The organism is Spirosoma pulveris (assembly GCF_054781875.1).
Window position 1 is genome coordinate 980,416 of sequence record NZ_BAAGTO010000002.1, and the last position, 57,671, is coordinate 1,038,086.

At 45.5% G+C, this 57,671-nt stretch carries 55 protein-coding genes (2 of these 55 only partly in view); 22 read left to right on the top strand and 33 right to left on the bottom strand.

Annotation, left to right across the window (positions count from 1 at the left end; all coding sequences use genetic code 11):
- From ACYVJM_RS12210 to ACYVJM_RS12220, 3 genes are all read left to right on the top strand, one after another.
- Positions 1–169 carry the 3' portion of an OmpH/Skp family outer membrane protein gene (locus tag ACYVJM_RS12210; protein ID WP_461148505.1) on the top strand. The gene continues 404 nt to the left of window position 1, outside the view, so the window shows 169 of its 573 coding nt (coding positions 405–573); its start codon lies beyond the left edge, outside the window; it ends in the stop codon at positions 167–169.
- An 18-nt stretch (positions 170–187) separates the two neighbouring features.
- Positions 188–853, top strand: coding sequence for an OmpH/Skp family outer membrane protein (locus ACYVJM_RS12215; RefSeq protein WP_461148506.1), 666 nt, complete (start codon positions 188–190; stop codon positions 851–853).
- 266 nt (positions 854–1,119) lie between these two features.
- A complete protein-coding gene (locus ACYVJM_RS12220) occupies positions 1,120–2,706 on the top strand; it encodes a hypothetical protein (protein ID WP_461148507.1) in 1,587 nt (528 codons plus the stop codon).
- 97 nt (positions 2,707–2,803) lie between these two features.
- On the opposite strand, the gene ACYVJM_RS12225 is transcribed toward ACYVJM_RS12220, so the two are convergent.
- From ACYVJM_RS12225 to ACYVJM_RS12260, 8 genes are all read right to left on the bottom strand, one after another.
- Positions 2,804–3,676, bottom strand: a complete 873-nt coding sequence (locus ACYVJM_RS12225; protein WP_461148508.1) for an aldose 1-epimerase family protein — start codon at positions 3,674–3,676, stop codon at positions 2,804–2,806.
- Positions 3,677–3,762: 86 nt separating this feature from the next.
- On the bottom strand, positions 3,763–4,230 hold the full coding sequence (rpsG, locus tag ACYVJM_RS12230; RefSeq protein ID WP_012928933.1) for a 30S ribosomal protein S7: 468 nt from the start codon (positions 4,228–4,230) through the stop codon (positions 3,763–3,765).
- A 130-nt stretch (positions 4,231–4,360) separates the two neighbouring features.
- Positions 4,361–4,789: a 30S ribosomal protein S12 gene (rpsL, locus tag ACYVJM_RS12235; protein ID WP_046577394.1), complete on the bottom strand. Its 429-nt coding sequence runs from the start codon at positions 4,787–4,789 to the stop codon at positions 4,361–4,363.
- An 89-nt stretch (positions 4,790–4,878) separates the two neighbouring features.
- Positions 4,879–5,199, bottom strand: coding sequence for a DUF3467 domain-containing protein (locus tag ACYVJM_RS12240; protein ID WP_097127263.1), 321 nt, complete (start codon positions 5,197–5,199; stop codon positions 4,879–4,881).
- Positions 5,200–5,246: 47 nt separating this feature from the next.
- The gene (locus ACYVJM_RS12245; protein ID WP_461148509.1) at positions 5,247–5,636 is read right to left on the bottom strand and encodes a DUF4870 domain-containing protein; all 390 of its coding nucleotides are present in this window, start codon (positions 5,634–5,636) and stop codon (positions 5,247–5,249) included.
- A gap of 152 nt (positions 5,637–5,788) precedes the next feature.
- Positions 5,789–7,018, bottom strand: a complete 1,230-nt coding sequence (locus tag ACYVJM_RS12250; RefSeq protein WP_461148510.1) for a TlpA disulfide reductase family protein — start codon at positions 7,016–7,018, stop codon at positions 5,789–5,791.
- 92 nt (positions 7,019–7,110) lie between these two features.
- Positions 7,111–10,560 (bottom strand): pyruvate carboxylase, encoded by a 3,450-nt coding sequence (locus ACYVJM_RS12255; protein ID WP_461148511.1) that lies wholly within the window; start codon positions 10,558–10,560, stop codon positions 7,111–7,113.
- A gap of 204 nt (positions 10,561–10,764) precedes the next feature.
- Positions 10,765–11,778: a hypothetical protein gene (locus ACYVJM_RS12260; RefSeq protein WP_461148512.1), complete on the bottom strand. Its 1,014-nt coding sequence runs from the start codon at positions 11,776–11,778 to the stop codon at positions 10,765–10,767.
- Positions 11,779–11,887: 109 nt separating this feature from the next.
- Between ACYVJM_RS12260 and ACYVJM_RS12265 the strand changes: the two genes are divergently transcribed.
- A complete protein-coding gene (locus ACYVJM_RS12265) occupies positions 11,888–12,550 on the top strand; it encodes a DUF1345 domain-containing protein (protein ID WP_461148513.1) in 663 nt (220 codons plus the stop codon).
- A gap of 1 nt (position 12,551) precedes the next feature.
- Here ACYVJM_RS12265 and ACYVJM_RS12270 read toward each other — a convergent pair whose 3' ends face one another.
- A complete protein-coding gene (locus tag ACYVJM_RS12270; RefSeq protein WP_461148514.1) occupies positions 12,552–12,728 on the bottom strand; it encodes a hypothetical protein in 177 nt (58 codons plus the stop codon).
- A gap of 70 nt (positions 12,729–12,798) precedes the next feature.
- Positions 12,799–14,034 carry a nucleoside recognition domain-containing protein gene (locus tag ACYVJM_RS12275; protein ID WP_461148515.1) on the bottom strand — a complete coding sequence of 412 codons (1,236 nt, stop codon included), beginning with the start codon at positions 14,032–14,034 and terminating at the stop codon, positions 12,799–12,801.
- Between the two features lie 51 nt (positions 14,035–14,085).
- On the opposite strand from ACYVJM_RS12275, the gene ACYVJM_RS12280 reads away from it, so the two are divergent.
- Complete coding sequence (locus ACYVJM_RS12280; protein ID WP_461148516.1) at positions 14,086–14,820, top strand: M15 family metallopeptidase; 735 nt, start codon at positions 14,086–14,088, stop codon at positions 14,818–14,820.
- 13 nt (positions 14,821–14,833) lie between these two features.
- On the opposite strand, the gene panC is transcribed toward ACYVJM_RS12280, so the two are convergent.
- Complete coding sequence (gene panC / locus ACYVJM_RS12285; RefSeq protein WP_461148517.1) at positions 14,834–15,676, bottom strand: pantoate--beta-alanine ligase; 843 nt, start codon at positions 15,674–15,676, stop codon at positions 14,834–14,836.
- A gap of 138 nt (positions 15,677–15,814) precedes the next feature.
- On the opposite strand from panC, the gene ACYVJM_RS12290 reads away from it, so the two are divergent.
- The 3 genes from ACYVJM_RS12290 (at position 15,815) to ACYVJM_RS12300 (ending at position 19,383) form a co-directional block, all read left to right on the top strand.
- Positions 15,815–16,621 (top strand): glycogen/starch synthase, encoded by an 807-nt coding sequence (locus ACYVJM_RS12290; protein WP_461148518.1) that lies wholly within the window; start codon positions 15,815–15,817, stop codon positions 16,619–16,621.
- Between the two features lie 211 nt (positions 16,622–16,832).
- Complete coding sequence (gene glmS / locus ACYVJM_RS12295) at positions 16,833–18,671, top strand: glutamine--fructose-6-phosphate transaminase (isomerizing) (RefSeq protein WP_461148519.1); 1,839 nt, start codon at positions 16,833–16,835, stop codon at positions 18,669–18,671.
- A gap of 139 nt (positions 18,672–18,810) precedes the next feature.
- Positions 18,811–19,383, top strand: a complete 573-nt coding sequence (locus ACYVJM_RS12300) for a DUF2911 domain-containing protein (RefSeq protein WP_461148520.1) — start codon at positions 18,811–18,813, stop codon at positions 19,381–19,383.
- Between the two features lie 165 nt (positions 19,384–19,548).
- On the opposite strand, the gene ACYVJM_RS12305 is transcribed toward ACYVJM_RS12300, so the two are convergent.
- Both ACYVJM_RS12305 and ACYVJM_RS12310 read right to left on the bottom strand, forming a co-directional pair.
- Complete coding sequence (locus tag ACYVJM_RS12305) at positions 19,549–20,037, bottom strand: DUF5990 family protein (RefSeq protein WP_461148521.1); 489 nt, start codon at positions 20,035–20,037, stop codon at positions 19,549–19,551.
- On the bottom strand, positions 20,038–20,487 hold the full coding sequence (locus tag ACYVJM_RS12310; protein WP_461148522.1) for a hypothetical protein: 450 nt from the start codon (positions 20,485–20,487) through the stop codon (positions 20,038–20,040).
- Positions 20,488–21,032: 545 nt separating this feature from the next.
- Here ACYVJM_RS12310 and ACYVJM_RS12315 point away from each other — a divergent pair.
- The 4 genes from ACYVJM_RS12315 (at position 21,033) to ACYVJM_RS12330 (ending at position 23,492) form a co-directional block, all read left to right on the top strand.
- Entirely contained in the window at positions 21,033–21,785 is a 753-nt protein-coding gene (locus ACYVJM_RS12315) for a LytR/AlgR family response regulator transcription factor (protein WP_461148523.1), read from the top strand.
- Between the two features lie 69 nt (positions 21,786–21,854).
- Positions 21,855–21,986 carry a hypothetical protein gene (locus tag ACYVJM_RS12320; protein ID WP_461148524.1) on the top strand — a complete coding sequence of 44 codons (132 nt, stop codon included), beginning with the start codon at positions 21,855–21,857 and terminating at the stop codon, positions 21,984–21,986.
- A 129-nt stretch (positions 21,987–22,115) separates the two neighbouring features.
- Positions 22,116–22,352, top strand: coding sequence for a hypothetical protein (locus ACYVJM_RS12325; protein ID WP_461148525.1), 237 nt, complete (start codon positions 22,116–22,118; stop codon positions 22,350–22,352).
- Positions 22,353–22,718: 366 nt separating this feature from the next.
- Entirely contained in the window at positions 22,719–23,492 is a 774-nt protein-coding gene (locus ACYVJM_RS12330; protein ID WP_461148526.1) for a tyrosine-protein phosphatase, read from the top strand.
- Here ACYVJM_RS12330 and ACYVJM_RS12335 read toward each other — a convergent pair.
- From ACYVJM_RS12335 to ACYVJM_RS12355, 5 genes are all read right to left on the bottom strand, one after another.
- Entirely contained in the window at positions 23,484–24,494 is a 1,011-nt protein-coding gene (locus ACYVJM_RS12335) for a glycosyltransferase family 2 protein (RefSeq protein WP_461148527.1), read from the bottom strand. The genes ACYVJM_RS12330 and ACYVJM_RS12335 overlap by 9 nt on opposite strands.
- Positions 24,495–24,504: 10 nt before the next feature.
- Positions 24,505–25,473 (bottom strand): NAD-dependent epimerase/dehydratase family protein, encoded by a 969-nt coding sequence (locus ACYVJM_RS12340; protein WP_461148528.1) that lies wholly within the window; start codon positions 25,471–25,473, stop codon positions 24,505–24,507.
- Positions 25,474–25,625: 152 nt separating this feature from the next.
- The gene (locus tag ACYVJM_RS12345) at positions 25,626–27,239 is read right to left on the bottom strand and encodes an ArnT family glycosyltransferase (protein WP_461148529.1); all 1,614 of its coding nucleotides are present in this window, start codon (positions 27,237–27,239) and stop codon (positions 25,626–25,628) included.
- Positions 27,240–27,259: 20 nt separating this feature from the next.
- Entirely contained in the window at positions 27,260–28,762 is a 1,503-nt protein-coding gene (locus tag ACYVJM_RS12350) for a capsule assembly Wzi family protein (protein WP_461148530.1), read from the bottom strand.
- Positions 28,763–29,009: 247 nt separating this feature from the next.
- Positions 29,010–30,095, bottom strand: a complete 1,086-nt coding sequence (locus ACYVJM_RS12355) for an acyloxyacyl hydrolase (protein WP_461148531.1) — start codon at positions 30,093–30,095, stop codon at positions 29,010–29,012.
- Between the two features lie 214 nt (positions 30,096–30,309).
- On the opposite strand from ACYVJM_RS12355, the gene ACYVJM_RS12360 reads away from it, so the two are divergent.
- From ACYVJM_RS12360 to ACYVJM_RS12380, 5 genes are all read left to right on the top strand, one after another.
- On the top strand, positions 30,310–31,011 hold the full coding sequence (locus tag ACYVJM_RS12360) for a hypothetical protein (protein ID WP_461148532.1): 702 nt from the start codon (positions 30,310–30,312) through the stop codon (positions 31,009–31,011).
- 73 nt (positions 31,012–31,084) lie between these two features.
- Positions 31,085–32,704 carry a hypothetical protein gene (locus ACYVJM_RS12365; protein ID WP_461148533.1) on the top strand — a complete coding sequence of 540 codons (1,620 nt, stop codon included), beginning with the start codon at positions 31,085–31,087 and terminating at the stop codon, positions 32,702–32,704.
- Positions 32,701–33,690 carry a glycosyltransferase family 9 protein gene (locus tag ACYVJM_RS12370; protein ID WP_461148534.1) on the top strand — a complete coding sequence of 330 codons (990 nt, stop codon included), beginning with the start codon at positions 32,701–32,703 and terminating at the stop codon, positions 33,688–33,690. The genes ACYVJM_RS12365 and ACYVJM_RS12370 overlap by 4 nt, the downstream gene beginning before the upstream one ends.
- Positions 33,691–34,263: 573 nt before the next feature.
- On the top strand, positions 34,264–35,460 hold the full coding sequence (locus ACYVJM_RS12375; RefSeq protein WP_461148535.1) for an endo-1,4-beta-xylanase: 1,197 nt from the start codon (positions 34,264–34,266) through the stop codon (positions 35,458–35,460).
- 510 nt (positions 35,461–35,970) lie between these two features.
- Entirely contained in the window at positions 35,971–36,753 is a 783-nt protein-coding gene (locus ACYVJM_RS12380; protein WP_461148536.1) for a WecB/TagA/CpsF family glycosyltransferase, read from the top strand.
- 103 nt (positions 36,754–36,856) lie between these two features.
- Here the strand turns inward: ACYVJM_RS12380 and ACYVJM_RS12385 are convergent, their stop codons facing one another.
- The 9 genes from ACYVJM_RS12385 to ACYVJM_RS12425 form a co-directional block, all read right to left on the bottom strand.
- Entirely contained in the window at positions 36,857–37,930 is a 1,074-nt protein-coding gene (locus ACYVJM_RS12385; protein WP_461148537.1) for an NAD-dependent epimerase/dehydratase family protein, read from the bottom strand.
- 60 nt (positions 37,931–37,990) lie between these two features.
- A complete protein-coding gene (locus ACYVJM_RS12390; RefSeq protein ID WP_461148538.1) occupies positions 37,991–39,145 on the bottom strand; it encodes a glycosyltransferase family 4 protein in 1,155 nt (384 codons plus the stop codon).
- A gap of 42 nt (positions 39,146–39,187) precedes the next feature.
- Positions 39,188–40,306, bottom strand: coding sequence for an acyltransferase family protein (locus ACYVJM_RS12395; protein WP_461148539.1), 1,119 nt, complete (start codon positions 40,304–40,306; stop codon positions 39,188–39,190).
- Between the two features lie 14 nt (positions 40,307–40,320).
- Positions 40,321–41,427, bottom strand: a complete 1,107-nt coding sequence (locus ACYVJM_RS12400) for a glycosyltransferase (protein ID WP_461148540.1) — start codon at positions 41,425–41,427, stop codon at positions 40,321–40,323.
- A 19-nt stretch (positions 41,428–41,446) separates the two neighbouring features.
- The gene (locus tag ACYVJM_RS12405; protein WP_461148541.1) at positions 41,447–42,736 is read right to left on the bottom strand and encodes an O-antigen ligase family protein; all 1,290 of its coding nucleotides are present in this window, start codon (positions 42,734–42,736) and stop codon (positions 41,447–41,449) included.
- Between the two features lie 34 nt (positions 42,737–42,770).
- Positions 42,771–44,192: an oligosaccharide flippase family protein gene (locus tag ACYVJM_RS12410; protein ID WP_461148542.1), complete on the bottom strand. Its 1,422-nt coding sequence runs from the start codon at positions 44,190–44,192 to the stop codon at positions 42,771–42,773.
- A 62-nt stretch (positions 44,193–44,254) separates the two neighbouring features.
- Complete coding sequence (locus tag ACYVJM_RS12415) at positions 44,255–44,929, bottom strand: sugar transferase (RefSeq protein WP_461148543.1); 675 nt, start codon at positions 44,927–44,929, stop codon at positions 44,255–44,257.
- 53 nt (positions 44,930–44,982) lie between these two features.
- The gene (locus tag ACYVJM_RS12420) at positions 44,983–47,307 is read right to left on the bottom strand and encodes a GumC family protein (RefSeq protein WP_461148544.1); all 2,325 of its coding nucleotides are present in this window, start codon (positions 47,305–47,307) and stop codon (positions 44,983–44,985) included.
- 11 nt (positions 47,308–47,318) lie between these two features.
- Positions 47,319–48,119: a polysaccharide biosynthesis/export family protein gene (locus tag ACYVJM_RS12425; protein ID WP_461148545.1), complete on the bottom strand. Its 801-nt coding sequence runs from the start codon at positions 48,117–48,119 to the stop codon at positions 47,319–47,321.
- A 768-nt stretch (positions 48,120–48,887) separates the two neighbouring features.
- On the opposite strand from ACYVJM_RS12425, the gene ACYVJM_RS12430 reads away from it, so the two are divergent.
- Positions 48,888–49,277 (top strand): hypothetical protein, encoded by a 390-nt coding sequence (locus tag ACYVJM_RS12430; protein ID WP_461148546.1) that lies wholly within the window; start codon positions 48,888–48,890, stop codon positions 49,275–49,277.
- 74 nt (positions 49,278–49,351) lie between these two features.
- Here ACYVJM_RS12430 and ACYVJM_RS12435 read toward each other — a convergent pair whose 3' ends face one another.
- Positions 49,352–50,020, bottom strand: a complete 669-nt coding sequence (locus ACYVJM_RS12435) for a TetR/AcrR family transcriptional regulator (protein WP_461148547.1) — start codon at positions 50,018–50,020, stop codon at positions 49,352–49,354.
- A gap of 512 nt (positions 50,021–50,532) precedes the next feature.
- Between ACYVJM_RS12435 and tsaB the strand changes: the two genes are divergently transcribed.
- The gene (gene tsaB / locus ACYVJM_RS12440; RefSeq protein ID WP_461148548.1) at positions 50,533–51,240 is read left to right on the top strand and encodes a tRNA (adenosine(37)-N6)-threonylcarbamoyltransferase complex dimerization subunit type 1 TsaB; all 708 of its coding nucleotides are present in this window, start codon (positions 50,533–50,535) and stop codon (positions 51,238–51,240) included.
- A 97-nt stretch (positions 51,241–51,337) separates the two neighbouring features.
- Positions 51,338–52,117, top strand: coding sequence for a type III pantothenate kinase (locus tag ACYVJM_RS12445; RefSeq protein WP_461148549.1), 780 nt, complete (start codon positions 51,338–51,340; stop codon positions 52,115–52,117).
- Positions 52,118–52,202: 85 nt separating this feature from the next.
- Here the strand turns inward: ACYVJM_RS12445 and ACYVJM_RS12450 are convergent, their stop codons facing one another.
- A complete protein-coding gene (locus tag ACYVJM_RS12450; protein ID WP_461148550.1) occupies positions 52,203–52,400 on the bottom strand; it encodes a type II toxin-antitoxin system antitoxin in 198 nt (65 codons plus the stop codon).
- Between the two features lie 90 nt (positions 52,401–52,490).
- A complete protein-coding gene (locus ACYVJM_RS12455; RefSeq protein ID WP_461148551.1) occupies positions 52,491–53,345 on the bottom strand; it encodes an SPFH domain-containing protein in 855 nt (284 codons plus the stop codon).
- 208 nt (positions 53,346–53,553) lie between these two features.
- Between ACYVJM_RS12455 and lysS the strand changes: the two genes are divergently transcribed.
- Positions 53,554–55,323 carry a lysine--tRNA ligase gene (gene lysS, locus ACYVJM_RS12460; protein WP_461148552.1) on the top strand — a complete coding sequence of 590 codons (1,770 nt, stop codon included), beginning with the start codon at positions 53,554–53,556 and terminating at the stop codon, positions 55,321–55,323.
- 129 nt (positions 55,324–55,452) lie between these two features.
- On the opposite strand, the gene ACYVJM_RS12465 is transcribed toward lysS, so the two are convergent.
- Complete coding sequence (locus ACYVJM_RS12465; RefSeq protein WP_012930831.1) at positions 55,453–55,659, bottom strand: cold-shock protein; 207 nt, start codon at positions 55,657–55,659, stop codon at positions 55,453–55,455.
- 338 nt (positions 55,660–55,997) lie between these two features.
- Between ACYVJM_RS12465 and ACYVJM_RS12470 the strand changes: the two genes are divergently transcribed.
- The gene (locus ACYVJM_RS12470; RefSeq protein ID WP_097127207.1) at positions 55,998–56,219 is read left to right on the top strand and encodes a PspC domain-containing protein; all 222 of its coding nucleotides are present in this window, start codon (positions 55,998–56,000) and stop codon (positions 56,217–56,219) included.
- A gap of 54 nt (positions 56,220–56,273) precedes the next feature.
- On the opposite strand, the gene ACYVJM_RS12475 is transcribed toward ACYVJM_RS12470, so the two are convergent.
- Positions 56,274–57,305: a glycosyltransferase family 2 protein gene (locus tag ACYVJM_RS12475; RefSeq protein WP_461148553.1), complete on the bottom strand. Its 1,032-nt coding sequence runs from the start codon at positions 57,303–57,305 to the stop codon at positions 56,274–56,276.
- Positions 57,306–57,423: 118 nt separating this feature from the next.
- Positions 57,424–57,671 carry the 3' portion of a YbaB/EbfC family nucleoid-associated protein gene (locus ACYVJM_RS12480; RefSeq protein ID WP_461148554.1) on the bottom strand. It continues 82 nt past the right edge of the window, so the window shows 248 of its 330 coding nt (coding positions 83–330); its start codon lies beyond the right edge, outside the window; the stop codon is at positions 57,424–57,426.

Genomic DNA, 57,671 nt, shown 5'->3' on the forward strand with positions numbered 1-57,671 from the left:
GCAGAAAAAGCTGGACTTTATGTTCGACAAGGCGTCTGACTTTGTTATGCTTTACACGAACCCAAGGCACGATTATTCGGATTATGTAATGGAAGAATTAGGACTGGACATTAAACCAACGGCTACCAATAATAATCCAACCAATAACACAACCACAAAACCTAAGTAATACAAACAATAATTTGAGATGAAGAAAAACCTCGTCATTGCGTTTGCAGCAGCCCTGCTATTGGGTGGTTTAAACGCACAGGCTCAAGCCCAAACGACAACACCAGCTACGACAGCTTCTGCTGGTCCATTGAAGTTAGGCTATACCAACATCGACTACATCCTTTCGCAAACACCAGAAGCAAAAGATATTCAGAACCAGTTGACCATTCAACGTACGCAAGCTGATAACGAGATGAAGCGTATGAACAAAGAATTGGAAGACAAATACGAAGCTTATCAAAAGGGAGGTGCCCAGATGTCGGACGTAATCCGGAAAGACCGCGAAACCGAACTGCAGAGTCTTCAGACCCGCATTCAGGAATTCGGCCGGACGGCGGAGCAATCGCTGCAAACGAAATACCAGCAGTTGGTAAACCCGGTTGTGCAGAAAATTCAGAAAGGAATTGATGCCGTTGCTAAAGAAAATGGTTATCAATATGTGTTTAACCTGGATGCAGGTGCCAACACCATCCCCATTTTGCTGGTTGCTCCCGAAGAAAACAATATCACGGAGTTGGTGCTGAAAAAACTGGGTATCGATCCTGCCAAAGCCGCTGCTGCTTCTAAACCAGCAACGACTGGTGGTAGCGCTCCAGCAGCTGCCAAGCCTGCCGGTTCTACAGCTGCGCCAAAGAAAAACTAATATTTATAGCTGAGGGTCTTAACGAAAAATCGCTTCTTCAGAGATGGGGAAGCGATTTTTCGTTAAGACCCTCAGCTATATTACCAATACTGCTTCCAGTTAAGTATTCCTTAACCCTATTATTATTTCCCGGAGAAGTATAACTATTAAGCAGTTAAAAGGCTTTAACGCTAAGAAAAGTCTAAAAACTGGCTTATAAAGTGAACGGGACAAAATCTTAGGCTTATTTTTACGTTTTTCAAAACAGACCACCATTGAACGTCGTTATGAACCGAACTGCCGGTATACTAGCATGCCTGTTATCTGCAATTACCGTTGGTAGCATCCATGCGCAGGATTCTAAAGCACCCCAACTAATCTTACCAAATCAAGCCAACTGGAACGTTGTACATGAGGGCAGCACCGTTCGATTTGATCTGAAAGCCACCGGCGCTGCCACCGATACGCTCAGGTTTAGCTTTGGCAACGATAAGCAGGAAGGGATGCAACTCGACTCGCTGGGTCATTTTAGTTGGACACCCGGCTTTGACTTAGCAGACCGCATTCAAACGACAAAAACTTATCCCGTTAGCTTTGAGGTTCGGAATCAGTTTGGTCAAACGGCAACACAAAGTGTCGATTTTAAAGTAATTCATGTAAACCGTCCACCCGTGGTGGGCGAGCTACGGCCCTTTTATGTAAGCTACCGTACGCAGAATACCTATAAAATGGATTCGCAGGTAGTACGCGACGACGATGGTGACCCCATTGTTTTCATTCCTATTGCAGATCAGATGCCTGAAGGCAGTAAACTGACATCACAGGGGGAACTTACCTGGACTTTATCCTTAAATCAGTTCAATAAGTTAAAGCAGGCCCCGCAGTACATTGAGTTCTGGGTAGAAGACCAGCCTGCCAAAACGCGCACCAAAGGTCGTTTGAAAGTGGAAGTAACCGCCATGGACCTTCCTCCCGACATTGCAGTCATTCCTAAAGACACGTACTATAAACTAAAGGAGAACGCAACTGTAAACCTTAAGTTTTACCTCTCCGACCCAAACGGTGATGATGACATTGCAGCCTTTGGCTTTTTATCTGATAATCAGCAAATTCCCAAGACGGCACTGGTTAAAAATACCGATAACCAATACGAGTTCATCTGGCAGCCTGGTTATGATTTTGTTAAAGATCCTTACGACACCTTAGGGGTAAAAATTACATTCTACGTACTGGATAAAGCCCAGAACCGCGAAGAGCGTCGAATCAACTTCACGGTTATCAATACGATTAATGAGGCCGAGAAAGACCGGTATTATTATAACCAATACCGCCAATTACTGGTGCAGGCCTGGGGCCTTATTGAGCAGCTAAGCGATAAGGAAGAACAGCTTAAACACGACTATAAGAAAGCGAAAGGCGGAAAACGAAACCGCTCCGTTGCCAATGCTTCGCTGGGTGCTGTTACGGGCGTAACACCGGCCGTAACCGGATCGAGTACCAGCCAGCAGACCCAGAATAACGGACGGCTTATTTCGGCTGTGGGCGGTACCGCCGTGCTCACCATGGGCACGCTGGAAGCAACCGAAGTAATCGGTAAATCGATGAAAGATCTGCTCGACCGCTACAATTATGTGCTCGGAAAGCGGAGTGAACTGCAAAACAAAGGCGATGTCTTTGCCCGTGAATTTGCGCTGAAGTCAACCCGGCGTAATGGCGAGTTCATTAAGAAACTCGACGATTTCCGTAATTCGATGAGCCTGAGTGGTCTTGTTGCCCTGGAGCTGGATGCCAACTGGCAGAGTAAAAAAGAAGCTAACGACAAGGCATTGAAACGGATGTTCAAAGACTTCACTCCGCTGGAAGAAACTCAATAGCAGCACAATCTGCTTAATCATAAAGAAAGGCTGACACATGGTGAATTGTGTCAGCCTTTCTTACTTTTTGTCCCATCCGGATAGAGTTGATGAAAACTTATGCCACGGTAATGGTAAAAGCTGCTTCAAAGACTTTATCTGCGTCTACATGCTGGATAGCCTCCTTCTGCTCAATGGGTTTAGGCTCCCCTTCGCTATCGGCGCACCCCAGCCACGGTTCGATACAGACAAACGGAGCGCCCGGCTTCGCCCAAATGCCCAAATACGGAAAAGCCGGGTATTCGACCGATAATGTGTGGTTGTGCTTCTCGCTTCGGATGGTTACCCGGCGAGACGCCAGATTTTTGAATACCAGCGCGTCGGCATCAAACAAGTGTTTTGTTAAAGGCAACCGATTACCATTAATCATTGGAACGGGTTTGGTATCGCCGGTAAAATACCCATTTGCCGAAAGCATGTGCGTTTCCAGGGGCTCTGCTTTCTCAAACTCCAGAAAGTAATCCTCGTAGGCTTCTCCAGCCTTGAAGGGCACAGCGAAGGCGGGGTGTGCGCCTACCGAAAAGAAAATGGTCCGTTCGTCCTCATTGACGACCCGATATGTAACTGTCAGTCTAGGGCCCTCGATCTCATAGATAATCTGAAATTCGAACGCGTAGGGGAAATGCGCGCGGGTAGCTTCGCTCGACCGCAACGAGAAAATAGCATGCGTTCGGGTCGACTCCGTATTCTCGAAGACAGACTGCCGGGTAAAGCCATGCCGTTCCATCGGATAGGTCTTCCCGTCAATCAGCACCTGATTGTTCAGGCACCCGCCCACTACCGGAAACAGATTTGGCGCATGCCAGCCCCAAACAGTCGGATCGGCCTGCCAGAGATGCTCAACTCCCGATGACTTATGAAAGATAGAGGTCAGTTCGGCCCCTTTAGGCCGGATGGATACACGGAGATGGTCGTTTTCTAAAGTTGTCATACAGCTGAAAAACAACAAAAGCTACCCAATGTTGGATAGCTTTTGCAAAGGTAACGGCCATCGGGATTTTGGCCAGTTTTATTGGTTTAGAACCGGAAGTGAGAGAACGCCTTGTTGGCTTCAGCCATACGGTGCGTATCGTCCTTCTTTTTCACTGCTGCGCCTTCGCCTTTTGCGGCTGCAACGATTTCAGCGGCTAACCGGTCTACCATGGTTTTCTCACCACGTGAACGAGCATACTTAATAAGCCATTTCATGCCTACCGCGACTTTTCGGTCTGCCCGTACTTCGGTTGGCACCTGGAAGGTAGCTCCACCGACACGACGGCTTTTTACTTCAACTGATGGCATGACATTGTTCAATGCCTTTTTCCAGGTATCCAGACCACTTTCGCTGGTGCGCTTGGCAACCACATCGAGAGCGTCGTAGAAGATGGAGTACGCCAGGCTCTTCTTGCCTTCGTACATCAGGTTGTTTACAAATTTGGTTACGAGGACCTCTTTATACTTCGGGTCGGGTAATACGTAACGCTTGGGCGGTTTCGCCTTTCTCATGATTTCTTCAGATTTTTGATCTTACTCTGGACGCAGTCCTTCCAACGCCCAGTCAGTTATGATGTATGATGTCAGATATATGATATATGTCGTTGCGAATCCATCATACTTCCTACATCATAAACCATTCTTATTTTTTCTTTTTTGCTGGTGGTGCACCTTTGCCACCTTTTACTGGAGCCTGACCTGGTTTTGGCCGTTTAGCACCATATTTCGAACGGCTTTGCAGACGACCGCTTACGCCAGCCGTGTCCAGAGCACCCCGAACGATGTGGTAACGTACACCTGGCAGATCTTTAACCCGGCCACCACGAATCAGTACGATCGAGTGCTCCTGGAGGTTGTGACCTTCGCCCGGAATATAGGCGTTAACTTCTTTTTGGTTCGTCAGGCGAACCCGGGCAACTTTCCGAAGGGCCGAGTTCGGCTTCTTCGGCGTCGTTGTGTACACACGCGTACACACGCCCCGACGTTGTGGGCAAGAGTCCAAAGCAGGCGACTTCGACTTGTCGATCAGCTTTTCGCGGCCCTTACGCACGAGTTGTTGTATAGTAGGCATTCTTAGTTATGTTTACGAAAAAACAGTCTTCCCGAATTTTGAGGTGCAAAGATACGGAAAACTGTTTGAAAGCCAAAGGAATTATAGATTTACGCTTGACCTACCGGGCCGCCAAAGCCGCCCGCCGGAAAACGAAATTCATTAGGCTCGTTAATACCGCCATACGCTTCTTCAAAACGGCTGATATTTTCACGCAGCGCTTCTAAAAGACGCTTGGCATGTTCGGGAGTCAATATAATGCGTGCTTTAACTTTTGCTTTGGGAACGCCCGGCATTAACCGAATAAAATCCAGAATAAACTCACTGTTCGAGTGAGCGATCATAGCTAGATTGGCATATACACCTTCGGCGATCTCTTCGCTTAATTCGACGTCAATAGCGCCTTCAGGGTTTTGTTGGGGAGGGGTCATGCTCTGATATTTTAACAGCTGATAAGGGCCAACAATTAACAGATTCGTTACTTGATAAACCGTATGCTTAAAGGATAACGATAATGTTCGCCATTATTGGCTTTTACGGCCGCAATAATAGTGAAAACGAGCCATACCACACCGAGAATCCAGATGAGGAAAGCACCGATAAGAATGAACACCAGAAAAAAGGATATCATAAACGCTATGGCCATAGTTATCTGAAAATTAACGGCTTCCTTGCCGTGATAATCAATATAGGCCGATTTGTCCTTCTGTATTTGCCAGATTATAAGTGGCGCAACAACGCCCCCGACACCTGTGAAAAACCCTGTCAGAGCACTCAGATGAGTTAGCATGGCCCACATGCGGACATCCGATTCGCTCATGGGTACAGGCACGGGCGTATAATTTGGGTTAGGCGGTTGATTCTCCATGAGAAACAGCGGTTTATATGAATTAACAAGATCCAACAAAACTTTGATTGATACAACCTGCTCTTAAAACACCCGCTTCTTCCAGCTACTAATTCCTAAAAGACTATTACGTTCAGAAATTGCTTTCCCTGAGATATACCTACGTTTTCCGATTATTTCACCTTACCCGGCGTATTGTCTGAAGTCGTCTCATTGAGCAACTGGTCCATCTCGACATTGAACTCCTTAATAAACGCTTCGTAATACTGACCGGTGGCTGGCCCCGAGTAGCCGGTATGTACTTTAGCCACCTCGCCGTTACGCTTTACATAGATGGTGGTTGGATAAACCGACATCTCACTCAGGGCGGGCAAAACGGCTGATGCATGTTTTTCGTCGGCAATACCAGCAAAAAGCATGTCGTAACCGATCTGATAGCGTTTTTTAACGGTTTCGAGACGAGCTTTGGCAAAAACCGGGTCGTTTTTCACTTCAAAAGCCAGACCAATTATTTCGACACCCCGCTGCTTGTTGGCCTTGTACCAGGGTGCCAGGAAAGCGGCTTCGTCCATACAGTTGTGGCACCAGCTTCCCATCGTGGTCACGATTACCACCTTATTCTTGTATTTGGGGTCACTGAGTGATACAGGTTTGCCCGTAAACGCATCCGGAAACGTGAATGTAAAAGGAACTCCGTCCCTCATTTTTGTCAGACCGTAGGCGTCGGGCAAAGCCGCCTGTGCATTCCTGGTGCCTTTCAACGAACGTACCTGTCGGCTATTGACGAAGCTGCCGCTTAATTCATTGCCACTGATCTTACCGATAAACAACTGCGGGTTAGAGCCGTCGAACGCAGATAAGGCAAATTCATCACCCTGCACCGAGCCATCGTAGTAGCGCATATCTCCGCCGGTACTCAAAAAAGTACCCGTCAGTTTGCTGCCGTGCTGTTCGAATACGCCGATGAGTTTTATTTTTTCGTCGATAAGAATGTCCCATTTGCCATGCATGCTCACTACAGGAGCTACCGGATGCTCGGTGAACCGATACCGTTTTCCATGCTCCATCCGGAAAGGAACACCCGTTGTGGGCGCTTCCAGATGTTTGAACACGCCAGTCAGCGTTTTGGCGTTCTCAACCTTTGCCGCCAGCACCGTATTATACACATCGACCGGAATGAACAGCGAATCGCCACGCTGCATCACCTTCTTCAGTTCAAAGCGTTCGGTACCATTGAGCAGGTAAGCAGTTTTGCCTGTCAGCTCAAGATTAAACGGTGCCGTATGCCCGCCAGCCATTGCAAAGACACCTCGCCAGAAACCCGCCAGGGGTTTTACCTGAGCCTGTACGGCCAGGCAAATCAGGCACAGATAAATGATTGTCAGCAATTTTGTGTGTCGCATAGGAAGAGATATTACCAAGTGTCAAACAGTCAGAGGCTGTTTGTGAGTAAGAAACTTATACCCACAAGCAGCCTCTGACTGTTTGACACTTTTTACGCTAACTCAATCACGCAATCGTCCTGTTCAACGGTCGTGGCCTCTTTCAAAACGACTTTTGCCACTTTGCCTTCTCTCTGCGCAGCCACGATACTTTCCATTTTCATAGCTTCGATCACGAACAGCGGCTGATTTTTCTTGACAACGTCACCTTCTTTCACCAGAATCCGGGTCAGGCGACCTTGCAGGGGGGCGCCTACATCGCCCGCCTTGCTCACTTTAGTGTTCATCGCTTTCTCTACCTTCGAGGCCCGGTCGCGGACTTGAACCTGACGGCTCTGGCCATTGAGTTCGAAGGTGATGGTCCGCATACCGAACTCGTCGGGCTCCGATTTGAACAGCAACCGAACAAGAATGTTCTTTCCTTCTTCGATATTGATCAGAATCTCTTCGTTCTCCTTCAATCCGTAAAAGAACGCGGGTGTCGGGATAATGCTGACGTTACCGTACTGCACATTCGCCTTGTAGTATTCGTCATATACCTTTGGGTACATCTGGTACGACAGGTAATCGACAAATCCGTCGCACTGGGGGTACTTCTCCTGAAAGGTTTTGAAATCGGTGTCGAAATCAATCGGTTTCAGGTGCTCGTTCGGGCGGCCAGTAATGGGCTCCTCCCCTTTCAACACGACCTTTTGAATAGCCTCCGGGAAACCACCAACGGGCTGACCCAGGATTCCTTTCATCAGCTCTTTCACCGATTCCGGGAAGGACAACGAATCGCCACGCGTCAGCACGTCGTTGGCCGTCAGGTTATTGGCCGTCATGAAGATAGCCATATCGCCCACCACTTTCGAGGATGGCGTCACTTTCACAATGTCGCCGAAGAGCTGGTTGGCTACCGAGTAGTTCTTTTTAAGCGTCTCGAACTTATCGCCCAGACCGGTGGCGATGGCCTGTGGTTTCAGGTTCGAGTACTGCCCGCCCGGTATTTCGTTTTCGTACACCTCCGCGCTGCCCGCCTTCATACCCGACTCAAAGGGGTAATAGTACTCCCGAACATCTTCCCAATAGTTCGAATAGGCATTTAACGACGACAGGTCCGTTTTGCACTCCCGCTCGTGGCCCTGCATCATAGCCACAACGGAGTTGAAATTCGGCTGTGAGGTCAGGCCCGACAGCGCCCCAAGGGCACAATCGACAATATCGACACCGGCATCAATAGCCTTCAGATACGAAGCCGCCTGAATGCCGGGTGTGTCGTGCGTATGCAAGTGAACCGGAATACTCACGGCCTGCTTCAGTTCGCGAACCAGCACATCTGCAGCCAGTGGTTTGAGCAAACCGGCCATGTCTTTAATAGCCAGCAGGTGCGCGCCTTCGTCTTCCAGTTGACGCGCCATATCCAGATAGTATTGGAGGGTGTATTTCTTCTGGTTCGGGTCCAGCAAATCGCCGGTATAGCAAATGGCCGCTTCGCACAGCGCATCAGTCCGTTCACGGACGGCCCGCATACTCACTTTCATGGCTTCGACCCAGTTGAGCGAGTCGAAAATCCGGAAAACATCGATACCCGTTTCCCATGATTGCTCCACGAACTTCTCGATCAGATTGTCGGGATAAGCCGAATAGCCAACCGCGTTGGAACCCCGGAACAGCATTTGCAGCAGCATGTTCGGCATGGCTTCGCGCAGGGCAGCCAGCCGTTTCCACGGACTTTCGTACAGGAAGCGCATCGACACGTCGAAGGTAGCGCCACCCCAGACTTCCATTGAAAACAGCTCCGGGTGGTTCTTGGCGAACCCTTCGGCTACTTTCTGCAAATCCTGCGTTCGTACGCGGGTTGCGAGTAAGGATTGATGGCCGTCGCGGAATGTTGTGTCCGTGTACAGTATACTTTTCTGATCGAGTACCCATTTCACAAAGTTCTCACGACCCAGTTCCTTTAGCCGATCGCGATTACCCGCCGGATAGGCACTGTATGTATCAAAGTTGGGAACAACGGGGGTACGGAAAATTTTGCTATCGTCCTTCTTTTTAACTTCCGGATTGCCATTGACAATTACTTCAGCCAGGTAGTTAAGTACCCGCGTCGAGCGGTCCTGCGGTTTGCGAAAGTTGAACAGTTCGGGATGGGTTTCGATGAACGATACCCGCGCTTCACCCCGCTGAAAAACCGGGTGACTAATCACGTTCAGCAGAAAGCCGATATTGGTTTTAACACCCCGAATCCGGAACTCGACCAGTGCCCGCGTCAGTCGCTGGGTAGCGCCCTTGAGCGTCCGTCCCCGCGCCGATACTTTCACGATCATGGAATCGAAGTAAGGCGAGATTTTCATGCCCGCATAGCTGCTGCCTTCATCGAGTCGGATACCGAAACCGGCCGCATTCCGGTAGGCCGTTATCGTACCAAAATCGGGTTTGAAACCGTTAGCGGGATCTTCGGTCGTGATCCGGCACTGGATAGCGTAGCCGTTAAGAGGCACGTCATCCTGGTGATTGATATAAATACCGTTATCGGAAAGCTGGTACCCCATCGCAATCAGAATCTGCGTTCTGACAATGTCGATACCCGTTACCTCTTCGGTAATGGTGTGCTCAACCTGAATCCGGGGGTTAACCTCAATGAAGTAGATATTTTCGGCTTTGTCGACCAGAAATTCGACCGTACCGGCATTGGAGTAATTCACCGCCCGACCCAGTTGCAGGGCGTAGGCATAGAGTTTATCTTTCGTTTCCTGTTTGAGCCCGAAAGAGGGAGCGACTTCAACCACCTTCTGAAACCGTCTCTGCACGGAGCAGTCACGTTCGTAGAGGTGAACGATGTTGCCGTGCTGATCGCCGAGTAGCTGAACCTCAATGTGCTTGGGTTCTTCAATGAATTTTTCGAGGAAGATCGTATCGTCGCCAAAGGCGTTACGGGCTTCGTTTTTGGCTTCGGCAAAGGCTTTCTCAAACTCTTCGGCCTGCCGTACTACACGCATACCGCGTCCACCCCCTCCGGCAGCGGCTTTCACCATGACGGGAAAACCAATTCGCTTCGCTTCAGTGAGGGCAAACTCCGGCGACATATTTTCCTCCCGCGAATCGGGAATGAGCGGTACACCGGCACTGGTCGCCAGGTTTTTGGCGCGCACTTTATCGCCCAGCGCATCCATGGCTTCCGGCGATGGCCCTACGAAAATGATACCCTCTTCGCGGCATCGACGGGCCAACTTTACATTTTCCGATAGGAATCCGTAACCAGGATGAATGGCATCGACCTTGTGGCGTTTAGCGAGGAGAACAATGCCTTCAACATCCAGATATGGCTTCAGCGGGTCTTCATCACGACCAATCTGGTACGCTTCATCGGCCTTGTATCGGTGAAGCGAATACCGGTCTTCGTAGGTGTACACGGCAACGGTTGTGATGCCAAGCTCAGTGGCTGCCCGCATGATACGGATGGCGATTTCGCCCCGGTTGGCGACGAGCAAACGTTTAATGGGTCGGATGTACTCTTTCATGATTCTCAACAAAAGCGGCTTCAGGCTATACAAGTGCCAAATAACATAGCAAGATTGTTGAAAATTTTGAAATAATTACCCTCCCCTCTATAATCCTTGGAGAAGATAGTTTTTTCCGGGAATATTGCAGAAACTGATAAAGTGGTATCTCGCCTACGAGAAGTCTATTTATTCTATAAACATATTAAATTTCCGTATCTCACCTCACCGATAGCGCTTCAGCCACTGCTTAAGCACGCTTAGATCGGCCAGGGCTTTCAGGTCGTTTTTCAACTGTTTCGTATCCCGCTTGAGTTGACCCATATCGCTGTTAAGACTGATATCGAAGCCAACCAGCGAACCCGCCGTAAACTTGGATTTCCCCGTCATACGCGCCAGTTGTTTCTGCAAGGCGATCAGTTCGTCGTCAAGCTCCTGTGCCTGCTGCCGCAGGATTTTATTGTAATAATTGAGCTGACTTTCGGCCAGTGATGTCAGGTGAGCCTGATCGATTCGTTCGAATTCGAGTTGCAGCCGAAACAGGGCGAGTAGATCACTTTTTTCATAGGCGGCAATGACCCGGTGCATGATTTCGGTTTTGCGCACCTTTTCGGCCTCGTCCGGTTCGCGGTCGGGATGAAACGCCTTTACGAGATCCATGTACAGGGTCCGAACGGCTTTGGTGGTGTTCTGCTCATCGGCTTTCTTTTTGGCCTCACGCGCCAACCGTTTCTCCGACTTGGGCCTGCTGGCCCGTTGCCGCTGGCGTTCGGCTTCGGCGGCTTCCTGAGCGGCTATGCTGTCCGACTCGTACCCGGAATCATCGCCCTCTGTCCATGTCGCCAGTTGCTGGTCGGACTCATCGAAGTCGGACGTTTTATATTTGGCATAAATGGGCTCCAGACTATCGACATCGTATTGAAAAATCAGGTCGGACGCGATGGTTCGAATCAGGTCAGCCAGTTTTTTCTGTTCTGCTCTTGTGATGTCGTCATGCTCATACGCCCGGTCGAACAGCCGAACCAGATTAACCCGTAACAGAATATACTGATCGACAAGCGGTTGGTATTCGGCCTGCAGCCGCTGGTAGATGTAGTCCGAAGCCTCCCGCAGTTGGCTTAGTTCAGCCGTCGTTTCTTCTATTTTCTGCGTTAACCGATTAAATTCCTTCTGCGACTTCGAGAGCGAGTTGCTGTCGGTACCAATTCGGACGAGTTGGTGCTGAGGGGGTTGATTCATTCTTTCTATTTACTGAATACATTAAAAGGTTGAGCGTGAGCGATCAGAAATTTGGTCAGCATCGGGCGAAAAGCGTTCTTCGCAACCTACTTGTTCGCCCCTTTAGAAAATGTCGACACATCCACTGCGCTCTGTTGCCCGTCTGGACTCTCAACACCGGTTAGCGATTGGTCTGTTTTTGGCAGTCGTTGCTTATTTTGCGGTTCCGGGCAGGTTCAGTGTAGCCGCTCACCTGACCGTTGTGTGGGTAACGTTTGCTCTGACAATACTCGTGCTCATGTGGACGAGTATCAGCATTGCGCATCCCCGCGATCTGCCCAAATTGACAAGCCTTGAGGATTCGAGCCGAACACTGATTTTACTTTTCGTTGTCGTAGCCGCCATAGCCAGCCTCTTCGCCGTTATTGAACTGCTCGACTCAACAGATAAGCATGCTCCTGAATGGCCACGAAACAGACTACTGGCGATCTCGGCCATTGCCAGTGCCTGGACGCTCGTGCATACGGTATTTACCCTCCGCTATGCGCACTTGTTTTACGGCAATAATAAGAGCCAGAAAGCCCATACGGGAGGGCTTGACTTCCCCGGCGACGACGAACCTGACTACCTGGACTTTGCTTACTTTTCATTTGTGATTGGCATGACCAGTCAGGTTTCCGATGTAGCGGTTAGTTCAAAACCCATGCGTCGGACGGCACTGGTTCATGGCATCCTATCATTTGGATTTAACGCCATCATCATCGCCCTGACGGTTGGCGGACTAGCTAACTAGGCTAGGAGTGCTTACCCGTCCGAACCTGCTTTTTCGCTTTCTCCAACTGCTCTTTTTCGTACTCTTCCCGCTGCCGTTTGTCGGAAAGCAGGTTGCGGTAAAGGCCGTTGAGTACATAGATGTCGTCGACCTCGTCGATTAGTAAGTGGAGTTGTTCACGTACCTGGGTAATATTCATTCGGTGATCCGCCGAAGCGGTTAGTTTGTTGGATTAGCTACTCAGCTAACAAATTTATACCGGTTTTCGCTCAATGAAAGAAGAAATATCCGAGGGCAATACCAGCAATAACACCCATTAAATCGGCGAATAATCCGAACGGAATGGCATACCGCGAATTGCGAATACCGACCGAACCGAAGTATAGCGCCACAATGTAAAACGTGGTATCGGCCGCCCCCTGAAACATGCACGCCAGCCGCCCGACAAAGGAATCGGGGCCAAACTGCTTCATGGCGTCGATCATCAGCGCACGCGATCCTGAGCCGCTCAATGGCCGCATCAGAGCCACCGGCAACGCGTCGGTAAATTCGGTGTTGATGCCCGTCAGGCTGAACACGTATTTCAGCCCGTCGATCACATAATCCATAGCACCGGAATTGCGGAATGCCCCGATCGCAACGAGCATACCAACCAGGTACGGGATAATACGAACGGAAGTCTCGAAACCACCTTTGGCACCTTCGATGAAGGCATCAAAGATGTCTACCTTTTTCCGCATCGCCCCCAGCAGAAATGACACCACAATGAGCATCAGCACGAGATTCCCCGTCACCTTCGAAATGATCTCTATTTCGTCTTTTGTCTTCGTCGACAGGAACCATAAGGCCAGTCCAATCAGGCTCGTGATACCACCCAGCCAGCCCAGTATGGTAGCATTGATCAAATTGATGCGTTGCTTGATGGCCACCGCAATCATGCTGACCACCGTGGCCACGTATGTAGCGATCAGGCAGGGAATAAAAATATCCGACGGGTCCTTAGCCCCCAGGATAGCCCGCTGCGCCATGATGCTCAATGGAATAATGGTTAAGCCCGATGTGTGCAGCACCAGGAACATAATCTGAGCATTGGAGGCCGTTTCTTTCGTCGGGTTTAACTCCTGTAAACTCGCCATGGCCCGCAACCCAAAGGGTGTGGCAGCATTGTCGAGCCCCAGCATATTGGCCGAGAAGTTCATGATCATCTGACCGTTTGCCGGGTGGTCGCGGGGTACTTCGGGGAAGAGCTTGTGAAAGAACGGACCGATGATGCGGGCCAGGAAATTAATGGCTCCCGCTTTCTCGCCAATGTTAAGCAGTCCCAGGAAAAATGTCATCACCCCAGCTAATGGCAAGGCAATGTCCATAACGGCGACCTTTGACGAATCGAACAGCCCCTCGACCAGGATTTTGAAGATTTCGGTGTCACCCAGGAAGATCAGTTTGGCCAGCGCAACGATAAACGCAATGATAAAAAAGGCAACCCAAATGTAATTTAAGGCCATGTTACGGGCGGTTTAGCAAGCAAAGTAGTGCGTTTTGGCGTTATTTGCGTTATGATGAACGGTAAAAAAGTTAAGCCACAGAACAGCACGGAGAAAATACAGAGATACACAAAGATTTTTCTCCATGCTGCTCTGTGCGTCTTTGTGCATCTCTGTGGCACACCCTTAAAAGCACAGGACTTTGAAGCCGCTATGGCCAAACAGGGACTTGTCGACATACAGAAAGTAGATCCGACGATTCTGGTCGAACTGAAGTATTCGACCACCGACAACTTCGTCGGGAAGGACGTGTATGGCGACCTGACGAGGGCATATATGCAACCGATGGCCGCAAAAAAACTCGCCGAAGCCAGCAAGTACCTACAGACTCATCACCCGAACCTACGGCTTTTGGTGTATGATGCGGCCCGCCCCCGCTCCGCTCAGTGGAAGCTATGGAACGCCCTTCCCGACTTACCCGAGCATGAACGCCAAAAGTACGTAGCCGACCCGCGCAAAGGCTCTATTCACAACTATGGCTGCGCCGTCGATCTAACCGTTGCCACGTCCGACGGCAAACCACTGGACATGGGCACCAAATACGACTTCTTTGGTGAACTGGCGTACCCCTCCCGCGAAAAAGAACTTCTTCAATCCGGCAAATTAACGCAGCAGCAAATCGACAACCGTCAGATCCTGCGCACAGCCATGCGGCAGGGCGGGTTCAGTCCCATCGAGTTCGAGTGGTGGCACTTCAATTCACTATCGAGGGAGAAGGCAAAAATGATGTTCCGGATTGTGGATTAGTGGGGCACAGTTCTCAAAACACCAGATTATCAATCAATCTGACGTTCCCTAAATGAGCGGCCAGACAGATGGCCGTTTGCCCCGGTGCCAGCACTTCATTGGCTAGTTGGAGGGTGTCGGCATTCACTACCTCGACGTATTCTAATCGAAAATGCGGATTACCCGTAAAAAAGCCGGTTACAGCCGCTTTCGCCTGCGAGGGACTATGACCATCGGCCATCAGCTCGCGCGCCAGCATGAGGGCCTTAAACAGCACCGTAGCCTGTTGCCGTTCATCGGGCGAAAGATTCCGGTTTCGTGACGACATAGCCAGCCCATCGGCCTCCCGAATAGTCGGACACCGAACCAGCTCAACCGGTATACTGAGGTCGCGAATGAGTTGCCGGATTACCGCCACCTGCTGCAGGTCTTTCTGACCAAAATAGGCTTTATCGGGCTGTATAATATTGAACAGTTTGGCGACAACAATACCCACGCCGTTAAAATGACCCGGCCGGAAAGCGCCTTCCATCACCGTCTCCAGTTCACCGAAGTTTATTTTTAACGTTGGCGACTCAGGGTACATTTCAACTACCGAAGGGGCAAACACAACATCACAACCGGCGGCTTCCAGTTTCTGGCAATCTTCTTCCAGTGTACGGGGATATCGGGCGAGATCGTCGGGGTTGTTGAATTGAACCGGATTAACGAAGATACTGCTCACGACTACGCCATTTTGGCGACGTGCCGCGTCGATAAGGGTTAGATGACCTTCGTGCAACGCGCCCATGGTTGGCACGAGGCCAATCGTTTGTTGTTCAGACCGTAGCGAACTCAGGTGGTGACGCAGCGCGGCAATAGTGTCAAAACGAAGCATAACAGGCAAATCTTTTTTTGGGGCTGCAATAATACATCAACCGCATCTTTTTTGGACAAAACGTATTGAAATACGGGAAAAATTTGTATAATTTTGCAAGTTTTTTGGTTCACTCAGACAACACACGCTTCCCTACTTATGAGCAAACTTCGCATCCTTTATGTTGCCAGCGAAATCAATCCTTTCCTGAAAACGTCTGACGTCGCTGACTTCGTCCGCAAATTGCCTCAAGCCATGCAGGAGCGCGGGATGGAAATTAGAATTCTGGTGCCTCGTTTTGGCCTTATCAACGAGCGCAAAAATCGGTTGCACGAAGTAGTACGGTTGTCGGGGATAAATATTGCCGTAGGAGATGATGAAAAACCACTAATTATCAAAGTAGCTTCGATTCCAACCGCTAAACTACAGGTATATTTTATTGACAACGAAGACTACTTCCAGCGGAAATATGTCTTTCATGATAAAGAAAACCGGTTCTACGACGACAACGACGAACGGGCGATCTTTTTTTGCAAAGGTGTTCTGGAAACAGTTAAGAAACTAGGCTGGGCGCCTGATATCGTTCATTGCAACGACTGGATGACCGCCCTGATTCCTCTTTATCTCAAAACAACCTATAAAAACGACCCAATGTTTAAAGACACCAAGTCGGTTTTTACAGTCTATAACAACTCCTTTGAGCACCGTTTTGAGGGCGACATCATTGAGAAAGCACGCATGATGGACATCGACGATGAAATGCTGGCCGAATTAAAAACAGCTGATTTCGAAGGCTTTATACGAATTGGGTCTACTTATGCAGATGCCGTTGTCCGGGCTGAAGAAGAATCGAGCGAAAGTCTTAATGCCATCATGACCGACTTCCCTGAGCATAAATTTGACACCGTTGACGATGAGGATGTAACGGACCGTTACTACAACCTTTATACACAGTTAGCAGGGTAGCGCAAGTACATAGCTAACTTAGCGTATTATCATAAATATTAACAATTATTTACAAATATTTATAAAATGACTCTTAAAAAGCCGGGAATTCCCGGCTTTTTGTTGTTTATTTACCTCTAAAAAAATATTCTTCCTTATTCAATTCAATTATAAACAAACCGGATAATACGGATAAAATCTAAACGTGTCGGCGTTCCGACAACTACTGATTATGTGTGGCATTGTAGCTTATGTGGGGCATCGGGAAGCCTGCCCGTTAGTGATAAAAGGACTGAAACGACTGGAGTACCGAGGCTACGACAGCGCCGGTGTTGCCCTCATCAATCACCAGGGTCTGGCCGTCTATAAGAAGAAAGGCAAAGTGGCCGCTCTGGAGCATGAACTCATTGGAAAAGATGTTCAGGCCACCATCGGCATGGGCCACACCCGATGGGCTACCCACGGCGAACCCAATGATGCCAACGCTCACCCCCACTATTCCTTCCATCGCAAGCTGGCCATCATCCACAACGGCATCATCGAGAACTATGCCGCCATCAAACAGGCCCTGCTTAAAAAAGGACACACATTCACCAGCGAAACCGATACTGAGGTACTGGGTCAGTTCATCGAAGATATCTGGGAAAACAATGGGGGTACTCTCGAAGAGGCCGTTCGGCTGGCTCTCCAGGAAGTGGTCGGGGCCTATGCCATCGTTATTATGAGCCAAACCGAACCTACGCAGCTCATTGCCGCCCGGAAGGGCTCCCCCCTGGTCATTGGCGTAGGAGATAATGAGTTTTTTCTGGCCTCCGATGCCACTCCCATCGTCGAGTACACCAAGGACGTTATCTACCTCAACGATTACGAAGTAGCCATCATCAGAGAGGGAGAGCTCTCGGTCGTTACGCTGGATAACACCACCACTACCCCTTACGTCCACAAGGTGGAACTGGAGCTGGAAGCCATTGAGAAAGGCGGCTTCGACCACTTCATGCTCAAGGAAATCTTCGAACAGCCGCGCTCGATTGCCGATTCCATGCGGGGGCGGGTCAAAGCCGAAGAGGGCACCCTCCAGTTGGGCGGCCTGCGAGACTACCTCGACAAGCTGGCCAAGTCAAAGCGCATCGTCATCATTGGCTGCGGTACGTCCTGGCACGCGGGGCTGGTGGCCGAATATATCTTCGAAGAGCTGGCCCGCATTCCGGTGGAGGTCGAGTACGCGTCGGAGTTCCGTTACCGCAACCCCATTATCAAGGAGGGCGACATTGTAATCGCTATTTCACAATCGGGCGAGACGGCTGATACACTAGCGGCCATCGAACTGGCCAAGTCGAAGGGGGCAACCATCTTTGGGGTCTGTAATGTAGTGGGTTCGTCCATTGCGCGGGCTACCCACGCAGGTGCTTTCACCCACGCGGGTCCCGAGATTGGGGTAGCCAGCACGAAGGCGTTCACGGCCCAGGTGACGGTGTTAACGCTGATGGCTCTGGCAGCCGCTCATCGGAAAGGAACGCTCTCGGAGTCGCTGTTCCGGCAGTTGCTGACGGAGCTTGAAAGCATTCCAGCCAAGGTAGAACAGGTCTTACAGGCAGCCGACAAGATCAAGGAGATTGCCTACATTTTCACGTATGCCCGTAACTTCATCTACCTGGGTCGGGGTCTTAACTTTCCGGTTGCCCTGGAAGGAGCGCTGAAACTGAAAGAGATCAGTTACATCCACGCCGAAGGTTACCCGGCGGCTGAGATGAAGCACGGCCCGATTGCGCTGATCGACGAAGACATGCCGGTGGTGGTGATTGCCACTCAGGACAGTTCGTACGAGAAGGTGGTGTCCAACATTCAGGAAGTAAAAGCACGGAAAGGCCGCGTTATTGCCATCACTACGGAGGGCGACAATCACCTGCCTGGTATGGTTGACTTCACCATTGAAATCCCCAGGGTGCATGAGATTCTGGTGCCGCTGGTGTCGGTGGTGCCCTTGCAGTTACTATCCTACTACATCGCCGTAATGCGGGGCCGCAACGTGGACCAGCCCCGAAACCTGGCCAAGTCCGTTACAGTCGAGTAAGCTTATGACTCATTACAGAAAAAGGCTCCAATACGGGGCCTTTTTCTGTAATGAGTCATCTTAATTTGCGATAAATAGGTTTTGTGCACAACTTTCGGCTCCACAGATCAAATTACTCCCGACTACGTCATCTATCAACATGAAGAAAACAGCTTTACTTCTTGGATTAATTCTCTTTGCCGCTGGAGCGACTCATGCCCAGACGTTCAGAGGTCTCGACAAAACGCCGATGGACATGGCGTATTACCCGGACGACTACGCGCATGACCGTAAGTTTGCGCCCGCTAAAATCGGCACCGATAAAGCCATGGTTCGCATCACCTACAATCGCCCTTTCAAGAACGGTCGCGAAGTTTTCGGTAAGTTGGTCCCCTACGGCAAAGTATGGCGGGCTGGTGCAAATGAAGCCCCGGAAATTAAATTCTATCAGGATGTTACGATTGGCGGCAAAAAAATACCGGCAGGAAGCTATGCTTTGTTAACCATTCCGAATGAGAACGAATGGACAATCATCCTCAGCTCCGACGTTGATCAGTGGGGTGCTTACAGCTATAATGAGAAGCTGGACGTGGTTCGGGTAAATGTGCCGGTACAAAAAGCCGAGAGTCCACTGGAGAACTTCTCCATTCAGTTTGCGAAGAAAGATGCTAAAAACGCCATTATGTACATGGGTTGGGATACCACAGTGGTAGCGGTTCCTATTGGCCTATGAGACTAAATTAAACGGGAGTTTCAGGGCTCCTGTTTAATTTAACCCTTTCGTCATGTATCAAATCGACAATGGCTTCATTAGACAAAGTCCCGTTTTTAATTGTCGTAGGTAGTCGTTCCGGTTTGGGTATGTTGCCGACCACCATGCTGATTTAACGTTTTTACCCTATTTCGTGGCAACATGCCACCCATTGAACGGCTTTACAGTTCCACAAGTTGGTCCTCCGTCCTTACCTATTCCCGGAACCTTCGTTTCTAACAGTTTGGCAGAATTGTCTATTATCTGCTCAACCATTTCTGCCGTGATCCCCTTTAGCGGAACCTTCAACCGGCGGCTCCAGATAGAATCGAGTTGGCCGGCACTCTTCCCAATGTTGATATAAACAAACCGATTCGCCGGTGGTCCCTGAACAAGGGGGCCAGCGAAATCAGGCTGATTGTCGGTGCCAGATTTAGTAACAACCGAACATTCGAAGCATAAATCCTGTGTAGCGGACCTTTGTTTCTGAAGAATATCGTAGTTATGACCACTTCCGCTCTGAAGGCCAAAATCGACCCCCGCAGTTGGACTTTCCAAACGTATACGTAGCGTTAATTCCTGCTTCATTTGTTTTGCGGGTCCTGATCCGACCAGAACAGTCGGCAGTAAAGTCATCTAATCATTCACGCGTTTGTACTTCTCGATGATGATATGGTCGATCCCCAACTTTTCTACCTTCTCCACGCCTTTCTGAATGAGTGTATCGCCTTTGATCTTTATAACGAACGAAAACTTGTTGTTTTCCCACGCTTTGTCGGTGAAGTATTCCAGACTCTCCGTATAAACACTATCGGCCAGGGTGTATTTGCCGCCACCTGCACTGAATCGAGTTGCCGATGAATCGTCCTTCGACACCGCGTGATTCAGGAAAGCGAAGTGCGTAGCATTAATGATCTTGATCATTTTATGCGTCGGATCGAAGGTCGAAACTGTCGAATCTTTTTCGGTACTTGTCGCCGACACCAGTTCCCAGGTGCCTACCAGTGGGGGCGGTGTTTGCGAAGAGTTGCAGCTTAAGCAGGCAGAAATGAAGGGCAATACGAACAGGAGATTTTTAACTTTCATTTAGTGTATAATAAATTAATATACAGAGACGAATCCATTACTGGTCTACTGTTTATCAGTTGCTCACTGTATAAGGCAATAAGTCGTTACGCTTTGCTTTTTAATTTAACCATCAGAAAAGCAGCAATGCTTATAGGCGGATAGCTATATCATACTGGTCCTTTAGCACGCATTTCTTCATATATACTTATTCAGTATATCATATACTCCAAACTTATACTTGTTCAGTCAAGCTTCATTTCAAAAACATAATAACACTTTTATTATGTATTCCTCAATTTTTAAACTCTCTTTATATACTTTATTTTCTAATGAATATAAAAATTTAAATTAATTACCCATACAAATAGAATAAGTAAACTAAAGATAAAAAATTATCCACAAAAAATTAGATCTTCCATTATTGTATTATTTTTACTCAACTTTAAATTTTCTCTACATATAGTAGTTTTCTACACTGCCAAGTGGCTTAATTCCTATCATAAATAAGCCATTTAGCAACAAAGTCTTTGTATACACCCCGTACCCGTAACAAGCATTTAACCATGGATAAAGTAGAATCGCAAGTACTTTACAATACATTATTAGTCGAAGACGAGCCCACTTTTATTGAGCAGTTAAGCCATTATATAAATCAGGTTAACTTTCTCTCCCAACCGATAATTTGCCAAACGGGTGTCGACGCGTTAAAAGCCCTGGCAACTACCCCAATCGATATTCTGTTTTTAGACCTTACTTTGCCCGACATGAGTGGGCTGGACTTATTAAAAGCTTCCCGTAACACGCCGGCAGTCATTGTCACATCCGCTTATAGTGAACTGGCCATCGACTGCTACGATTTCGATATCATTGATTTTTTACCCAAACCTTACGATTTCAGTCGGTTTTTGCGGGGTATGGGTCGTGTACTTGAGTTTATCCAGACAAAGACAGCTAACGAAGTTAAACCAGCCTTCACGCCACAAAAGGAAGAAATTTATTTGAAATGCGGCCGGCGCTTAGAGCGGTTCGCTTACAATGACATTTTATATATTGAAGCATATGGACTTTATATTAAAGTTCACACTTTAGATGGTGTCTTTGCAGTTAATAAACGGATATCCATTTTATCTGAAGACCTCCCAAACGAACGTTTTATCCGCATTCATAAATCGTATATAGTGAACGTTACCCATTTGAAACGACTGGACTCGAAAGCTGTTTGGATTAAAACCACCAAAATCCCTATTGGTATTACCTATCAAACTAGTGTACACGAACAATTACAAAAGCTTGGCATCAGCGCAAAGACAGACTGATTACTCGTAAACTGATTAGTTGTTGTATTGAACAGGTTTTTGCTACAGATGACGCAAATTTATCATCTCGTGCAACTTGTATTCGTTCAGAAAGGCTATATAGCTCCACAGGACTTTCAGCAGCGTACGGGACAGCTTATGCAGAGCGTTGCCGGAGTCTACCTGACCTTGGACAACCTGCTCCACGGGTCCACTCTTTAGCGAAGTAACCTGCTGGCCAGACTGACCCAAGTGAACCTGTTCAAAATTATGGAGTCGGTTCTGTACTTGTGCACATACGAATTAAAAAACAAACACCTGTCTTTAAGCACCTGCTTTCAAAAGTTCTCTGTGGCAGCCGATGAAGTGCAACTCGAGTTTGTGCAACGCAACCTGATTCACAACGCCATTAAGTTTACCCCTCGGGGCGGCTCCATTCGCATAAGTACCGTCCAGCAGCCCAACATCACCTGGTTGAGCATCAACGAATCGGGGGTGGGTGGTGGGGCACAGCGGACAAGAAAGGAACGGGGCGGGAGTCTATCCGGCTCAACCAGAGCAAGTTATTTATTGATAGTGAGCCAGTAAAGGAACCATTGTAAGCATTCAGTTTGATCGTGTTTTTAATTCAGTAGACATTAAACAGGCCATATAGTAAGTTATATAAATAAATAAACATTATTTTTACAATCGTTAGAATATATGTCTACATAGAGGGTACAGACTTAACTTATAATTTATCTTTAAAGTAAATAATACATTGCTTTACTTCTTATTCAAATCTGCTTAACAGGTGCGCCAGCGTAGTAGTCCGATTTCTTATCAAAGAGATAGAGCTTAGCCTGTACATCAAAAACATAGACATTTTCTTAATTGGCTCTCTTACAGACAGTTGACGCAACCCCGTTTTTTGTTAGCCAACTGATTTTGTAGATTTGACCAGATTACAACATTATGAATCTTTGGAAACAGTTAAAAACGCGATTCATACAGAATCCGGCAAGCGACCCAAAAGCCGTAGAGGACGCTTGTTTTTGGCGGGTCGATATGCATTCGCACCTACTTCCCGACGTTGACGATGGCGTAAATAACTCCGAGGAAGCCCTTGTCTGCCTGCAGCAAATGGCCGATTGGGGAATTCAACGCGTTATTACCACACCGCACGTCAGCCGGGACTGGTACCCCAACTCTTCGGATTCGTTACGGGCGGGCCAGCTGGAATTACAGCGATTAGCCGATGAGAACGGCCTTGCGATAAAAATTGACGTTGCCGCAGAATACATGCTTGACGAGTTTTTTCCGGACCTGATCGATAAAAATGACCTCCTGACGTTTGGAAAAGAACGTTATCTACTCATTGAAACTGGCTGGGTATCCGCCCCTCAACAACTGGACGACATTTTATTTCGCCTTCAAACTCGAGGATACACGCCCATACTTGCTCATCCTGAACGGTATACGTATTACCATACCGACGAAGCCAGCCTGGCCCGGCTCCATGACATGGGTTGCCTGTTTCAACTCAATTGGCTTTCCCTAACCGGCCGGTATGGCCGAAAGGTCCGCACGCAGGCCCAGCGCATATTGAAGAACAACTGGGTCGATTTTATTGGCAGTGACCTCCATCGGCCGGAAGACCTGGCGGCTCTTGGCTCGTTATTTTCTCTACCAGAATATGAATTACTCCGTGCCCAGCCCCTGCGAAACGAATCGTTGCTTTTAGAGTGAGTACCCTGGCCCAACAAATTCTGTTTGGCCATACACCAACCGCCTTACCGGTTCGGGTACCACTGCCTGACAGGAATAAGTGCGCCGAATGATGTAATTTTTTTTACCCTGAGACTCGTAGTATGTGCGCATTTGCAAATCCAGGCTTACCCCAAACGCCAGAAACTGGAGTCCGGCCAGCAGCCAGATAGCTCCTACGGCAAACCGGTCGAGATCGGTGATGGCGGTATCTGCAGTCCACAAAAATCGCATGGACAGAAAAAAGCCGCCCGACAGCAACAGCATCCCCAACCCACCAAACAGGTGCATCGGCTTATTCAGGTACCGTTTGAAAAAGAGTAGCAAGAGCAAATCACTTAGAACCCGACCCGTTCGTCCCAGCCCATATTTTGACTGACCAATTCGGCGCGGGTGATGGCGAACGGGTACTTGTACAATTCGGGCACCATCCAGATGGGCCAGTGCCGCAATGAACCGATGCAACTCGCCGTACAAGCCAATTCGCTTCACAAAATCGGCTCGAAATACTTTTAGAGCACAGCCATTATCATCAATGGGAAGATCGAGCACGCGCCGGATAAGGCCATTGGCCAGTCGGCTGGGCCACACACGCAGCCAACTGTTGTCCTGGCGATTATGCCGACGACCCATTACCAGATCAACGTCCTGTTCTTCGGCTATCCGAAGCATGGGAATAATATCCAGCGGATCATTTTGCTGATCGCCATCCATTGTAACAATAAACGTACCCTTTGCCGCATCAATACCCGCCGACAAAGCCGCACTCTGCCCGTAATTCTTTTGCAGATCCAGGACGGTCAGTCGATCATTTCGAACGGCTAACAACTCAGCGAGTGTTGCATCTGTTGAGCCATCGTTAACGTAAATAAGCTCGTAATCCAGCGGTTGCAATGCCAGATCAAGCTGCTTCAGTAAAGGTTGATTGTTTCCGGATTCGTTATAAACACAAACCACGACAGACACGTACGGTCGATTTTTCATAAGCCTTAAATTAGTCGATTGACTGGGCATAAACCTGTGTTCGCTGGGCCTGATTCACCATGGTACGTAAGCCCTCCATGAGGTCGGTAGCGGGTTGATAATCCAGTAGCCGACGTGCTTTTTCGATGGATGCATGGGTATACGGCACATCGCCGGGCTGGTCGGTCAGCCAGTTGATTGGCACACGCCGTTTGGTAAGCTGTTCGAGCAGGGCAATCAATTCCAGCAGGGTTACAGGATGAGCACTACCCAGATTAATAATTTCACAGCCCTTCACCCGCTCAATTGACCGGCTTATCCCCGCCACAATGTCATCGACGTATGTGTAATCCCGTCGGCTCAGTCCGTCCCCAAAAAGCGTAATCGGCTGTTGGCTGGTCAATTGATGAATGAATCGGGAGATACCCATATCGGGTCGTTGCTGCGGACCATACACGGTAAACAGACGCAGACAGAACACCTGGAGACCATGCAGTTGGTGATGGTGCTGACACAGCCGTTCGGCCGCCCGCTTCGACAAGGCGTAAGGCGACACCGAGTTTTCGGCCGAATCCGTTTCCAGGAATACCCCTCCCGACCGGCTACCGTATACGGACGATGATGACGCAAACACAAAGCGTTTGATATTGAACAAACGCATGGCATCCAATAAAACAGCGGTCCCGTTTACATTATGCTCCATGTAAGCCGACGGATTCTGCAGCGATGGTCTAACGCCCGCCAGACCCGCCAGATGAATAACCCCATCGACCCGATGAGCCTTAAAAATCTGATGCAGTAACCCAGCGTCGCGGATGTCACCCTGATACAATGACCAGCCCGGCAGATGCCGAATAGAGTGTATATGCTGCCATTTAATGGCGGGATCGTAGCTGGCATTGAAATTATCAAGCAGCAACACCTTATGCCCCAATGTCAACAAATGACGGGTTAGTGTGTGACCAATAAAGCCGGCTCCTCCCGTAATCAGAATCGTCATACCATATTAACTTTTTATCTAATTTATATATATCTTGTTTACAAATAGCATAGATACATAAGAATAAGAAAGATTTATTCACAAAGTCTACAAAACCACTTCTCCACTAATGATCTGGTTATCCGTTAACCCTGACGGGTTACTTAAGACCCTTACTTAAATACGACAATAGACGCCGGGTGTCGATCAAACAGGACAAGCTGACCAATGGTCCTGACGGATTGGTGCGCCAGACTAACGGAATCGGCGATGTAAAAGGCACCTGGTATCTTTTTATTGGTTCTTTGTAAAATGTTGCCCCGTACGAGAGTGATATGGAATGAGCTGACATCCGTAGCCGGACCATCCCCTACTGTCGTTTTATAACCGTACAAGGGATGGCCCAGCGTCAGGCGGGCCGCTTTAACAGCCGTGTCTTTATAGAACTCACGTTTGGCGGCCCTACCCGGCAGGGCAAACCAGTTAAATCCCATCCGAACTACAATCAGCACCGCAATCATCAGACGAAGCCGATTATGGGTATCCCGAATCATAAGCCAGGCCAGGCCCGATAGCAGGACAGAAAGAACCGCCGTTTTAGCCAATGCACCAGGCAGCACACGGGTTACAGGATAGAACATGACAGCCCAGCAACCTGCAGCCAATACAACCGTCGTGACCAGCCATATGCGTTCAACCCACCACCGCCCACGGCTAGCCGGGCGGCTGTGTTCATAATAGAGGTAGGCCAGTACGGTAAACAGCATGGGCATTAACCCGATCAGGTAACGGCCATAGACCTGGGGCGAAAGCCAGTAAATGATTACCGTAGAGCTGAATGACACCGCATTGAAGGCAACAAAAGGGTCTTCTGCCAGAATTTTCCCAATTCCGCGACGCAGCAGCAAAACCGCCAACAGCGTGAACGGGGCAAAATGGTAAGTAAGCTCAAACGGAAACGTAATCAGGTGAAGCAAGGTCGCGCCCCAGCCAAAGTAAAGTCCGGTACGCTTGGCACTTTCGGTGAACAAAACCCCCGCTACGTCCTGCAAAGGGATTGCGTTCCGGCTGAAATACGCCCAGTAGTACGCCCCCGTAATAAGAACAAATAATCCGATACCCGCGAAATGAGCCGGATGGAAAAGCAAACGGATGCGACGCGTGTAAACGAACCAGCCCAGCAAGGTCAGTCCCTGAAAGGCCAGCGGAGGTAGGCCCTTCAGCAGAAAGGCAATAGCCGTCAGGGCGTAGGTGGTAAGGTAAAGCCACCAGTACGACTGTTTTCGATCGTAGTGATACACCAGCATAATGGCCGTATACGTAACGAGTGCGAACGTGATCTCAATCAGCCCCAGCATTGAGTCATACAGCAATACCCGTCCGTTCGTAAGCATCATCAGGGCAGCTGCCCCACCTACTACCGGGTTTATTTCTTTTCGAACAAACCGGAACAACACAAGCCCCAGCAACAGCAGGGAAACCAGCATGGGAAACCGCAAAGCGAAAGACGAATAGTTGCCGAATAGCCGGTAGGAAGCAATAATGAGCCAGTTAAACAGAGGTGGCTTGTTAAAGTAACGTTCGCCGTGTAGCGTGGGCGTTAGGTAATCGCCAGACAGCATCATCTCCAGCGACACCAACGCCCGGCGAGCCTCATCGCCCGTATCGAGTGGCATCAATCCCAGGTGAGAGACCAGCGTAAACACCAGCCCTGAACACAGGATCAATGGCCACCAATCGGTTTTTGACCGAACAGCGAGCCGATTGGCGGTTGTCAGACTTTCCATATTATACCAGCCAGTTTGTTTTATCGTTTCTGAATAACCTTACGTAAACTCAACCACCCTCCAAGGCTATTCGTCAGCCACTGTCCCTGATCGAGCGCTACGGCCAGATTTAGCTGTGTGCCTCCTAACCATGAGACAGGCAGCATGAGTTGAGCCATACCCGAAAACTGGGTCAGTGGGGTACGCGGGTCGCTGCTGATGGGTCGCCCCAGGTTACGACTAAAGGACAGAAGTGCCCGGAGTTGTACGCCGGATGGCCATTCGCCCAGTATACCCAGATGCCCCACCTGCACGCGGTTATTGCTGATCATCATTAACCCACGACGTTCATATCCCCCTTTGAGATCACGCAGATCGACACGAGCATCCTGCCAGCGGGTCAAGAAGGGGGTTCCGACTACCCGTTGGCGGTGTGTCCATCCATCAAGATACTGGTAGTTATTGAAGTAGTCATCAGCCCCATTGTACAGACGATTATTAATGTCAAAATTAAATCCGGACTGACTTAAAGTTGTCAACAACTCAGCAGTTACCTGTCTGATCACAAGGCCAGTATGTGAATTAATGCGTATGTTTTTCCAACGAACACCGTATAGTCCATCCGGTAAATTTTTAAAAGCGACACCGGACTTATCTTCAAAAGGATGCTGGTAATACAGAAGCCAGTTGCCCTGCCCACCATCAACATCCAAAGCCACATCAATAGAACCCAAATGATTTCCTGCCTGATTCGCCAAGTCAATACTGCTGTATTGGGTGCGGTCATTAGGTGGTTGCCTAACCAAAATGATATCTTTATAAGTACTCAAAGAACTAGGAATTTTACCATTGACTGTAGTACCCAGCCTGTCTTTACTGGAACGGCCACCCCATTGAGCATAATGCGTTACACCTCCATACAAACGAACCCGATTATGGAAAAGGGTAAAGCGAAGAAATAACGCTTTCTGATGCAGAAACGAGTTCTGAATAGAATCGGTGTTACTAAACCAGCCGTGGGCATACATTCCATTTAAGGCGACTACCCCTTTGGTAAAGCCTAAAGGCACATACCCCCGGGTGCCCAATTGGAGTTTGTAGATCGGTAGTGCATTCCCCGACCACGCATATGAGCCCATCGATAACAGCGTATCGACCAGGCCAAATACTTCGCGCTTACGACCCAGATACAACTCAAAATTCCTGGATAACAGGCTGACGTGAGCTACCGGCAGGATCAGCCGCGATTGAGTACTTACATTGGCAACTCCTTCGATCGCTACTTTTGAGTGTATGCGCTGAGAGTCACCGAACTGCCTTGTCACACCTACTCGTACAATCCCGGCCGGCCCGGTTAATGGGACTGTTCCGTACTGGCGTGACCGGAACCAAAACGGAGTTTTTGGGGACGAAGACGCAAACCCGCCCGTTTCGACGATAAAGCTCTGCCGGGCGGTTACCGTATCGGGAACAGCCTGAGCAAATAAACGAGGAACAATAACATTAGTGGCAAGAGAAAGAATAAACCGTAATGAATAGGTCATAAAGTAGCTATCATTTAGTAGCCGGGACACATATGGAGGAAATACCAGGCTAATTATATACAGGCTAATTATATATATGTATTATCTATAGGCTAACGTCCAACAATCTTAGTAAAAAATACCCACATTATTTACAATAATTATATAACAACAGTATAATGTATACAATTTATTCGTTAATTATAATTTCCCAATACCGCTAGTTAATTATCAAACTATTTCTCAGATCGATTTCAAATCGGTTCAATCAAAAAGTCATTCCCGTCACTGCCTGAAAGTTCTTGGTATTATCGCCATAAGCCTTCACGACAACGCCCGTTGTAAATCCATTCGTAAATCGGTAGAGCAATCCATATTTCTGATACGAAGCGGGCTTGTACCAGCCCGGACGTATGGCGTTCCAGCCCATATGAGCCGTAAATGAAAAGTGCCCCTGCCAGAACTCATAACCCGCTAATAGCGTCCCCTGCCGATACGGCTGGTACCGACCCGTCCAATGAATAATTTGCTCCTTAAAATAATGGTCGTCGATAACTTCCAGACCACCTGATACCACATGAGACCGGGTAAGGTGGTAACCCGCTATCAGGTTCATGCCGAAAATGGGGTAAGCCTGCTCCGGACTGCGATCGGTAGCTTCCAGTACTTTAGCCGACCCTATGGCCAACGCACGAAACATCCAGCGTTTACCCATTAGGGGCGGTTGCCAGTTGTGTGTATCGGGCAAACGACTATTACTTGTATAGCGCTGAATACCAAGGGAAATAACAGGAATATTGAGCCCTTGATTCGGTAGTCGGACACCCGCGTTAGAGATGTGTTTATAATCCAATCCAGCGAGTAAACGCCAGCCAGGTGCCAGGGTAAAACGGCCGTATAAACCTGCACCAATTAACCCGTTAACGGGTGTTCCAAACGCCACGTTACCCGGATTAGTGATGGCTCCGTAGCTCCGCGAAACATACGTAATACCTGCCAGAGCGCGAACCGAAAGATCCCAGTGGAGACGGTGTACAAGAACAGGCTCATAGAATAGTCCCCCTCCTATCGACTGTCCCAGTACGGTTGGATTACGGAAGGAGTAGGCATTGACAAAAACGCCGGACCGAAAAAAACACTGACACTGTTCCCACGATTGGCGACGCGTATGCAATACGCTATAGCGCAATTCGACTCCAACCGGGGTTTGTGTCGAAGCAGGTGTTACGTGACTCGCTTTCGTTAAACCAGCCAGCGCCACTATGCCTAGTTCCCGTTCTTCCGGTTCAGGCACCTGACTCATCGCCGAAACACAGCCCCAGCTGACTAACCATATAGCTAAGTAATATCTCATGATATATATATCTGATTTACAGTAATTTATAATTATAAATAGCCATGAGTTCGCAATTTTCTTAAGCACTATCTAACAAATGATTTACATAATTTGAAAAAACACGATATATTAGTTAACAATATCCATCAAATTTATAAAATAAATATATAAATTTACCATATAATAAATATATATAGTATACTATAATATAATGTGATAACCATTCCTTGCTATGATTCATATAACTGCCTGCATCTTATTGAACTGGTTAAGTCTTAAGCCAGTATATCGGGCTTCAATTCTACAGGTCGATTCATTACACAGGCAGGCAGTCAGCGTTCATCTTGGCACAACGGGGCCGGGTGTGTTTTATAGTCGGCAGTTGAATAGCGCCCGGCGACTCACATGGCGCGTGGGTGGACATTATGTTTCCTACCAGAAAGAAATAGGGATTAAGGCTGCTAAAGATTCCTATTTACAGATCAAGCCAGACTTCACCATTGGCATAGCGGAGGCTAATCTCACCTGGCACCCCTTTCGGCGCAGTTCATTTTATGTGACGGGAGGTGTAGGCTACACCTGGCATCCGGACCTGCACCTGACACTGACAACCAAGGATAAATTGACGCTCGACGGGCTGGAGCTATTGCCACAGGATGTTGGAACAGTGAATCTGGCGTTTCGATGGCATCCGGTAGTGGGCTACCTGGGTTGGGGGTTTGGCCGCAGTATACCTAAAAGCCGGTTTGGCGTCGGGTTTGAGATGGGGCTATTTTACCTGGGCAAACCCAGCGTCCACCTCGATTACGAAGGGTTTCTGGAGACGACAACAATTGACGAACAGGTACCGCTTGTTGAGCGCAACCTGTCGAACTACCGTTACCTGCCATCTATCAATTTAACCCTGTCATACAGACTAACAGGAAGTAACTAATCTGAAACCGCATGGCAGCTTCAACAGGCCCATCACTTTGCCACGCGTCTTATCGCTCATTAACGCTTTCGCTATGCAACTCCGTCATCTTGTTTACCTACTCCTGGTGTTGAACACTGGACTTAACGCCTGCAAAAACCCACTCGACGGGGTAAAATTAGGGCTGAAAGATCCGCTTCAGGATGGAATCGTAACATACCGCTTCTATGACCCGGCCGGTAACCCGATGCCGTCTGTCAATCAGGTTACCATAGCCGGACCCGATGCCAGCCAGATCGTAACCACCCTAAATTCCACGCGTTACAAACTAAATAGTGACGGGGTGCTAATGGTGGCACCTTCTCCTGAAACCGTTTATTCGGCACAAAAGCCACTTCGCTTCTCCATCGTTGTGGAGGCTAACGACTACCTCACGGTTATCCAGCCGGTTACTATCTCCGATGTAAAACAGCAATCCCGCTCGGTCCGCCGGATCAACATCAATAAACCACCCGTTACGCTCAATGCGGCCCGTACAACAGCAGGCATTACCGCCAATGGTGTTGTCGCGGCAACGGTAAGCCTTAGCACAACGCCCCAGGGTACGGACGTCGACCGGGCAACCGCGACCCTTCTGACGGGTACGCAACTTAGCGACCGGGACGGCCATACGGTCAACGGCAACCTGACAATGGTACTTATCCACACAAACGGCCGAAATGGACAAGCGGCCCGGTATGTGCCGGGCGGAGGCATTATGTCTTCCGTTGCCGCTCGAACGGGCGGGGCTTCGCAGGGCACTATGCGGTTCCTGTCACTTGCTGGCTCCACGACCCTACAAATCTATAATAACCAGTTCCAGTTGGCCACTACAGTAGCTCCGGCGGTTCCTTTAACCATGGAGCTTTATCAACAGACCTTCAACTCGGTCAAAAACCGGGCTATTCAAGTGGGCGACTCCATTCCACTGTTCAGTTACGACGAACTAACCAACCAATGGCAGGAAGAAAAGCCGGGTGTAGTCAGGAAAAACCAGCAGACAGGCAAACTCGAGTACACCGTCAATGCAACCAGAGCAGCGGCTTTCGTAGTAGGCTGGGCCGAGGTCATCTGTGCGTCGGGGCCTGTGTTTAAAGTGAGCAGCCAATTAGCTAATGTTGATGTGAACTACCTCTGCAAACTGATCGATGTCGCTACCGGCAACGAGGTTTCCACCTTCTACGCCAACGCAAACAATGGTGCATTTATACGAGCGTATAACCAATCGAAAAACCGGCGGCTCAAACTTCAGGTTTTTGATGAAACTGATGCCTGGGGTAAAGGGGCAAAAGGCGGACTGATTGGCGAGTCGGCACCGGGGCTCACCTGCGACCAAACGCCCATTGCCATTAATCTGGGTGCCTTACCAGAGCCCCCGCCCGTAACACTGGAGATTAAATTCTCCTGCCCTTCCGGAACAAAGCTGGATGAATCCTTATTACCGGCTATCATGAAAACCCAGTATAGTGAAGCAGGGAAAAATACCTGGAATGATCTTATACAGGTTACCCGAAGCAATCGTAAAGTTGTTTCCTACAAGTTAAAGGTGGGCCGTTATTATGACTTTAGAGCCAGTACCGATGGAGGAGCCAGTTGGCCATTACGGCAGAGTAATTACTTGATCGATAAATCGGAGTGGACACTCAAAATCAAGGCAGACACGTATTGCAAATGAAAATACTGATCCTACGTTTTTCGTCCATTGGCGACATCGTCCTGACAACCCCGGTGATCCGGTGTTTAAAGCAACAACTTGACGGCGTTGAGATTCATTACTGTACCAAGCGCCGGTACCAATCGCTTGTTGCGCATAACCCCTACATAGACAAATGCCATTACCTGGATGATAGTCTGCTCGCACTAATCAGTCAGCTTCGTGAGGAACGTTACGATTTAATCGTTGATTTGCATACAAACCTTAGAACCAATATCATCAAAAAACTGCTGGGTGTGCGGTCATTTACGTTTAACAAGATCAATATCCGAAAATGGCTTTATGTGCGGTTTAAGCTACAGGTGATGCCATCCGTTCATATTGTGGACCGTTATTTGAATACAATCTTGCCGCTTGGAGTAGTCAACGACGGGCGAGGACTGGATTATTTTATCCCCGCCGAAGACCAGCAGACAGCCACTCCACTACCCTATACGCACCAATCATCGTACGTAGCCTATGCACTCGGTGGCCAGCACGCCACCAAGCGTTTACCCGTAGAGCGCATGATTGAGCTGTGCCGAAAAATAGACAGACCCATTGTCTTACTTGGTGATGAGCACGACCGGGAGGCAGGGGAACAAATCAGGCAGCAACTTGGTGATTCGCTAATTTATAACACCTGTGGTTTACTCCCCCTCAACCAATCGGCCTTATTACTTCAAAAAGCCGAGATGGTGTACAGCCACGACACAGGGCTTATGCACATAGCTGCTGCCTTCAAAAAAACTATTGTGTCCATTTGGGGAAGTACCACACCTCAGTTGGGCATGTACCCGTATAAAACCCGGCACCTTATTGTGGAGAATTCTACTCTTGGTTGCCGACCTTGTTCAAAAATTGGCCACAACCAATGCCCTCTCGGTCATTATCGCTGTATGAATGACCTTGCCTTTTCAATTGATCCTACCTTTCTTCAGAACAGCCTGAAGCAAGCGCAGGTATAGCTTTATCTATCGTATCACTCTATTTGACAGCCACCGGGTAGTATTAAAGTTCGATTATTTTTTCTCTTCCTTTCAAGCTGCGTACAGCAATAATACGTCAGATTTTTGTCTTTGAACTGAGGTCTTACTTCATAAATTTGTTGTAGGTATAGGTCAATTTATACCCTGTTCAATCTATATTCTTTATTACGTATATAGCCATTTCTTATACCTATACTTAACATTAATAAATAATAGATTCATATAAGTAAATAACAATTTTAATTGTAAACACATTTAATTATTGATAGCCTTTTCGTTAATAATAACTTATCCATTACCCCATATAAATGATCTTAAAATGCTCTAAAACAGCAAAATACATATATCTAGTTCTTAATTGAAGGCTCAATAAAATATTTTATTAAAATTAATCAAACTTAGTAAAGTCCAATATTTCCTGCTCTAAAAGACGCATTATCTAGCATAATTTGCTGAATAACCAGTAGAATGGACAAGTCATCGAATAGTCTTTACTAGCCCTTTTCCAGGCAGTCAACTTTGATCAAGGCACACCGCTAAATGATCAAAGCTATGACAACTTCTACCTCAACACGCGTAAACAATAAGAGCGACGGAAATTCGTATTTTTCATCAACCGTCCGCTCTTTTCGCGTTGTTGTTATGATTGCCACCTTGTTTTCAATTGCGCTCAACTTAACCAGTTGTAATCCGAGTGCTGACATTGTTCAGCCAACCGATACATCGGAAGTTTATACGATCTCAGGTACACGGATAACCGCCGGTATTGATAGCAACAGTACGCTGAAATCGGTCGCTCCTTTTCCAATTGGAGCAGCATTCAATTCAGCCATCATTGCTCGATCAACAAAAAACTATAACCTGTTTATTAACCAGTTCAACTCAAAGACTGTACATGCTTATATGAGGATTGAGCATGTCCGGGGGCAGTTCGACTTCACTGAGCAAGATTATTGGGTAAAATTTGTGAAAACAAACCCAATGCGTTTACATGGCCACTGTCTTTTATATCATGTTTCCGCTCCAGATTGGTTGTTAAACTTTTCTGGTAGCACATCAGATTTTGAACAAGCTGTTCAAAATCATATTCAAACTATCGTCGGTCGGTACAAGGGAAAGATGAAGGGCTGGGACGTTGCGAACGAAATTTTTGACAACTCAGGTTCTATCCGACAGACGGCTTTTCGCCAATTATACCCTAGCGATGCGGCATACATGGCATTTATAAAGCGTTGTTTTATATGGGCACACGATGCTGATCCGGATGCTTTGCTCTTTTATAGTGATTTTGGAATAGAGTCTTACCCAGCCAAAGTACAGTCTATACTTAACATGGTTAAAGAATTTAAACGGGAAAATATCCCTATACACGGATTTGGATCACATACACATATCAGCATTAACACTTCTAATATTGGCATCATCAATTCTCTTAAACAACTAAGCACCACGGGTTTGCAAATTCACGTGTCAGAGCTAGATATTAAAATCAACCCTGACAATAATCAGCCGATGGTGTTTTCCGACAAACTGCTCACTGCTCAGCAAGCCAAATATGAATATGTAGCTGCTGCATACAAACAAGCCGTCCCTAAACAGCAACAATATGGAATTACCCTATGGGACTTCAGTGATGCTGACAGTTGGATAGTTAAGCAGAATGGAAAATTAGATGCACCATGTATTCTCGACAAAACATACAATAAGAAACCCGCTTTTTACGGCTTAATTGCTGGTCTTATTAAATAAAACTCGCTATTACTACTGAGGCTTATCAATGCCGGGGGCCAAAATCAAGGGGACAGCAACATGAATTGCTGTCCCCTTGATTTTGGCCCCCGGCATTGATATAAACAAACTAATACAGATATCTATACCTATTACTATCCTCTTCTGTCTTTTTAAGTAACTAATCATTAATACCAATCTATACACTCATATTACAAATTATATGTTTACAATTTATTTATTTTATAAATACATTGTAAACGTTGACTCCTATTAGTGTTCTTTATTATATTGCATGTATAAATATTAAATACTATTTATATAGAGTTTTCTATGAATTAGGCGTCGATTTATATCCCTAATTCTAACTCACAGGTTTTTCAACAACCTGCTTTTACGAAAAATTTTCAATGGTAGCTATTCGAAAACCATACAATTTATATCACACACTTTCATGTGCCAAGACTGTATGATTGACCAAATAATCTGAATTCTATTAATATATATACAATAATCCTAAAAGTGATACTTATGGATACTCAATTCTCAAAAACGTTTTTGTTCGGTATTCCTTATGCCTCGGTTGATTATGCATCAGCAACCAAAATTATCATTGAGAACGCCACAACCCGAACTAGTTTTGGTGTTTCAGCACTGGCCGTTCACGGCTTGATGGAATCTAAACACAGCGAAACAATCGGTAAACATGTATCTCGAATAAACATGGTCGTTCCCGATGGTAAACCTGTTCAGTGGGCATTGAATGCTTTCAACAAAGCTGCTTTGAAAGATCGGGTTTACGGACCTGACCTTACGCGTCATGTATTAAAAGCGGCCGGAGAACAGCAGTTGAAAGTTTACCTTTATGGCAGCACAGCATCAACACTGGCTAAGCTTAAAGAGTACATTCCGCAAACCTTCCCTGGTGTTACTATCTGTGGCATTCACGTAGATCGATTCCGGGATGCAACCCCTGATGAAAAAGCCGAAGACATCAAGAAAATAAATGCCTCTGGAGCCAACATTGTTCTAGTTGGACGAGGTTGCCCACGGCAGGAAATTTGGGTATCGCAACACTTAGGCGAGGTAAACTCAGTAATGATGGCAGTTGGAGCAGCATTTGATTATTTCGTTGGTAATATCAAAAGACCACCTGTATGGATGCAAAAGTCAGGTTTAGAATGGTTATTTCGCTTATCACAAGAGCCCCGGCGTTTATTCAAGCGTTACGCTATCACTAATTCCCAATATATTTTTTATGTGGTACGTCAGATTGTCAGCCAGCGAGTCTTAGGAATTACTTCACAGAATTAAAGCAAAATAGAAGACCTTCTTAAAACACATGAACCACCAATAGTTACATTGGTGGTTCATGTGTTTTAAGAAGGTCTTCGTTAATGGATAATTGAGGTATTTACTACACCAACTGGCCCAAACGAGCAACCATACTATCGTGAATCTGTGTCATTGTCTGCTTCAAATCATAATGCCAGTTCCAATCTGGATAGTGATCCTTAAACTTATTGAGATTAGAAATATACCAAATGTGATCACCAATACGATTTGTCTCTGAATACGTATAGTTCATTTTTTTACCTGAGATTTCTTCACATAAGACAATTGCTTCTAACATAGAGCAGTTAGCATGACGGCCACCACCCGCATTATACACTTCACCAACACGAGGATTCTGATAAAAATGCCAGAACATATTTACCAGATCCCAGCTGTGGATATTGTCTCGCACCTGCTTGCCTTTATAACCAAATACTGTGTACTGAGTACCGGTGATAGCACATTTCATGAGATACGACAGAAATCCATGCAATTGTGCGCCCGAGTGATTTGGTCCGGTCAAGCAGCCCCCTCGAAAGACACCCGTTTTCATACCGAAATACCGTCCATACTCTTGTACTAAAATATCAGCAGCAACTTTAGACGCTCCAAATAGTGAGTGTTTAGTATGGTCAATACTCATAAATTCATCAATACCATCCAGAAAATAAGGATGATTCTCATCGATTTCCCAACGGGTTTCAGTTTCGATAAGTGGCAGAAAGTTGGGATTGTCTCCATACACTTTGTTAGTAGAGGTGAATATAAATACCGAATCAGAACAATGCTGCCTTGTCATTTCCAGCATGTTTAGGGTTCCATTGGCATTGACTGTAAAGTCAGTAAATGGTTCACGAGCCGCCCAGTCATGACTAGGTTGGGCAGCTGTATGAACAATTAATTTAATATCAGTTCCGAATTCGCGGAATATCGGCTCGAGTTGGCTAACCTCGCGAATATCGGCCGGGCGGTGAATGTAATTGGTATAAGATTGTTGTAATCGATTTTGATTCCATTCGGTAGAAGCATCATTACCAAAGAAATACTGACGCATGTTGTTATCTATACCAACAACTAAGTCAAACTTATCCGCAAAAAAAGCAACCGCTTCACTACCAATTAAACCAGCGGATCCTGTAATTAAAGCAATACGCATGAGTTGTACTATGTTTATATTAAAATAACTAATTAGAATTCACTTATAAATTAATAATATCTACCTTAAAATTTCTCCATAAATATCCATCATCATTTTATAGTTTGACTCTGGAGTATATTTAGCTAGGTAAGCTTCTCTGGCAGCTCTTCCCATTTCAAGAGCAAGCAGTGGATTTTGAAAAATGAACTCAATTTTACTAGCTAACTGCTGCGCGTTTTCTGCATCATAGGTAAAGCCAGTAACTCCATCATCGATTAATTCAGGTATACCACCCATGTTAGATCCGATAACTGGTGTCCCTTTGGCATAAGCTTCAACGACTACGCGGCCAAAAGGCTCATGCCATAACGAAGGAATAACTAAAGCACGGGCCTTACCAATAATATCATACGTTTCTAGCAAAGTTTTCTTCCCAAGATACTCAACATTCATATCTTTTATATATTCCAAAACATCCGGCTTCAAAGTACCTTCTCCAACTATTTTAACTTTTATATTTGAATTTAAAGACCTAACAGCCTCAAGCAAACGCATAATACCTTTTTCCGCCTGAAGCCTGCCAACGTAAACTATATAGTCTTCTTTATTTAATGACACACCAGGGTCAGGATAAACAAAATTTGGCTTAACTGAAATCTTATGACTGGGAAAACCACCCTCAATCATTTTTCGCTTCACAAACTCTGATACAGCAATAAACTTATCAATTCGATTCCATGTAGGTAATAAGCTATGAAACAAATGCATTGAAGCTGCAGTGACGCTGGCGGCTCTATTATCTCTGTAACATTTGTTCTGAATGGCTTCTGTTTTGAATGACTTTTTTAAACATAGCTCACATACATGACCATCACGGTAAAAGAAAGAGTTGGAGCATAAAAACCTATAATTTCGAACAGCTTGTACAACAGGCACTCCCTCTGACTGAGCAGCATAATAAACAGAAGGTGAAACGAGAGGAAAGAAATTTTGAACATGAATCAAATCATGCCGCTTCGCTTTAAGTAAATCCTTTACAACCTTGTGGGACTCTTTGGACCAAAACGTTCTTAAAGCGACACTTACCTTCGACAAATCTGCCACTTTTTTGTTATTCTCAATATAAGAAGATACATCATTACCAAACTGTTTTAGAATGGCAACTTCAGCCAAACGTGACTCTTCTTCACCACCTCTAATTAAATATTCGTTATGAACGCTTAATATTCTCATAAATGCATCTAATTATACTAAAGAATGAAAAATATATAAAAACTACTTGACCAGGCTTTTTGGAACTAAAAGTAATGTTTCAAGATACTTTCTCAATTTAACTTCGAAATATTTATAAGTTAAACGAGAAACATAAAATAAAATTAACACATAAGGTATTATAGCAAGATCATACAAAACGCTCTCAACTTTAAAAAGCCTCAATATGATTATATCAAAAAAAGTTTTTATCAAGGCATTATTCATATAAATTGAATAAGAAAGTATGCCTAATTCTTTAAATAAAGGCGTATTTAATTTATGAGACACCCACCCCAATTCAAATGAAAAAACCAATATTGTAATGGAAAAGAAAATTGGGGATAGAATACTAATTTCAGACATATACATAACTGAAACTAAAGACATTCCCATAGATATGAACTCAAAAAAGGAAAACAAGGCAAAATAACTTTTGGCCGAATTGATAAGAAAATTCTTTTTAACTAAAATATAGTAGAGTTCACATATTATACAACCTAAGAAGAAACTATAACTACATCTGTAAATACCAGGAATGCCAAATTTGAGAGACATATTACCATCCCTGAAATAGTAGATACAAAGTAGTGAGAGTAATGAAACTATAAAAAAAGTAAAAATTTTTGTTATCCGTGAATATTTGTAAACAAGAATAATTAAAAATGAAAAGAGTATGTATGCAAAAAACTCAGCACTAATTGACCAACTGGACGTATTCCATGATAAATAATCAAGTCCCTTAATGGGAAATCCATAAGCTTGTATCAGAAATACGTTTGCAATAAATCCAATTAACGAATGCTGTTCAAAAGCGGAATAATTAAATAAATGATATTTAAACAAAAAAATCTTTAACGTTTCAAAAACTAACAGAATGATTAAAAGACAAAAATGCAAGGGATATATTCTCAAAAATCTTTTCAGAAGAAATACTTTTTGCTCTGTGATAGTAGATAAAGTATTGTAATTGTAATAAATAACAAATCCACTTAGCAAGAAGAAAAAGTCTACAAATAACCAACCATGTGATATCAACGCCGTATGGCCAATTATACCTGGACCTGGCTTGAAATGGTATAATGCTACTATTAAAGCAAATACACCTCTAAAACCATCGAGTATATGAAATCTCTTGTTCATAAATCTATTTAATGCTAATTACTATAAATCATAGAATGAAACAGTTGTTCATATTTTTTCATAATAATATTCTCATCAAACTCTTGAGCAGCCTCAACTAACAAGTCTTTTGGAAATGGGTTATCTAATGCGTAAATAATTTTTTTTGACAACGCTTCCGCATCTGAAACAGGAACTAAATAGCCTAATTGTCCATCTTTTAAGATTTCAGATGGTCCGCTTTTACAATCTGTAGAAACAATTGTTGTACCAGCTGCCAATGCCTCTACTAATATATTACCAAACCCTTCCCATTGTGATGAAAGAACAAATACATCTGACTTGCTAATCCAGGATATTGGATTCTTTTGAAAACCAGCAAGCTTTATAGAATCGTTAAGATCATACTCATCAATTTTCTTTTGCAAGCTATTATGCATTGGGCCATCGCCAACAATAATTAGCTTTAACTGTCTCTCCTTGTAAATTCCGTAAAAAGCATCAATCAACATTCCAAAATCTTTCTGAGCTGACAATCTGCCCACACCAATAATTACCGGGCACGCCTTATCATTCAACCAACTTTCTTCAACACTCTTTTTGGCTTCTATTTGAATTTCCTTATTAAAGGCGGGATTATATATAGTATTAATACGATTCTCGGAAATGAAGGAAAACCTACTTAAGTCCTTTGCAACTCCCAGAGATACAGCTACAATAGCGTCGGAAAACCTATATAATATTGGTATAAGTAAAAAACTTAACCTATAAAAAAAGTTAGTAGATCTAGCAAATTCTTTAAATGTATTACTTCGTTCAGAAATAACTACTTTGGTCTTTACGCCAGCTATATATTTAGCAATTATTGCCATAATATTAAAGCTAGGAACACCGGTAAATAGTATGTGTGGATTCTTAAATCTTAGTACACTTATTAAATATTTTAATAATAAGAACCTATTTGTGGAGTTGATTGATAGCACTTCTACTTTTGGATCTAGTAAGCTTAAATATGGCCCTTTTGCTTCGCCCAATAATAGAGTGGTCTCATAGCCATTGTTAGCAAAATAATTAGCAATATGGACCATAATTCTTTGTACACCTCCATGAGTCAAGTCCCGATACATTAATATTACTTTCATAGACTATTTGATTTTTAGATCATTTAATAACTAAATTTCTTACAAATAACTGCAAATTCTTCTTGATGCTTATACAACAGATTAATAGCATTAGCCAATAAATGTTATTATATTTTATAATAAAACTTTCTGTAAAGCTAACCACTGTCAAATAAATGAGAGTTAAAATATACCAGTAACTTGTGTAATCAGGGTTATTTTTAATTTGATCGAAACATCGTTTATAAGATTTAAACAAAATAATTAAAAAAATGAATAGTCCTGTTAAACCAAGCTCGAGTGTTAAGTCTATAAATCCATTATGGCCCTGTTCCGGCGCCCAACTGGTATCTACCCAAATACTTTTAGATAAAATTTTAGGTATCCAAAAAGCACTATATCCATAACCTAAAAATGGAGATTGCCAAATATACTCAACTAACATCACCCACAAAGGAACCCTACCACTAAATGAGTCATCTTTACCCATTTCGCCAAATAAGTCTTGGCTATACGCGTTGAACAACTCCACAGATAAATAACTCAATATAATCAGAATCGTTACGTTTAGAACAGATTTCATAATATTATACTTCCTATAAGTCCATCTAAGAAGTGCATAAGCAGGAATTATAATCGCAAATGCGACTAAGGCTGTACTTGACTTAGACATTACAAGAAGCAAGAAGCAAAAAATAATATTAATAAATGCGTAAAACCTGTTTGCCTTAAATTCGAGAAAATATAGTATAGTAGTTATCAGACACAGTCCGGCAATTCTACCTAAACCATTTTTATGAAAATAAACACCTTGCCATGCGCCCTTGTGAACACCACTCGCAAGACCAAACTTTGGAACAAGTAGAATGAAGATTAAACTACTACAAGCGACAAAACACGATAAATAATAGAAGAGTGTTACAATTTGCCGGCTATCAAATTTTTCACTTAGGTAAAATCCATATATTAAGCATATTAGAAAAGAAACTGATCTTCTAAGAGTAACCTCTGGTGCTTGGGACCATGTAATAGATGCGATAACAATTCCAGTTAGTAATACAATGAGAAAATTGTTCTTTATGCCATTAAAGACTAAATTAAAATTATTCTTAACACATCCTATTATAACGATATATATAAGTATCCAAATTGCGTTAGCTAATTTAGAACCAGAAGAAGAACTATTACTGCCACTTTCGTCCCCAAATAGGTATAGTACTGCACCACTCAGGAAAAATAGTATCACTACGTTAATAGCATATTCAGAAATACTTATTCCTATCGAAGTATTTATTCTCTGTGTCAGCTTTATTTCTTTTTGAAGAACCATATAGTTAATTATTAATTAGTTCTGGCCTCTAAATTTACTTTTGTTTTAATTGTAGACGCTTTAAACTAATGTCTACTTTAATTATTCCTAGTCTGTATATGAGAAAAACGTAACTAATAATTATAATAAACGTTTTTACTATTAATGACAAATAAATATTATCAATATTAACAAACCCTCCGATTTTAATCATAATAATACTACACAAGGCAATTATCGTGAAATTCATATAATTAGGTTTGGGTAGACTATATTCCTTATGACCTATTAAAATACTCAGCAATAAGATAATCATATAAGTCAGCAAGGTAGTTTTAGCAGCTACCAGTATACCATACTCCTGCAAGAATATTACATTTAAAAATATTTTTACTATTGAACCAACTAAGTATATGATAGCTATCTTTCCAGTTTTACTTTTAAATTGAAAAGAATAGTTAAAATGAAAAATTGATATACCGTACAAAATTGTGCTAATAACAATATATGGCATTATCTCTATTGCTGTTTCTCTATATATATTCCCAATAAAAATACTAACTATTTCTCTACTATTAATGAAAAATAAAGTCATTATGACCAAAGCCATTGTGATCATAAAATCAACATTCTCTTTTAATTTTGTCTCTAATTCCTTTACTTTATTTTCTTCATATAGCTTTATTAGTATTGGAAAATTAGCCAGGTTCATAATCATAAACGGAATCCAAACAGTTTGTCGAAACATATCATAGCCAACAGAATACAAGCCTGCCATCTCTAAATTTAAATAATTAGCAATTAATACTCTATCAATTGTATTATTTATAAAACTTGATGACAGCATTAAAGCAAGCGGAAAGCCAAACTTCAGAATCTCTATTATCTTATCTCTACTCAGTATTGATCCTCGTTTTACTATCTTATCGTGTTTATTAAAAATTAAAGGTACTATTTGTGAAAATATATAAGATGCGATCAATACATAATAATTCTTAAATATGGCAATTAATGATACAGATAATATTATCTGTATCATTGACTTTGTCAATTCTATTTTAAGATATTTCTTCGAACTGAGAGTTGTTCTATGAAGCTCTAAATTAATATCATAAACAGAAAAAACTGATAGCCATATAACACCCAGTGTATAGAAATATATTTCCCTTGGATTAAGTATTATAATTAGAATAGAGATTACCAATGATACAAGCAACGTAACTTTTACAAAAAATACTATTGTATTGATAAATGTATCCTGGAGTTCTCCATCAAATTTATAATAGTACCTGGCTAAGGTTACCCTTAACCACTGAAACAGCAAGGAATTTACTAACAGCGTTCCTGTATAGATAATATTAAACTTACCAATTTCGATAGGCACTAAAAAATAGCTACACACTGTTAGTGTAATAAATCCAGCTAAAGATGGAAGAAATTTAGCTATCGTATAAAATATAGTATGTCTGCTTAACATATATTATTAATATCAATTTAGCCTATCAAATCGAATTAACCTTGGTTTTATGATAATAATATTTACCAAGCCTTTTTATCTCCCTTTACCATATTGTAAACTGTCCACCAGCAGATTTTCACATCGAGGGCAAACGATCGGTTATTTATGTACCAGCGGTCTAAGCGCACCCGGTGCTCCATCTTAATCAGCGTATCTGTTTCACCTCTACATCCTCTTACTTGCGCCAGACCTGTTATCCCTGGCTTTACATTGTACCGTTCGGGATAATTCGGCATTGAATACCAGTGTTGGGCATCCAGGGGAATGGGATGCGGACGTGGTCCTACAATGCTCATATCGCCCTTTAGAACATTCAGGAATTGAGGAAGCTCATCCAGGTTTGTTTTTCGAAGTATCTGGCCCAGCCTGGTTACCCGAGGATCATTTCGTGTTGCCTGTTGAAATACACTCTCCTGCCGGACTATCATTGTGCGCAATTTAAAGCACCGGAATTGCCGACCGTTTCGCCCTGTTCTTAATTGAACGAATAGCATTGGTCCCGGCGAGTTGATTTGTATAGCTATACCAAGCAGCGGTACCAGCCAGGATAGAATGAACAAACTGACCGATAATGAGAAAACGATATCGAATATACGTTTGTAGAGCAAACCTTTTTCGGACACAGCCGAAGTGTAAACTTCGTGCTGTGTCTCGGTGTAAGGTCTGGTGTTGGAAAGAGAGGCATTACTAAGCATATAATTCCGTTGATTTGCTTTTCATGATTGACATTGATGGACAATAATAACTTCTATTGGGCTTTCTGAATCGCGTGTTTGGGCTTGTCCTCTTCATAATAGCCGCCGTAACTATAGCTGTAGTAATAGGATTCTCCATCATCAACAGCATTCAGAATGACGTTCAGATTCTGGAAGCGATGTTCTCTATACAGCGTATCGACCATCTTAAGATACGTTTTCGGAGTGATGTCATGGCGAACCATGTAGAGAGTCGCATCAGCGAAGGGGGCAATTACCTGAGCATCCGTAACCAGGCCTATCGGTGGGGAGTCGACAATTACATACTCAAAACGCTGACGTAACTCATCAAACAACCGTGACAGATTTGGTCCGTTCAGTAGTTCAGATGGATTCGGAGGCAGTGGACCGCTGCTGATCAGGAAATAGTTGGGGAAGCCTTCGATGGGCTGTAACACATCATCCAGCGTTGCCTCACCAATCAGGTAATTACTAATTCCAACCGGGTTACGCATACCCAGCGATACGTGCAGTTTAGGTTTGCGAAGGTCCATCTCCAGAATAACCGTGGGACGGTCAACCAATGCTAAACTGGCGCCTAAATTGAGCGACATAAACGATTTACCCTCGCCACTGATGCTCGACGTAAACAGAATTACCTGACTACCCGATGGGTGGCTACGTAAAAATTGAAGGTTTGTTCGCAGCGCCCGTATCTGTTCTGCGATAACCGAGCGACTGCGCGATACCACGACAAGTGCCTTCGATCCATCTGATTCGACTACCTCTCCTAAAATGGGCACTTGTGAGGCTTCTTCTACATCAGACCGGCGCCGAACCCGATTGTTAAGTGCATCACGGGCGGCTATTACGCCCACTGGTACAAGCAGACCAAGAAAACCAAACAAACCGAAAATGACTTTATTAACAGGCTTTATCGGATCCATTTCGTGCCGTGGCATATCCACAACACGGCTATCTGGCAAGGTCGAGGCATAGGATAAGGCGGTCTCTTCGCGTTTCTGCAGAAGGTACGTATACAGGTTGTTTTTTATGGCCTGCTGCCGTGTAATGTTCAACAGCGCTCTTTCTTTATGAGGTACAGTACGTACCATACCTTCCAGCCGTTGATTCGTCATTGCCAGTTGAGCGCGCGTACTTGTCAGCTGAGCTTTGATTGTTTGTATATTCTCCGTAATACTTTCCTTAGTAGCCTTTATCTGGCTATCCAAAGATTGCAGCAGCGGGTTTCGATCTGAGGTTGTACGAGCTAAAACATCGCGCTGAAGCTCCAGCTCCGAAACCTTCGTTACCAGACCCAACAAAACCGGGTCGCTCAGGCTAAGTGTTGCGGGCGTTACTCCCCGGCTGCCTGTTTTACTATTAACATAATTTTCAATATCATTTAACGAGCTCAACTGAATCGTAACCTGGTTTAGTTTAGCGTCATTATCCTGTACTGTTTGCAGAAAGGTTTGCGCCTGAACACCCAGATCCGTAATGCCTTGGGTCGTTTTAAACTGCTCTACGTCTTTTTCAACAGAGGTTAGTTCACCCGAAATTAAACGCAGACGCTCTTCAATAAAATCGAGTGTACTGGCAGCAACCAAATTCTTATCAACAACAGCAGCCCGGTTGTATTCATCGATCAGCTGGCTCAACATCGCTTCGCCTTTAGCCGGTACAGCCTCTTCAAGAGTCATCTGCAATACGGTTGATGCTTTACTTGTGGGCTCAACAGTTAAGCGTTTGAGGTAATCATTGACAACCCCCGATTGTGGCGTAACTAAAACCGATATTGGTTCTAATGTACCATCGAGCGGCCGACGGGCAAAAATCCGTAACCGACCATACGGTGTCGCAACAGATTGGTTTACTAAGTAGGTCTGATCATTGATTTTGACATGGTTTTTATCAATGAAGCTAATGACCAGTTTATCTTCATATAGAGCCGATGTAGGGCGCTCTACAACCAGGCGAACAGGCGACTCATTATAGATTTCTTCATCAATGGTTGGTGTACTTCTAAAGTACTGTACATCAAGCCCAAGGTGTTTGACCACCTTGTCCATAAGCGTATACGACCGAATAATTTCTATTTCATTTTCAACCGTTTTTTTAGGCATTAGAATATCCATCTCTTTCAGGATATTCTCACCGTCCAGACCTTTCTTTTCGTCTTTAATCAATAGACTTGCCTGTATTTTATAGATAGGCGTTTGATAAATCAGAAAGACATAAGCAGCTGCACCTGCTAGTACCAGTGATAAAGCAAACCACTTCCAATGTTTCAGATACCGAAGTAATATGACCCTGATATTAGGCTGTTCAGCTCCGTACTGCTGATAGGGTGTATACGAATAATTATTTTCAGACATGATATTATAAATTAGAAATAACGGAATATGATTGCCAGAAAAGAGAGAGCACTGAGAGCAATGGGTAACAGTCGATACGTTTGATCTGCATTAGCTTGCCGTGCTTTACCCGGTTCGACATAAACGACATCGTTTGGCTGCAGATAATAGTAAGGGGAGCTAAATAGAGCGCGGTTAGTTAGATCGATACGGGTAAATGTCCGCACACCGTTTACCTCACGGATCAGTAATACGTTGTCACGCCGACCAAAAATGGTAATATCACCAGCCAGACTCAAGGCTTCGAGCATCGTTATCCGTTCGTTAGGAATCGTAAAGAGGGAAGGCCGGGCAACTTCGCCCATCACTGAAACCCGGAAGTTCTGATTACGAATGTTTACGGTTGGCTCCTTCAAATACGTTTTGAGTTCTTCACGGATTTTGTCGGAGGCCTTACCAGTACTCAGTCCACCTACGGGTATCTTACCTATCAGCGGTAGTTCGAGGGTACCATCCGTGTCAACCAGGTAGCCTGATAGCTCCGGAAGGGCGGTGGCCGTCGCTGGGGTTATCAGACGGTCGACGGGTAATGTAGCAGAAGGTGGGTTAAAGAATGTAGTAGCCTCCGGACTTAAGCTGCTCACCCGGACAGACAGGATATCCCCCGGTTGAATGGTCGGAACAAACCGACTCGTTAGTTTTATCGAGTCGGAAGCCGTTGGCGGACTCTGAAAATAGACCAGCTTCTTCGATGAAGTACAGCCTGATAATAGGGCAATTAAGACTAACGCAAAAAGTAATGGTAGCGTCTTGGCATGATACGTCAATGTCATAAATTATTAAATTAACTATGTTAAAAAGAAAGAGATATGAATGCTTATTAGATAAACTACTATATCGATTAACCATGTAGTGTAATATATCAGAACAATACGCTATACTATATGGTCAAAAGATGGCAACAAATGCACAGGTTGTTGACCGTTACTCTTGTTATCACATTTCAAATATATTGTATGTTCTCTATAGTAACAAGCAAATACTGTATATATTTTATTTACTTTCTAAACAATTTGTAAACATGAAGATTACCTATATGATCGTTTGCCAATTAATATATGCGTCACTAAACTCATAATCAGTCGCTTACAAAAGCGATCCATCCTACAAGAGCGTTTTTATTACTTAATTTCTATAGAGTAAGAATACCATCACTTTAGAGGGCGCCCTAAAACTACACAAATTGTAATCCCAGTATCGATTTGTATTAATAACAGTGATAATAGTAAATAATTAATATAAGATTAAGTTACCTATTCAGTCGTTTCAAAAAGGTGCATATTTGTAAAATCCAGTAAGTAGATACTATGAATTTACAAACATCGGTGAATATTTTACAAAATAGAGACTGGCAACTGGTCTATCAAAGCAGTACTTGCTGTATATATAATTCTGTTGCCCAATACCTTGTCACTCCTTCGAAAAGCATAGGAAGCATACCAGCCGGAACGTTAGATACCCTTTTTCGGGCTGCTTACGCCCCACATAAGATTTCACCTAAAGGCCAGCATACGAAAAAAATAGCGGTACCTGTGGTTCCGGTGGTACTTGAGAAAAAAGGAAGCCAACTCTGGGGGCGTGTCGAATTACAGGGTATACTGATTATTACCTCCGGAGCCACTCGTGAAACGACTACGAATAAGCTACAGACGCAACTAACTGAACTAACTAATTATTTAAGCGCCCATGATATCGACAGGGAAGTACTCCCCAACGACTTTGTGTTCAACTTTCACCATGACTTAACCTGCGTTCGGGAGCTTTTTCAACAGTTCAGAATAAATCACCTGGCTGAACAGACCAATATTTCGCAGGATTTACTCAGCCAGTTTCTGACGAACAAACAACACCCCTCTACTGTGGAGGCCCAAAAGATCGAAATGCTGATTCAACAACTTGGGCGTGAGATGATCAACTTTTCACTACTGTAGCCTGCTTAAAGACCATAAAAAAAGCTTCTATTCTGTTGAATGGAAGCTTTTTTTAGTATACAATACCTGATACTTTACCATTGGCTAGCAGGCTGGGCTTTAGCTTGAGCGCTTAATTTAACAGATTGAGTGTCAATCGCCATCTTGTTAAGTGCCAAATAAATCAGTTTAACTGCTCCCTCAATGCGTTGCCATCCCTGCTCACTACGCAGGTCAATGCCAACCATGGTATGGTTATTTTGAGCCTGGATAGTCAAATAAGACAAAGCCCCCAGCATTACTGCCGAAATTGCCTGATTGTCGGGTCCTTCGATGAACGAAAGCTGGTTGACTAACCGCATCAGTTCATCATCCTGTGCTTTGCTAATGACATCCGCTGTTGGGTCATTTTCAACAACGTTCGCCTTCAGTACTTCGCGAGCGGCTTTCGATGTCCGCATGTAACGAAACATCTGGATCGCCTGCCGATACCAAACCTTGGCCAAATCATCCTGATGTATCGGACGAATCTGGTCCAGCATGGCAGGTGTAAAGTGTGGAAACATTCGGCCCATTCGGACGTAGTATTCCATTAACCCATCAAGGCCGCCAAAATAGCGATAGATAAGTACTTTGCTAATACCAGCCTTTTCAGCAATCTGGTTAATTCTGGCACCTTCAAGACCTTGCTCGGCCAGTACATCTTCGAGGGCGTTAACAATACGCTGTGTGGTGTCCGCGCGATTTCTTCTAATTTTTTCCATCTATAATCTGAGCCAGCTTAGATATCTACTGCTAATGTAGAATTTATAGTTTACAAAAAGTCACTAAAAAATAACTTTTTATTTTCCGAACTTCTCTGAAATTAACGGTATACCTTAAAGGTATATATTAACTTTCCGGTAATTCGTTGAAGCAAATAGCATCTTTTTAGACTAATAAACAGCATATTAGGCCCTTTTTTTATTGTATGCTCTTGTCATTTGCTATACTAACTGGCTATATATGATGTTTTCACATTAAACACTTAATGCCCGATTAAACATAACTTATTTACTATTAGACACATACACCATTCAATATATATATACACTGTTTAAATACCTGAATTACTGTTACTTTGTGCGTGTTAAATTTCAATTAGGTACAACTCATGGTATAGAGTAACATAAATAGCCGTCTTGTCAACACTACTTTCAATTCCAAAGACAACAAAAATGAGTGCTTGAAAATCGGTATGGTACACTTTACTTTGTTCCTGTTTCCCATTTATCCTATGCCACTCATTCTTTCCATCGATACATCGACCGCCATTTGCTCCGTTGCGCTGCATCATACAGAGGACTCGCTCAACAGCTCGTTACTGGGATCGTATGAACTCTTTACGGAGCGTACCTCTTCGGCTATGCTTACAACGCTCATTAGTGATATTGTCCACCAGGCAGGCTATGAGTTAGCTCAGTTAGATGCAATTGCTGTGGCAAAAGGGCCAGGCTCTTACACAGGCTTGCGAATTGGGGTTTCGACAGCAAAGGGACTCTGTTTTGCGCTCGACAAACCTTTGATCGCGGTAAATACACTTACGGCTATGGCCGAACAAGTTCGCAGCTACTATGCTGTCGATTATCTGCTTTGCCCGATGATCGATGCCCGGCGAATGGAGGTATATTGTGCTTTGTACCGTAATGATGGGACAGAAGTACAACAAACAACGGCGCAGATTATTGACGAACAATCGTTTGACGAGTGGCTGACTCAGAAACCCGTTGTCTTTTTTGGTGATGGAGCCGCCAAGTGCGAGGCCATACTGGGCAGCCATGGCAATGCTCACTTTCCTAAGGTAGTAATAGCACCTTCTGCCAGAACAGTAGGCCACCTGGCCGTAGTAGCCTATGCCCACCATGAATTTGAAGACGCAGCTACGTTTGAGCCCTTTTACCTGAAAGATTTTATGGCCATAAAGCCAAGAAAGGCGCTCTTTTAGCCTGCCCGGTACGCCTTATTCCCATAGTGAGCTGCCAGTACGATAAGAATGTGCCGTTTTTCTCCTTATTTCGCCCCGGTATTTATTTCCTTCGCTCGTGCAGATTATCGTTGATATTGGCAATACCGACGCCGTTTTCGGATTTTATAATGCAACAAGCTGGCAGCATATCTGGCGGACACCCGCCCGGCATGATGAGTCGGCCGAATCCTACGAACGCCGGTTGCGGCTTTGGCTGTTAGAAGCAGGGCTCCCCTTAAGTAGTATTAAAACGACTGTTTTGAGCAGCGTTGTGCCCGCCCTCACGCCTACCATGCGGGCCATGCTGACCGAGTTATTTGGATTTGCTCCCGTAGTTGTTGGGCCCGATGTTTACGCACGCCTACCCATTGATGTACTGCGTCCCCACGAGATCGGCTCCGATTTGGTGGCCAATGCGCTGGCTGCTTATACCCGCTATCAACGCACTTGTGTGGTGGTCGATTTTGGAACAGCCCTAACATTCACCACCGTATCCGGTACCGGTAAACTGCTGGGAGTGGCTATTGCCCCCGGTTTAAAAACCGCAATTCGATCGTTGTTCGCCAACACGGCACAACTCCCCGAGGTACCTATCGAAGTACCCGCGTCTGCACTCGGCACCAGTACGACTCACGCCATTCAGGCGGGCGTGGTGTTAGGTTATGAAGGGCTGGTCCGCTCATTGGTCAGCCGTATCCAGAGCGAATTGAAAGGAGATTGTATTGCCGTAGCCACCGGCGGCTTATCCGGGCAGATCACTTCCCTAAATGATGTATTCAGCGACATAGTCCCTTCTTTAACGCTGGACGGCATCCGGCTGATTGGAGAGGCAGTGACGTCTTCTTTTAGAAGTTAGGAGCGAGTAGTGAGGAGTGATGAGGGCTGACGCGAGCAAGCTGACGCGGGTAAATACCCGCGTCAGCCCTCTTCACTGCTACATACTAACGACTGGCATTATCCCCTCCCCCATCTTCTTCCTCCGGTTTAGGGCTGCGTTTTTTTCGCTTGCGGAGGGCATCGTTGAGTAAAAATTCAATTTGCCCGTTCACACTCCTGAACTCCTCCTGTGCCCACCGCTCCAGCTCCTTCAACGTCTCGGGTTGAATGCGTAAGACAAATGCTTTCTTCTCAGTAGCCATGTGTTTATTCAGGAGTTAGAAGCGAGTAGTGAGGAGCCATCCGGCGGTACAAGATGCGTTAGCCCTCCCTACTTCTCACTCCTCACTACTTTAATTATACAGTGTTCCCGCGTTCACAACCGGACTAACCGATTTTTCACCACAGAGTACCACCAGGAGATTGCTTACCATGGCTGCTTTACGTTCCTCGTCCAGCGCAACGACGCCGTTCTTCTCCAGGCGCTCCAGCGCCATTTCGACCATGCCAACGGCTCCCTCAACGATTAACCGTCGGGCCGCTATCATTGCCGAGGCCTGCTGACGCTGCAACATGGCTCCGGCAATTTCGGAAGAGTAGGCTAAATGGCTGACGCGCGCTTCAATAATATCGACACCTGCCCGTTCGAGCCGTTCGTTGAGCTCCTGCTCCAGAAACACATTGATCTGGCCAGTGCTGTCCCGTAACGTTACAGATGAGGTTTCGTCTTCCATGTGGTCGTAAGCGTACGAGTTGGCCAGTTTTCGAACGGCGGCTTCGGACTGCACCTGCACAAAGTTCACATAATTGTCTACGTCGAAGAGGGCTCGGGCGGTGTCTTTAACCTGCCAAACGACAACAGCCGCAATTTCAACAGGATTACCCATCTTATCGTTGACCTTCAGTGTCTGTCCGTTCAGGTTACGCGCCCGCAAACTGATTTTAGTTTTGCTGTACAGTGGGTTTACCCACCGCAGTCCACCCTGTTTCATGGTACCGACATAATCACCGAAGAACGTACATACCACGGCCTCATTCGGGTTGATTACGGTTATACCCATGAACAGGATGATAGCCAGTAAAACCAAAAAGATCGGGATTACCACACTCTTCAGGGCGAAGCCTAAACCAGCAGCCGCAACCAGGCAGCCTACGGCAACAAGTAACAACACATAACCAGAGATTGATGTAAGCGGTTTTTCCTGCATTTTCGTAAAAGCTAGTGCAATAAAATAATATCATTTTGATAGCACAATGATAGATAAGAAATTCGTATCGACTGTCTGATTTACGGGAACGGCTCCCCAACTCCACAAAAGGCTTCTTTGGCTATATCACTGTAAACGCCAATCCTTTTCACTATTTTTGCACCCTTAAAACAGGTCGCCTTTCTGGTCGACCGACACATTGACGACCATGCTGCTGAGTGAACAGGAAATAAATCGCCGACAAAAGCGCGAAGAATTAATGCGGATGGGCATAGACCCTTACCCCGCCGAGTTATTTGACATAAACACGACCATTGCCGACATCCGGGCGGCTTTCCAGACAGATGGTCCCGGTACGGAGGTTGCCCCCGAACAGGATTTTTCCGGCGACGAACGCTGGGGGAATGTTCAGTTGGCGGGCCGGTTAATGGTCTTCCGGATTAGCGGCAGTGCGTCGTTCGCCGAAATACAGGATTCTACCGGTCGGATGCAGTTTTACTTCCGGCGAGATGACCTCTGCCCCGGCGAAGACAAAACGCTTTACAACACTGTCTTTAAAAAGCTGCTGGATATTGGCGATATCATTGGCGTAAAAGGCCATGTCTTTACCACAAAAACCGGCGAGTTGTCGGTATATGTCAAGGAATTCAAAATCCTGAATAAAGCCCTTCGCCCCTTACCGGTCGTAAAAGAGGTGGTGAATGAGAAAGGAGAAAAAGAAACCTACGATGCCTTTACCGACCCCGAACAACGGTATCGGCAGCGCTATGTGGACCTGATCGTAAACCCGCAGGTGCGCGATGTTTTTATAAAGCGTACCAAACTGGTTAATTCGATCCGGCAGTTTTTGAGCGAAAAAGGCTACCTCGAAGTAGAAACCCCCATTTTACAGCCCATTCATGGGGGTGCTGCGGCCCGGCCGTTTCGCACGCACCACAACTCACTGGACATGACGCTGTACATGCGGATTGCCAATGAGCTTTATCTCAAACGCCTGATCGTTGGCGGATACGATGGTGTATTCGAGTTTGCCAAAGATTTCCGGAACGAGGGAATGGACCGTACCCACAACCCCGAATTTACGCAGGTTGAGTTTTACGTCGCCTACAAGGATTATCTCTGGATGATGGATACCATTGAGGAAATGGTAGAGAAAGTAGCACTTGATGTAGCCGGCACAACGAAAGTTACCGTTGGCGAAAACGTTATCGACTTCAAACGCCCCTGGAAACGCCTGACTATGTTCGAGGCCATTCAGGAATATACCGGCATAGATGTGTCGGCAATGGAAGAAGATGAACTTCGGCAGGTGGCTGAACAGCGGGGTATCAAGGTCGACAGCACTATGGGTAAGTCGAAACTAATCGACGAACTGTTTGGTGATGCCTGCGAACCGAACCTGATTCAGCCGACATTCATTACTGACTATCCGGTCGAAATGTCGCCCCTGACCAAGAAACACCGGAGCAAACCGGGTTTGGTGGAACGGTTCGAAGCCATTTGCAACGGAAAGGAAATTGCTAACGCCTATTCGGAGCTAAACGACCCCATCGACCAGCGCGAGCGGTTTGAGGAGCAACTGCGTCTTGCGGAGCGGGGCGATGAAGAAGCCATGGCGCTGGACGAGGATTTCCTGCGGGCACTTGAATACGGGATGCCACCAACGGCGGGCGTGGGCCTGGGTATTGACCGGCTCTCGATGATCATGACCAATCAATCGTCTATTCAGGATGTGCTGTTCTTCCCGCAGATGCGCCCCGAAAAGAAGCAGGAGCAATCTGATGAAAGTGACTTCATCACGGCTGGTGTTCCGGCGGAGTGGGTTCCGGCCATCCAGAAGCTGGGCTTTATGAGCGTCGAACAACTTCAGGGAGCCAATCCCAACAAGTTATTCAACGACTTGGGCGGTGTCCGTAAAAAGTTGAAACTGGAAGCTAAAATGCCAACCCTGGATGAGGTGAAAGCGTGGATCGGTTAGGCGGCCAACTCAGCAAATGGCTGGTGAGTACATACTAACGGCATCAGCCACTTACCGGCTTACAATCAAAAACCCCCGCCGGAATTATCGGGCGGGGGTTACACATTCATATCTAGACGAACTGAAGGCTTAATAATCGGAATCGATCTTTTTAACCTTTACAGCGTTGAGTCCTTTCTTGCCGTCAACTACTTCAAACTGAACCCGGTCTTTTTCGCGAATGGTAATTCCGTTAAGGCCGGTGATGTGGACGAAGATGTCCCGGTTGGTATCGTCTTCAACAATGAATCCGTAACCCTTACTTTCGTTAAAGAATTTTACTACACCTGTTTGCATAAAACTTAAACAATTTAACAATTAAACACTAAAGGGTCAGTTAATAACAAAAACGCAAATCAGACAGCAGCGTACACAACAGAGTTGATACATAGTTGAGAATCAGCGAAATTTGTTGAGCTTAACGACGAGCCTGGTAGCAGAAGGCTGCTAACGTCGTTGCAATACAAAGAAAAGAAAAATGTTGCGACTTCAACCAGATTACCTACTTTTTTTAGCTATTTTCACTAAGTTTATATGGAATTTATGTGTAAACGGCAAACAATCTATCTGGTTCGTACGTTAGCTTTTTTCCGTTGGGATATTTAGTCAGTCAAAACACTTCGCAAACTAAAGACATGAACAAGATCAGATACTTCGTTGAAAGTCAGGCGTTTGGCGTCTGTTCCCGACTTGGGGAGAAAATGAATATCTCAGCCAGTAGTATTCGGCTCTATTTTATATACACGTCCTTTCTGACGCTGGGTTCGCCCGTCATTCTATACCTGATTATGGCTTTCTGGATGGAAATGAACAAGCATCTGCGCCGTCATGCTCACCCAACCATCTGGGAACTGTGAATTTATATAAGGTATATGATGTAGAATGTATCCAGCCATATCATGTACCCTATATCATAGATCAAACATCTCTTTATACTTCTTTTTACCTTCGGCAAAGTATTTCCAGACAATACTGTGTGGGAATAAACTCACCCCCTTCACTTGTTGTGCTTTCAGGTCGTTGCGCTGGCGGTGCAGTCGCGGCAAGCTGCCATAAAAGGCAAAATGAGCCCGAATAATAGCCCAGACGTCGCGCCACTGCCCTACTTTTAGAAAGAGTATCGACGAGAGTCCGTCAAGAAGCAACCGCAACAGGATTTTCGGCCATAACCAGCCATCGGCGGGCCAGTTCTTGTACAGCATGAACAGGCTGTTGCGATAATTTAAAAACGTTTTGTGCGGATTCGATTTATGCAGGGTTCCTCCGCCCACGTGATAAACCGTCGACTGTCCGCACGCCCATACCTCATACCCCAGTCGTTGAATACGCCAGCACCAGTCGATCTCCTCCATGTGTGCGAAAAATGAACCGTCGAAGCCACCCGTTTGGTGAAATACGTCGGCCCGCATGAACAGGCAGGCACCCGTTGCCCAGAATACCGGTCTATTGTCGTCATACTGTCCATGATCGGCTTCGAACGTAGCAAAGATTCGACCCCGGCAAAACACATACCCCAGCCAGTCGACAAAGCCCCCGGCGGCACCCGCATGTTCAAATAAATCGCGCTGGCTGTACGACCGGATTTTAGGCTGGCAGGCCGCAATGTTGGGATTCGCTTTCAGTAAGTCCATCACCGGCGACAGCCACCCGGGCGTTACTTCAATATCGGAATTGGGCAGGACGTAGTAGGTAGCTCCGCCAAAATGCGTTCGGATGTGCTCAAGAGCCAGGTTATACCCACCGGCATAGCCCTCATTGCGGGGAAGCTCAATAATACGAACGGCCGGAAAATTGGCCTTGAGAAACGACACCGACGAATCTGATGAGGCACTATCCGCTACATAAACCGGATGGCCATCGGCATTGGCGAGAACCGTGGGAAGAAATTTAGCTAAAAACGGCTGACCGTTATAATTAAGGATAACAATGGCAAGGGTATCCACAGTACGCGTTTACGGTTTATGATTTACAGCTTACGGTTTCTGGTTTACTAGCAGACCATGTTGTTCCTCAGCAAACAAAAAACCGTAAACTATAAGCCGTAAACTTACGAACACTTTCCTACATTAGCCCATCCAGATTCAGACCGGGTATGTTTGGCAACAGTCCTTCCGTTGCCTGGCGGAGCTGTTCGCGGGCTTTGGTTTCTACATTACTTATCGCTTTGTTAGTTGCGGCAACAATAAGATCCTGCAGCATTTCGCGGTCGTCCGGCTTGATCAGATCAGGGTCGATTTCAATTTTGAGGACGTTCTTGAGGCCGTTCACCGTTACTTTAACCAGACCGGCACCCGACTCGCCCGTTTCGG

Coding starts and splice junctions, on each gene's coding strand:
- ACYVJM_RS12215 (WP_461148506.1), top strand. CDS start 188: ATGAAGAAAAACCTCGTCATTGCGTTTGCAGCAGCCCTGCTATTGGGT.
- ACYVJM_RS12220 (WP_461148507.1), top strand. CDS start 1,120: ATGAACCGAACTGCCGGTATACTAGCATGCCTGTTATCTGCAATTACC.
- ACYVJM_RS12225 (WP_461148508.1), bottom strand. CDS start 3,676: ATGACAACTTTAGAAAACGACCATCTCCGTGTATCCATCCGGCCTAAA.
- rpsG (WP_012928933.1), bottom strand. CDS start 4,230: ATGAGAAAGGCGAAACCGCCCAAGCGTTACGTATTACCCGACCCGAAG.
- rpsL (WP_046577394.1), bottom strand. CDS start 4,789: ATGCCTACTATACAACAACTCGTGCGTAAGGGCCGCGAAAAGCTGATC.
- ACYVJM_RS12240 (WP_097127263.1), bottom strand. CDS start 5,199: ATGACCCCTCCCCAACAAAACCCTGAAGGCGCTATTGACGTCGAATTA.
- ACYVJM_RS12245 (WP_461148509.1), bottom strand. CDS start 5,636: ATGGAGAATCAACCGCCTAACCCAAATTATACGCCCGTGCCTGTACCC.
- ACYVJM_RS12250 (WP_461148510.1), bottom strand. CDS start 7,018: ATGCGACACACAAAATTGCTGACAATCATTTATCTGTGCCTGATTTGC.
- ACYVJM_RS12255 (WP_461148511.1), bottom strand. CDS start 10,560: ATGAAAGAGTACATCCGACCCATTAAACGTTTGCTCGTCGCCAACCGG.
- ACYVJM_RS12260 (WP_461148512.1), bottom strand. CDS start 11,778: ATGAATCAACCCCCTCAGCACCAACTCGTCCGAATTGGTACCGACAGC.
- ACYVJM_RS12265 (WP_461148513.1), top strand. CDS start 11,888: ATGTCGACACATCCACTGCGCTCTGTTGCCCGTCTGGACTCTCAACAC.
- ACYVJM_RS12270 (WP_461148514.1), bottom strand. CDS start 12,728: ATGAATATTACCCAGGTACGTGAACAACTCCACTTACTAATCGACGAG.
- ACYVJM_RS12275 (WP_461148515.1), bottom strand. CDS start 14,034: ATGGCCTTAAATTACATTTGGGTTGCCTTTTTTATCATTGCGTTTATC.
- ACYVJM_RS12280 (WP_461148516.1), top strand. CDS start 14,086: ATGATGAACGGTAAAAAAGTTAAGCCACAGAACAGCACGGAGAAAATA.
- panC (WP_461148517.1), bottom strand. CDS start 15,676: ATGCTTCGTTTTGACACTATTGCCGCGCTGCGTCACCACCTGAGTTCG.
- ACYVJM_RS12290 (WP_461148518.1), top strand. CDS start 15,815: ATGAGCAAACTTCGCATCCTTTATGTTGCCAGCGAAATCAATCCTTTC.
- glmS (WP_461148519.1), top strand. CDS start 16,833: ATGTGTGGCATTGTAGCTTATGTGGGGCATCGGGAAGCCTGCCCGTTA.
- ACYVJM_RS12300 (WP_461148520.1), top strand. CDS start 18,811: ATGAAGAAAACAGCTTTACTTCTTGGATTAATTCTCTTTGCCGCTGGA.
- ACYVJM_RS12305 (WP_461148521.1), bottom strand. CDS start 20,037: ATGACTTTACTGCCGACTGTTCTGGTCGGATCAGGACCCGCAAAACAA.
- ACYVJM_RS12310 (WP_461148522.1), bottom strand. CDS start 20,487: ATGAAAGTTAAAAATCTCCTGTTCGTATTGCCCTTCATTTCTGCCTGC.
- ACYVJM_RS12315 (WP_461148523.1), top strand. CDS start 21,033: ATGGATAAAGTAGAATCGCAAGTACTTTACAATACATTATTAGTCGAA.
- ACYVJM_RS12330 (WP_461148526.1), top strand. CDS start 22,719: ATGAATCTTTGGAAACAGTTAAAAACGCGATTCATACAGAATCCGGCA.
- ACYVJM_RS12335 (WP_461148527.1), bottom strand. CDS start 24,494: ATGAAAAATCGACCGTACGTGTCTGTCGTGGTTTGTGTTTATAACGAA.
- ACYVJM_RS12340 (WP_461148528.1), bottom strand. CDS start 25,473: ATGACGATTCTGATTACGGGAGGAGCCGGCTTTATTGGTCACACACTA.
- ACYVJM_RS12345 (WP_461148529.1), bottom strand. CDS start 27,239: ATGGAAAGTCTGACAACCGCCAATCGGCTCGCTGTTCGGTCAAAAACC.
- ACYVJM_RS12350 (WP_461148530.1), bottom strand. CDS start 28,762: ATGACCTATTCATTACGGTTTATTCTTTCTCTTGCCACTAATGTTATT.
- ACYVJM_RS12355 (WP_461148531.1), bottom strand. CDS start 30,095: ATGAGATATTACTTAGCTATATGGTTAGTCAGCTGGGGCTGTGTTTCG.
- ACYVJM_RS12360 (WP_461148532.1), top strand. CDS start 30,310: ATGATTCATATAACTGCCTGCATCTTATTGAACTGGTTAAGTCTTAAG.
- ACYVJM_RS12365 (WP_461148533.1), top strand. CDS start 31,085: ATGCAACTCCGTCATCTTGTTTACCTACTCCTGGTGTTGAACACTGGA.
- ACYVJM_RS12370 (WP_461148534.1), top strand. CDS start 32,701: ATGAAAATACTGATCCTACGTTTTTCGTCCATTGGCGACATCGTCCTG.
- ACYVJM_RS12375 (WP_461148535.1), top strand. CDS start 34,264: ATGACAACTTCTACCTCAACACGCGTAAACAATAAGAGCGACGGAAAT.
- ACYVJM_RS12380 (WP_461148536.1), top strand. CDS start 35,971: ATGGATACTCAATTCTCAAAAACGTTTTTGTTCGGTATTCCTTATGCC.
- ACYVJM_RS12385 (WP_461148537.1), bottom strand. CDS start 37,930: ATGCGTATTGCTTTAATTACAGGATCCGCTGGTTTAATTGGTAGTGAA.
- ACYVJM_RS12390 (WP_461148538.1), bottom strand. CDS start 39,145: ATGAGAATATTAAGCGTTCATAACGAATATTTAATTAGAGGTGGTGAA.
- ACYVJM_RS12395 (WP_461148539.1), bottom strand. CDS start 40,306: ATGAACAAGAGATTTCATATACTCGATGGTTTTAGAGGTGTATTTGCT.
- ACYVJM_RS12400 (WP_461148540.1), bottom strand. CDS start 41,427: ATGAAAGTAATATTAATGTATCGGGACTTGACTCATGGAGGTGTACAA.
- ACYVJM_RS12405 (WP_461148541.1), bottom strand. CDS start 42,736: ATGGTTCTTCAAAAAGAAATAAAGCTGACACAGAGAATAAATACTTCG.
- ACYVJM_RS12410 (WP_461148542.1), bottom strand. CDS start 44,192: ATGTTAAGCAGACATACTATATTTTATACGATAGCTAAATTTCTTCCA.
- ACYVJM_RS12415 (WP_461148543.1), bottom strand. CDS start 44,929: ATGCTTAGTAATGCCTCTCTTTCCAACACCAGACCTTACACCGAGACA.
- ACYVJM_RS12420 (WP_461148544.1), bottom strand. CDS start 47,307: ATGTCTGAAAATAATTATTCGTATACACCCTATCAGCAGTACGGAGCT.
- ACYVJM_RS12425 (WP_461148545.1), bottom strand. CDS start 48,119: ATGACATTGACGTATCATGCCAAGACGCTACCATTACTTTTTGCGTTA.
- ACYVJM_RS12435 (WP_461148547.1), bottom strand. CDS start 50,020: ATGGAAAAAATTAGAAGAAATCGCGCGGACACCACACAGCGTATTGTT.
- tsaB (WP_461148548.1), top strand. CDS start 50,533: ATGCCACTCATTCTTTCCATCGATACATCGACCGCCATTTGCTCCGTT.
- ACYVJM_RS12450 (WP_461148550.1), bottom strand. CDS start 52,400: ATGGCTACTGAGAAGAAAGCATTTGTCTTACGCATTCAACCCGAGACG.
- ACYVJM_RS12455 (WP_461148551.1), bottom strand. CDS start 53,345: ATGCAGGAAAAACCGCTTACATCAATCTCTGGTTATGTGTTGTTACTT.
- lysS (WP_461148552.1), top strand. CDS start 53,554: ATGCTGCTGAGTGAACAGGAAATAAATCGCCGACAAAAGCGCGAAGAA.
- ACYVJM_RS12465 (WP_012930831.1), bottom strand. CDS start 55,659: ATGCAAACAGGTGTAGTAAAATTCTTTAACGAAAGTAAGGGTTACGGA.
- ACYVJM_RS12470 (WP_097127207.1), top strand. CDS start 55,998: ATGAACAAGATCAGATACTTCGTTGAAAGTCAGGCGTTTGGCGTCTGT.